General features: G+C 66.2%; 51 protein-coding genes, 1 pseudogene and 1 riboswitch (2 of these 53 cut by a window edge). Of the genes and pseudogenes, 37 read left to right on the top strand and 15 right to left on the bottom strand.

Annotated features, from left to right (window positions below; translation table 11 throughout):
- The 8 genes from rpsA to cysM form a co-directional block, all read left to right on the top strand.
- Nucleotides 1–671 carry the 3' portion of a 30S ribosomal protein S1 gene (rpsA, locus tag QWL29_RS05640; protein ID WP_305821898.1) on the top strand. It extends 1,042 nt beyond the left edge of the window, so the window shows 671 of its 1,713 coding nt (coding positions 1,043–1,713); its start codon lies off the left edge, out of view; the stop codon is at nt 669–671.
- Nucleotides 672–702: 31 nt separating this feature from the next.
- Nucleotides 703–1,008, top strand: coding sequence for an integration host factor subunit beta (locus tag QWL29_RS05635; RefSeq protein WP_056344442.1), 306 nt, complete (start codon nt 703–705; stop codon nt 1,006–1,008).
- Nucleotides 1,009–1,233: 225 nt separating this feature from the next.
- Nucleotides 1,234–1,542, top strand: coding sequence for a LapA family protein (locus QWL29_RS05630; RefSeq protein ID WP_290423600.1), 309 nt, complete (start codon nt 1,234–1,236; stop codon nt 1,540–1,542).
- A gap of 70 nt (nt 1,543–1,612) precedes the next feature.
- A complete protein-coding gene (gene lapB / locus QWL29_RS05625) occupies nt 1,613–2,788 on the top strand; it encodes a lipopolysaccharide assembly protein LapB (RefSeq protein ID WP_305821897.1) in 1,176 nt (391 codons plus the stop codon).
- Nucleotides 2,789–2,790: 2 nt separating this feature from the next.
- Nucleotides 2,791–3,768: a D-glycero-beta-D-manno-heptose-7-phosphate kinase gene (gene rfaE1, locus QWL29_RS05620; protein WP_305821896.1), complete on the top strand. Its 978-nt coding sequence runs from the start codon at nt 2,791–2,793 to the stop codon at nt 3,766–3,768.
- Between the two features lie 199 nt (nt 3,769–3,967).
- Complete coding sequence (locus QWL29_RS05615) at nt 3,968–4,324, top strand: ComEA family DNA-binding protein (protein WP_305821895.1); 357 nt, start codon at nt 3,968–3,970, stop codon at nt 4,322–4,324.
- A gap of 165 nt (nt 4,325–4,489) precedes the next feature.
- Nucleotides 4,490–5,860, top strand: coding sequence for a M28 family peptidase (locus QWL29_RS05610; protein ID WP_305821894.1), 1,371 nt, complete (start codon nt 4,490–4,492; stop codon nt 5,858–5,860).
- A 254-nt stretch (nt 5,861–6,114) separates the two neighbouring features.
- Complete coding sequence (gene cysM, locus QWL29_RS05605) at nt 6,115–7,017, top strand: cysteine synthase CysM (RefSeq protein ID WP_305821893.1); 903 nt, start codon at nt 6,115–6,117, stop codon at nt 7,015–7,017.
- Between the two features lie 117 nt (nt 7,018–7,134).
- Here cysM and QWL29_RS05600 read toward each other — a convergent pair whose 3' ends face one another.
- From QWL29_RS05600 to QWL29_RS05580, 5 genes are all read right to left on the bottom strand, one after another.
- The gene (locus tag QWL29_RS05600) at nt 7,135–7,482 is read right to left on the bottom strand and encodes a hypothetical protein (RefSeq protein WP_305821892.1); all 348 of its coding nucleotides are present in this window, start codon (nt 7,480–7,482) and stop codon (nt 7,135–7,137) included.
- Between the two features lie 443 nt (nt 7,483–7,925).
- Nucleotides 7,926–9,149, bottom strand: coding sequence for a lytic murein transglycosylase B (gene mltB / locus QWL29_RS05595; protein WP_305821891.1), 1,224 nt, complete (start codon nt 9,147–9,149; stop codon nt 7,926–7,928).
- On the bottom strand, nt 9,146–11,167 hold the full coding sequence (locus tag QWL29_RS05590; RefSeq protein WP_305821890.1) for a transglutaminase TgpA family protein: 2,022 nt from the start codon (nt 11,165–11,167) through the stop codon (nt 9,146–9,148). The genes mltB and QWL29_RS05590 overlap by 4 nt, the downstream gene beginning before the upstream one ends.
- Nucleotides 11,164–12,177 carry a DUF58 domain-containing protein gene (locus tag QWL29_RS05585; RefSeq protein ID WP_305821889.1) on the bottom strand — a complete coding sequence of 338 codons (1,014 nt, stop codon included), beginning with the start codon at nt 12,175–12,177 and terminating at the stop codon, nt 11,164–11,166. Before QWL29_RS05585 ends, QWL29_RS05590 begins: the two co-directional genes overlap by 4 nt.
- Nucleotides 12,178–12,182: 5 nt before the next feature.
- Entirely contained in the window at nt 12,183–13,103 is a 921-nt protein-coding gene (locus tag QWL29_RS05580; RefSeq protein ID WP_305821888.1) for an AAA family ATPase, read from the bottom strand.
- Nucleotides 13,104–13,273: 170 nt separating this feature from the next.
- On the opposite strand from QWL29_RS05580, the gene QWL29_RS05575 reads away from it, so the two are divergent.
- From QWL29_RS05575 to QWL29_RS05560, 4 genes are all read left to right on the top strand, one after another.
- Complete coding sequence (locus QWL29_RS05575) at nt 13,274–14,203, top strand: histone deacetylase family protein (protein ID WP_305821887.1); 930 nt, start codon at nt 13,274–13,276, stop codon at nt 14,201–14,203.
- A gap of 454 nt (nt 14,204–14,657) precedes the next feature.
- A complete protein-coding gene (locus tag QWL29_RS05570; RefSeq protein ID WP_305821886.1) occupies nt 14,658–15,536 on the top strand; it encodes a hypothetical protein in 879 nt (292 codons plus the stop codon).
- Nucleotides 15,526–16,797 (top strand): choice-of-anchor X domain-containing protein, encoded by a 1,272-nt coding sequence (locus QWL29_RS05565; RefSeq protein WP_305821885.1) that lies wholly within the window; start codon nt 15,526–15,528, stop codon nt 16,795–16,797. Before QWL29_RS05570 ends, QWL29_RS05565 begins: the two co-directional genes overlap by 11 nt.
- Nucleotides 16,798–16,957: 160 nt before the next feature.
- A complete protein-coding gene (locus QWL29_RS05560) occupies nt 16,958–17,851 on the top strand; it encodes a hypothetical protein (protein WP_305821884.1) in 894 nt (297 codons plus the stop codon).
- A 530-nt stretch (nt 17,852–18,381) separates the two neighbouring features.
- Here QWL29_RS05560 and QWL29_RS05555 read toward each other — a convergent pair.
- Nucleotides 18,382–18,663: a hypothetical protein gene (locus tag QWL29_RS05555; protein ID WP_305821883.1), complete on the bottom strand. Its 282-nt coding sequence runs from the start codon at nt 18,661–18,663 to the stop codon at nt 18,382–18,384.
- A 143-nt stretch (nt 18,664–18,806) separates the two neighbouring features.
- On the opposite strand from QWL29_RS05555, the gene ylqF reads away from it, so the two are divergent.
- Nucleotides 18,807–19,754 (top strand): ribosome biogenesis GTPase YlqF, encoded by a 948-nt coding sequence (gene ylqF / locus QWL29_RS05550; RefSeq protein ID WP_305821882.1) that lies wholly within the window; start codon nt 18,807–18,809, stop codon nt 19,752–19,754.
- Nucleotides 19,755–19,897: 143 nt separating this feature from the next.
- Here the strand turns inward: ylqF and QWL29_RS05545 are convergent, their stop codons facing one another.
- Nucleotides 19,898–20,722 (bottom strand): DODA-type extradiol aromatic ring-opening family dioxygenase, encoded by an 825-nt coding sequence (locus tag QWL29_RS05545; RefSeq protein WP_305821881.1) that lies wholly within the window; start codon nt 20,720–20,722, stop codon nt 19,898–19,900.
- 146 nt (nt 20,723–20,868) lie between these two features.
- Nucleotides 20,869–21,095: riboswitch (cobalamin riboswitch) on the top strand.
- Between the two features lie 72 nt (nt 21,096–21,167).
- Here QWL29_RS05545 and QWL29_RS05540 point away from each other — a divergent pair.
- The 6 genes from QWL29_RS05540 (at nt 21,168) to QWL29_RS05515 (ending at nt 27,261) form a co-directional block, all read left to right on the top strand.
- Entirely contained in the window at nt 21,168–23,117 is a 1,950-nt protein-coding gene (locus QWL29_RS05540; protein WP_305821880.1) for a TonB-dependent receptor family protein, read from the top strand.
- Nucleotides 23,118–23,135: 18 nt separating this feature from the next.
- Nucleotides 23,136–24,185 (top strand): FecCD family ABC transporter permease, encoded by a 1,050-nt coding sequence (locus tag QWL29_RS05535; RefSeq protein ID WP_370663666.1) that lies wholly within the window; start codon nt 23,136–23,138, stop codon nt 24,183–24,185.
- A 20-nt stretch (nt 24,186–24,205) separates the two neighbouring features.
- A complete protein-coding gene (locus QWL29_RS05530) occupies nt 24,206–25,009 on the top strand; it encodes an ABC transporter ATP-binding protein (RefSeq protein WP_305821879.1) in 804 nt (267 codons plus the stop codon).
- Entirely contained in the window at nt 25,006–25,878 is an 873-nt protein-coding gene (locus QWL29_RS05525; RefSeq protein ID WP_305821878.1) for a cobalamin-binding protein, read from the top strand. The genes QWL29_RS05530 and QWL29_RS05525 overlap by 4 nt, the downstream gene beginning before the upstream one ends.
- Before the next feature lie 406 nt (nt 25,879–26,284).
- Nucleotides 26,285–26,950: a thiol:disulfide interchange protein DsbA/DsbL gene (locus QWL29_RS05520; protein ID WP_305821877.1), complete on the top strand. Its 666-nt coding sequence runs from the start codon at nt 26,285–26,287 to the stop codon at nt 26,948–26,950.
- Entirely contained in the window at nt 26,947–27,261 is a 315-nt protein-coding gene (locus QWL29_RS05515; protein WP_305821876.1) for a hypothetical protein, read from the top strand. The genes QWL29_RS05520 and QWL29_RS05515 overlap by 4 nt, the downstream gene beginning before the upstream one ends.
- 54 nt (nt 27,262–27,315) lie before the next feature.
- Here the strand turns inward: QWL29_RS05515 and QWL29_RS05510 are convergent, their stop codons facing one another.
- Nucleotides 27,316–28,611, bottom strand: a complete 1,296-nt coding sequence (locus QWL29_RS05510; protein ID WP_305821875.1) for an ATP-binding protein — start codon at nt 28,609–28,611, stop codon at nt 27,316–27,318.
- Between the two features lie 435 nt (nt 28,612–29,046).
- Here QWL29_RS05510 and QWL29_RS05505 point away from each other — a divergent pair, with 435 nt between their 5' ends.
- Nucleotides 29,047–29,889, top strand: a complete 843-nt coding sequence (locus QWL29_RS05505) for a MipA/OmpV family protein (protein WP_305821874.1) — start codon at nt 29,047–29,049, stop codon at nt 29,887–29,889.
- 2 nt (nt 29,890–29,891) lie between these two features.
- Nucleotides 29,892–30,590: a hypothetical protein gene (locus tag QWL29_RS05500; RefSeq protein WP_305821873.1), complete on the top strand. Its 699-nt coding sequence runs from the start codon at nt 29,892–29,894 to the stop codon at nt 30,588–30,590.
- A 3-nt stretch (nt 30,591–30,593) separates the two neighbouring features.
- Here QWL29_RS05500 and QWL29_RS05495 read toward each other — a convergent pair whose 3' ends face one another.
- From QWL29_RS05495 to xseA, 4 genes are all read right to left on the bottom strand, one after another.
- Nucleotides 30,594–31,280 (bottom strand): response regulator, encoded by a 687-nt coding sequence (locus QWL29_RS05495; protein WP_305821872.1) that lies wholly within the window; start codon nt 31,278–31,280, stop codon nt 30,594–30,596.
- Between the two features lie 154 nt (nt 31,281–31,434).
- Nucleotides 31,435–32,046 (bottom strand): hypothetical protein, encoded by a 612-nt coding sequence (locus tag QWL29_RS05490; RefSeq protein ID WP_305821871.1) that lies wholly within the window; start codon nt 32,044–32,046, stop codon nt 31,435–31,437.
- A 347-nt stretch (nt 32,047–32,393) separates the two neighbouring features.
- On the bottom strand, nt 32,394–32,972 hold the full coding sequence (locus QWL29_RS05485) for a superoxide dismutase (protein ID WP_305821870.1): 579 nt from the start codon (nt 32,970–32,972) through the stop codon (nt 32,394–32,396).
- A 250-nt stretch (nt 32,973–33,222) separates the two neighbouring features.
- On the bottom strand, nt 33,223–34,584 hold the full coding sequence (xseA, locus tag QWL29_RS05480) for an exodeoxyribonuclease VII large subunit (RefSeq protein ID WP_305821869.1): 1,362 nt from the start codon (nt 34,582–34,584) through the stop codon (nt 33,223–33,225).
- 1,249 nt (nt 34,585–35,833) lie between these two features.
- Between xseA and QWL29_RS05475 the strand changes: the two genes are divergently transcribed.
- The 7 genes from QWL29_RS05475 (at nt 35,834) to QWL29_RS05445 (ending at nt 42,212) form a co-directional block, all read left to right on the top strand.
- The gene (locus QWL29_RS05475) at nt 35,834–36,439 is read left to right on the top strand and encodes a MotA/TolQ/ExbB proton channel family protein (RefSeq protein ID WP_305821868.1); all 606 of its coding nucleotides are present in this window, start codon (nt 35,834–35,836) and stop codon (nt 36,437–36,439) included.
- On the top strand, nt 36,439–36,879 hold the full coding sequence (locus QWL29_RS05470; protein WP_305821916.1) for an ExbD/TolR family protein: 441 nt from the start codon (nt 36,439–36,441) through the stop codon (nt 36,877–36,879). The genes QWL29_RS05475 and QWL29_RS05470 overlap by 1 nt, the downstream gene beginning before the upstream one ends.
- Before the next feature lie 57 nt (nt 36,880–36,936).
- Complete coding sequence (gene lpxK, locus QWL29_RS05465; RefSeq protein ID WP_305821867.1) at nt 36,937–37,971, top strand: tetraacyldisaccharide 4'-kinase; 1,035 nt, start codon at nt 36,937–36,939, stop codon at nt 37,969–37,971.
- Nucleotides 37,952–38,122: a Trm112 family protein gene (locus QWL29_RS05460; RefSeq protein WP_229438755.1), complete on the top strand. Its 171-nt coding sequence runs from the start codon at nt 37,952–37,954 to the stop codon at nt 38,120–38,122. Before lpxK ends, QWL29_RS05460 begins: the two co-directional genes overlap by 20 nt.
- A gap of 7 nt (nt 38,123–38,129) precedes the next feature.
- Complete coding sequence (kdsB, locus tag QWL29_RS05455) at nt 38,130–38,894, top strand: 3-deoxy-manno-octulosonate cytidylyltransferase (RefSeq protein ID WP_305821866.1); 765 nt, start codon at nt 38,130–38,132, stop codon at nt 38,892–38,894.
- Nucleotides 38,895–39,115: 221 nt separating this feature from the next.
- Nucleotides 39,116–39,772, top strand: coding sequence for an adenylate kinase (gene adk, locus QWL29_RS05450; RefSeq protein ID WP_305821865.1), 657 nt, complete (start codon nt 39,116–39,118; stop codon nt 39,770–39,772).
- 289 nt (nt 39,773–40,061) lie between these two features.
- Complete coding sequence (locus QWL29_RS05445) at nt 40,062–42,212, top strand: sodium-translocating pyrophosphatase (RefSeq protein WP_305821864.1); 2,151 nt, start codon at nt 40,062–40,064, stop codon at nt 42,210–42,212.
- Nucleotides 42,213–42,430: 218 nt separating this feature from the next.
- Here the strand turns inward: QWL29_RS05445 and QWL29_RS05440 are convergent, their stop codons facing one another.
- Both QWL29_RS05440 and QWL29_RS05435 read right to left on the bottom strand, forming a co-directional pair.
- Nucleotides 42,431–42,958, bottom strand: a complete 528-nt coding sequence (locus QWL29_RS05440; RefSeq protein ID WP_305821863.1) for a DsbA family protein — start codon at nt 42,956–42,958, stop codon at nt 42,431–42,433.
- Nucleotides 42,959–43,040: 82 nt separating this feature from the next.
- Nucleotides 43,041–44,339 (bottom strand): acetyl-CoA hydrolase/transferase family protein, encoded by a 1,299-nt coding sequence (locus QWL29_RS05435; protein ID WP_305821862.1) that lies wholly within the window; start codon nt 44,337–44,339, stop codon nt 43,041–43,043.
- Nucleotides 44,340–44,519: 180 nt separating this feature from the next.
- On the opposite strand from QWL29_RS05435, the gene QWL29_RS05430 reads away from it, so the two are divergent.
- From QWL29_RS05430 to QWL29_RS05395, 8 genes and pseudogenes are all read left to right on the top strand, one after another.
- Nucleotides 44,520–45,194 carry a hypothetical protein gene (locus QWL29_RS05430; protein WP_305821861.1) on the top strand — a complete coding sequence of 225 codons (675 nt, stop codon included), beginning with the start codon at nt 44,520–44,522 and terminating at the stop codon, nt 45,192–45,194.
- A 102-nt stretch (nt 45,195–45,296) separates the two neighbouring features.
- A complete protein-coding gene (locus QWL29_RS05425; RefSeq protein WP_305821860.1) occupies nt 45,297–46,055 on the top strand; it encodes a 3-hydroxyacyl-CoA dehydrogenase in 759 nt (252 codons plus the stop codon).
- A gap of 131 nt (nt 46,056–46,186) precedes the next feature.
- On the top strand, nt 46,187–48,040 hold the full coding sequence (gene ggt / locus QWL29_RS05420; protein WP_305821915.1) for a gamma-glutamyltransferase: 1,854 nt from the start codon (nt 46,187–46,189) through the stop codon (nt 48,038–48,040).
- Between the two features lie 197 nt (nt 48,041–48,237).
- The gene (locus QWL29_RS05415) at nt 48,238–52,524 is read left to right on the top strand and encodes a hybrid sensor histidine kinase/response regulator (protein WP_305821859.1); all 4,287 of its coding nucleotides are present in this window, start codon (nt 48,238–48,240) and stop codon (nt 52,522–52,524) included.
- An 11-nt stretch (nt 52,525–52,535) separates the two neighbouring features.
- Entirely contained in the window at nt 52,536–53,240 is a 705-nt protein-coding gene (locus tag QWL29_RS05410) for a response regulator (protein ID WP_305821858.1), read from the top strand.
- Nucleotides 53,241–53,350: 110 nt separating this feature from the next.
- Nucleotides 53,351–54,516: pseudogene (locus QWL29_RS05405) on the top strand (AMP-binding protein); the annotation flags it as partial.
- 138 nt (nt 54,517–54,654) lie between these two features.
- Nucleotides 54,655–55,071: an AMP-binding enzyme gene (locus tag QWL29_RS05400; protein ID WP_308634929.1), complete on the top strand. Its 417-nt coding sequence runs from the start codon at nt 54,655–54,657 to the stop codon at nt 55,069–55,071.
- Complete coding sequence (locus QWL29_RS05395; protein ID WP_305821857.1) at nt 55,061–55,573, top strand: MarR family winged helix-turn-helix transcriptional regulator; 513 nt, start codon at nt 55,061–55,063, stop codon at nt 55,571–55,573. The genes QWL29_RS05400 and QWL29_RS05395 overlap by 11 nt, the downstream gene beginning before the upstream one ends.
- A 59-nt stretch (nt 55,574–55,632) precedes the next feature.
- Here the strand turns inward: QWL29_RS05395 and QWL29_RS05390 are convergent, their stop codons facing one another.
- On the bottom strand, nt 55,633–56,271 hold the full coding sequence (locus QWL29_RS05390) for a DedA family protein (RefSeq protein WP_305821856.1): 639 nt from the start codon (nt 56,269–56,271) through the stop codon (nt 55,633–55,635).
- Between the two features lie 261 nt (nt 56,272–56,532).
- Here QWL29_RS05390 and QWL29_RS05385 point away from each other — a divergent pair, with 261 nt between their 5' ends.
- A protein-coding gene (locus QWL29_RS05385) for a sugar-transfer associated ATP-grasp domain-containing protein (protein WP_305821855.1) crosses the window boundary here: on the top strand, nt 56,533–57,062 show its 5' portion. The gene runs 520 nt beyond the window's last position; 530 of the gene's 1,050 nt are visible here — the first part of the coding sequence; the start codon lies at nt 56,533–56,535; its stop codon lies beyond the right edge, outside the window.

Raw genomic sequence — 57,062 nt, 5'->3', positions numbered from 1 at the left:
GTCGCCGTATCTCGCTGGGCATGAAGCAGTGCAAAGCGAACCCATGGGACGACTTCGGCATGACCCACAAGAAGGGCGACAAAGTCCGTGGCTCGATCAAGTCGATCACCGACTTCGGCGTGTTCATCGGCCTGCCAGGCAACATCGATGGCCTGGTGCACCTGTCCGACCTGTCGTGGACCGAAGCCGGCGAAGAAGCTGTCCGCCGCTTCAAGAAGGGCGACGAGCTGGAAGCCGTTGTCCTGGCCATCGACGTCGAGCGCGAGCGTGTTTCGCTGGGCGTCAAGCAGCTGGAAGGCGACCCGTTCAACAACTTCGCAGCCCTGAACGACAAGGGTTCGCTGGTCACCGGCACCGTGAAATCGGTTGAGCCAAAAGGCGCCGTGATCGCCCTGAACGAAGAAGTCGAAGGCTACCTGCGCGCTTCGGAAATCGCACGTGACCGCGTTGAAGATGCTGGCACCCACCTGAAGGTCGGCGACAAGGTCGAAGCCCTGGTGATCAACATTGATCGCAAAGCGCGCAGCATCCAGCTGTCGATCAAGGCGAAAGACAACGTCGAGACCCAGGAAGCGATGAGCAAGCTGTCGTCCTCGTCGGACAGCAACGCCGCATCGGGCACCACCAGCCTGGGCGCGCTGCTGAAAGCCAAGTTCGATAACAAGAATTAAGCAAGAACTCATTGTTCTTTAAGGCGAACAGATGACCAAGTCCGAGCTGATTGCACGACTGGCTGAGCGTTATTCTCAGCTGGTCGCCAAGGATGCGGAGTACGCTGTCAAGACCATCCTCGATGCGATGACCAACGCCTTGGCCACGGGCCAGCGCATCGAGATCCGTGGTTTCGGCAGCTTCGCACTGAACAGCCGTCCGCCCCGCATCGGACGCAACCCGAAGTCCGGCGACAAGGTGATGGTGCCCGAAAAACGGGTGCCCCACTTCAAGCCTGGCAAGCAGTTGCGCGAACGGGTGGATGCGATGGTCGGGCAACCGATCATCGAAGACTGAATCGTCTGCCAGCCAGGCAAGAACGGCGTCCTTCGGGGCGCCGTTTTTTTCGTGCGTATGTGCCTGCTGGTCTTCGATGCGGCCCGCGACGTTGACCGTACGGAGGGCACGGAGTGCCCACCGTACGGACCGTGGCTTCGGTCGGGTTCCGGCCATGCGGCTTTGAAAGAATCCTGTAGATATGCGACACTGCGCCTTTGCAGACCGCTCCAGGCAAACCAACCGATGAAATTCGTCTCCACCATTGCAGGATTCATCCTGTTCGTTCTGTTTTTCGGCTTCGCGCTGAAAAATACGCAGGCAGTCGATCTTCACTTTTTCCTCGGTTACGAACTGCGTGGCCCGCTGGTGCTGATGCTGCTGGCCTTCTTCGTGGCCGGCGCCGCCCTCGGCATCCTGGCCGTCACACCCACCGTGTTCCGCCACCGCCGCGAAACCTCGCAGCACAAGAACACCATCCAGGCCCTGCAAAGCGCTGCCGGCACCGGCGCCGCCCAGCCGGCCGCGGATGCGGTCACGCCGACGCCGCGCTGACCGTCCTGCCGCACGGCCCGCTACACTGCGCTACACTGCGCACTCGGTAACACAACATAAAAAGAAACTCATGGAAGCTGAACTCTGGTGGCTGTTGGCCATTCCCTTCTTCTTTGGCCTGGGCTGGATCGCCGCCCGCGTCGACATCCGGCAACTCGTCTCCGAATCGCGCACCCTGCCGCGCGCCTACTTCAAGGGCCTGAACCACCTGCTGAACGACCAGCCCGACAAGGCCATCGACGCCTTCATCGAAATCGTCACGCTCGATCCGGAAACCGCCGACATGCACTTTGCGCTCGGTAACCTGTTCCGCCGCCGCGGCGAGATCGAGCGCGCGATCCGTGTCCACCAGAATCTGCTGGCGCGCCCGGACCTGCCGCTGGAACAGCGCACCCACGCCCAGTACGAACTCGGCATGGACTACCTGAAGGCCGGCCTGCTCGACCGCGCCGAGGAAACCTTCAACGGCCTGGTCGAAGGCAGCTACAGCGTGCAGGCACGCAAGGCCTTGCTGGAGATCTACCAGCGCGAAAAGGAATGGAGCCGCGCCATCGATGCCGCCAGCGGCCTGCAATCCTCGGGCGCCGGTGCGCGCCAAAAGGAGATCGCCCAGTTCTATTGCGAGCTGGCCCAGGACGCGCTGGTGCGCAGTGACCTGGCCGACGCCATGTCGCTGCTCGACAAGGCCCTGCACGCCGACCGCAACAGCGTACGCGCCACCATGCTGCTCGGCGACGCACTCGTGGCCCAGGGCGAGGTCGAAAGCGCGCTCACGGTCTGGAAGCGCGTGGAGCAGCAAAGCGTGCCGCACGTGGCCCTGGTCGCCGGGCGCCTGATGGATGGCTACCGCCGCGTCGGCCGTCCGCAAGAGGGCGTGAACCTGCTGCGTTCCTACCTGGCCGAAGCCTCGTCGATCGACCTGATCGACGTCATCTTCAAGGCCGTGATCGAACTCGACGGCGTGGAAGCGGCCAAGGCCCTGGTGGTCGACGAGTTGCGACGCAATCCAACCTTGCTCGGCCTGGACAAGCTGCTGGAAGCACGCCTGATGGATGCGCCGGCCCATATCTGGGAAGAGCTGTCGATGGTGAAGAACCTGATCCACGGCTACACGGCGAAGCTGGCGCGCTACCAGTGCAGCCATTGCGGCTTCAAGGCGCGCCAGTACTACTGGCAATGCCCGGGCTGCAGCAACTGGGAAACCTATCCGCCGCGCCGCACCGAAGAACTGAACGTGATGAACTGATCATGGATACCGTCATTCCATCCCGCCTGCTGGCGGCAGAAGATTACCTCGGCGCCGCTCCGGCGCGTCTCGACACCGTGCGCATGCTGGTGGTGGGCGACGTCATGCTCGACCGCTACTGGTTCGGCGACGTCTCGCGCATTTCGCCGGAAGCGCCGGTGCCGGTGGTGCGCATCGAGCGGCGCGAGGAGCGTCTCGGCGGCGCCGCCAACGTGGCGCGCAACGCCGCCGCGCTGGGCGCGCACAGCGGCCTGCTAGGCGTGGTCGGCAAGGACGAAGCCGGCACGCAAGTGGAGACGCTGCTGCGCGACTCCAGCATCCACAGCTATCTGCAGCGCGACGAGGCGATCTCGACCATCATCAAGCTGCGCGTGATCGGACGCCAGCAGCAGATGGTGCGCATCGACTTCGAGGATGCGCCAACCGAGACCGTGTTGCGCGACAAGTTCACCCAGTTCAAGGCGCTGCTGCCGAGCTATGACGTGCTGATCTTCTCGGACTACAACAAGGGCAGCCTGGTGAACGTGGCCGAGATGATCCGCGCCGCCCGCGAAGCCGGCAAGTTCGTGATGGTCGACCCGAAGGGCGACGATTTCTCGCCGTATGCGGGGGCCAGCATCCTGACGCCGAACAAGTCGGAGCTGAAGCGTATCGTCGGCAGCTGGAAGAGCGAGGAACAGCTGACGCAGAAGGCCCAGGCGCTGCGCGAAGAGCTGGGGCTGGAAGCCTTGTTGGTCACGCGCTCGGAAGAGGGCATGAGCCTGTACACGGCGCAGGAAGTGCTGCACGTGAATACCGAGGCGCGCGAGGTGTTCGACGTGTCCGGTGCGGGCGACACCGTGATCGCGACCATGGCGGCGATGCTGGGGGCCGGCGCGCCGCTGGACCTGGCGCTGGCGACCGCCAACCGGGCGGGCGGGATCGTGGTGGGCAAGCTCGGGACCGCGACCGTCACGCGCGAGGAATTGTTCGGCGCTTGACCGGCATGGTGGGTTCGAGAACCCACCGATGCCACGCCTGCACCTTGAAACGCCCGCAACCACACCGTCGCCGCCCTCCATCCCACCACACATTCCACCCCCTGATCTACCTCAAACTCCACACGTCAACAGCCCCGCCGCTCAGCCGTTAAGCGCGCTGGACGGCAACCGCCGTCCCTGTCACGACTATGGAGACCACATGATCAAGAAACTGATGCTCGCAATTGCCGCGCTGGCCGCCTCGGCCAGCTTCGCCTTCGCCCAGGTCGACGTCAACAAGGCCGATGCCGCCGCCCTTGACGGCGTGAAGGGTGTGGGCCCGAGCATGTCGAAAGCCATCCTGGACGAACGCGCCAAGGGTGAGTTCAAGGACTGGGCCGATCTGCAAAAGCGGGTGAAGGGCATGGGCGACAAGAAGGCAGCCAAGCTGTCCGAAGCCGGCCTGCAGGTGAACGGCAAGGCAAAGGAAGGCGCGGCCATGGCGGCCAAGTCCGAGAAGCCGGCCAAGGGCGCCAAGGAAGCGCCTAAGCCGGCCGAGACCAAGGCCAGCATGTAATCACAGGGCGAAGCCAGCGTGGCTGTTGTGCAGCCGCGCTGGCTGGCTCTTCTTTTTTTCTCAACTCGACCAGACAGCTTTTTTATCGTGTAAAGACTGCAAGCCTTGCCAGGTGCGTGAGAAGATACGTTGCTTGATTGAAGCGCAACGATAAGAAGGAAACGCATGCCTCACGTCCGCCGCATTACTCTCCTCGTCGCCGGCCTGTTCGCCGCCGGCGCCGCCAGCGCCGCACCGGCCACCTCGGGCCCCGACACCACCCGTCACCAGGCGCAGATCGACAAGATCGTCGCCGAGATCTCGCCGAAACGCATCGAAGGCTATATCAACAAGCTGGTCAGTTTCGAGACCCGCCACACGATGTCCGATACCGTGTCGGAAACGCGCGGCATCGGCGCCGCCCGCCGCTGGATCAAGAGCGAGCTCGAGCGCTGCGGCGCCGGCAAGCTGCAGGTAAGCTTCGACAGCCATGTCGCGCCGGTATCGGCCCGCATCTCGCGTCCGACCGAGATCGTCAACGTGGTCGCCACCTTGCCGGGCACGCAGGATGCATCGAAGGACCGCCTGTACGTGGTCAGCGGCCACTACGACTCGCGCAACACCGACGTGATGGATGCCGAGGGCAAGGCGCCGGGCGCCAACGACGACGCATCGGGCACTGCCGCCGTGATGGAAATGGCCTGCGTGATGGCCAAGTACAAGTTCGATGCGACCCTGGTCTTCATGGTCGTGGCCGCCGAAGAGCAGGGCCTGCTGGGCGCCGGCCACTGGGCCAAGCAGGCGCGCGCCAACAACCTGAACGTGGCCGGCATGTTCACCAACGACATCATCGGCAGCTCGCGCGCCGACGACGGCCGCGTCGACAACAAGCAGGTGCGCCTGTTCGCCCAGAGCATCCCGGCGACGAAAGAGATGAGCGACGCCGTGCGCCAGCTGGTGGCCACCGGCGGCGAGAACGATTCGATCTCGCGCCAGCTCGCGCGCCACGTGAAGGAGCAGGGCGAGCGCTACGTGAAGGGCTTCAAGGTCAGCGTGATCCAGCGCCACGACCGCTACCTGCGCGGCGGCGACCACATGCCTTTCCTGGAGCAGGGCTACGCCGCGCTGCGCTTCACCGAGCCGAACGAGGACTTCTCGCACCAGCACCAGAACCTGCGCACCGAGGGCGGCAAGGTGTATGGCGACCTGATCGAGTTCGTCGACTTCGACTACACGGCGAAGGTGGCGAAGGTGAACGCCGCGGCCCTGGCCTCGCTGGCCCTGGCCCCGAGCGCACCGAAGGAGGTCAAGGTGCGCACCGACAAGCTGGTGAACGACTCGACCCTGGTGTGGGCGGCCAATCCGGAACCGGACGTCGCGGGTTACCGCATCGTCTGGCGCGATACCACGGCGGCGCAGTGGGAAGGCGCGCAGTACGTGGGCAACGTGCTTGAAGCCACGGTCAAGCTGTCGAAGGACAACGTGTTCTTCGGCGTGCAGGCGATCGACAAGGAAGGCAATGTCAGCCCGGCAACTTACCCGGCGCCCCTGCGTTAATGCTGTTGTAGGGTGGGCACTCGTGCCCACGCGGTCTCATCATGTGAATACATGCGGCCCACAACGAATCACGAACGTTCGCGTTTTACGTTCGGCGTTCGCGGCGCGCATCCGTACCATACCGCGTGGGCTCAAGAGCCCACCCTACGAACCCCAACACCGACCCCCAACCCCGGCCCCTCCCGCCTCCTCGCCATACGCCCATCCGCTTCCCGGTTTAAAATGGTGTTTTAAGAAACAGCAAGAGAGCGAACATGGCCTACAAGACCATCGAAGATACGATCGGTAACACCCCGCTGGTGCAGCTGGTGCGCCTGCCGGGCGCTGAGATTGCCGCCCGCAACAACATCATCCTCGGCAAGCTGGAAGGCAACAACCCGGCCGGTTCCGTGAAGGACCGCGCCGCCATGTCGATGCTCAAGCACGCCGAGGCGCGCGGCCAGATCAAGCCGGGCGACACCATCATCGAGGCCACTTCGGGCAACACCGGCATCGCGCTGGCGATGGCCGCGTCGATCCGCGGCTACAAGATGGTCCTGCTGATGCCCGACAATCTGTCGATCGAGCGCCGCCAGAGCATGGCGGCCTACGGCGCCGAAATCATCCTGACCCCGAAGACCGGCGGCATGGAATACGCGCGCGACATGGCCGAGCAGATGCAAAAGGATGGCAAGGGCATCATCCTCGACCAGTTCGCGAACCAGGACAATCCGCTGGCCCACTATGAAACCACGGGTCCGGAAATCTGGTGCGACACCGAGGGCCGCATCACCCACTTCGTGAGCGCCATGGGCACCACCGGCACCATCATGGGCGTGTCGCGCTACCTGAAGGAACAGAACGAGAACGTGCGCATCGTCGGCGCCCAGCCGGAAGAAGGCTCGTCGATCCCGGGCATCCGCAAGTGGCCGCAAGCCTACCTGCCGAAGATCTTCGACAAGAGCCGCGTCGACCAGGTGGAAAACGTGAGCCAGGCCGCGGCCGAGCAGATGGCGCGCCGGCTGGCGGCGGAAGAGGGCATCTTCTGCGGTATCTCGGCCGCCGGCGCCTGCGAAGTGGCGCTGCGCATTGCGCAGACCGTGGAGAACGCAACCATCGTATTCATCGTCTGCGACCGCGGCGACCGCTATCTGTCCACCGGCGTGTTCCCTGCCTGACGAGGGCGGGGAGCCTGCCGTGGCAGGCAGTGACCAAATGACAAAGGAGCCACAAGGCTCCTTTTGTTTTTCTCGCAAGCTAGACGCACACTCCGGCACCCAGGCCGGAACCGGCGATTACGACTGGTCGCTGTCGGTCGATGGCGATGCGCCTTCTTTCGGCTTGAACTGTTTGTCGCTGATGCGGAACTTGTTGCGGCGGTCGCCCATCAGGTAGCGCAGGTCGCGGATCGACAGGTCGCTGACTTCGTGCATGCGGATCAGCAGCGAAGCACCGACCGGCAGGCGGTGGTGGCGGATTTTCGAGATCACCGGCGGCGCCACTTCCAGGGCGCGCGACAGGGCAGCGTCGTTTTTCAGGCGCAGGTTCTCGATCAGGGTGTCCAGCAGGCGGTTCGGGTTGTATTGCAGCAGTTCGTCCGATTCCGCATCGCTGTTCATATCAATGCCGACTTGGTTTGTCATGATTTGAATAATTCCTATATGGGTTTACGGAAAGTCGCTAGCGGCGGATCGATTCCGGAAGGTCTTTCGAAAAAATCTACTCAATTGTACAACTATTTTTGAGTCTAGTACTTATGAGCAATAGAATTCGGTAGTAAAGTCTCTGTATGTTGTCTAGTCGCAACAATGGCCGCAATGCAATTCTCTCACAAACTCACGGAAATAATAATTGTTTTTTCGTTAAACTTAAGTGTAAAGGAAACAGGTTTTGCTCGCCGCACGTTTCAATTTGATATGCTCGATTGACAAGAGAATGGGGGGTATGCAACCCGATGGAAAGTTTCCATAGAGTATAGAAAAGAAAACACGAGGGATACACCGGGGGAGTACCCGGTGTCAAAAAGAGTTTATTAGAGCAAACTTAAGCGCTGGACGTTACAGCCTGTTACAAACTTACCACGTTATCAAAGCGCGTTCGAGCGCGCTTCGCGTACCGCCCGGCCCAGGTCAAGCACCGACATTGCATAAAAGTAACTGCGGTTGTAGCGGGTGATGGCGAAGAAGTTCTCGCTGGCCGCCCAGTATTCGGTCGGCTCGGCACCGTTCTGCAAATCGACCAGGCCGTACAGGCGTTCGCCCGGCAGCGGCACGTCGGGCGTCACGCCCGCGCCCAGCAGTTCCTCGGCGCGCAGGGTAGCGTTCAGGCCGCGCTCCAGCAGCGGCTCCCAGGCACGGCTCGGCGCCACCGATACCTGGAGCACGGCCGGGGCCTTGTCAGCCGGGTTCCAGCCGTGCTGGATCAGGAAGTTGGCCACGCTGCCGATGGCATCGGCGGTGGAGCCGCGCAGGTCGATGTGGCCGTCGCCGTCGAAGTCCACGCCATATTTGAGGATATTCCCCGGCATGAACTGCGGCAGGCCGACCGCGCCGGCAAACGAGCCCAGCAGCGAGAATGGATCGATCCTCTCGTGGCGCGCCAGCAGCAGGGCGTGTTCCAGTTCGCTGCGGAAGAAAGCGGCGCGCGCGGCCTGGTTCGGCGCTTCCGGGTAGGCAAAGGCGAGGGTGGCCAGGGTATCGATCACGCGGAAGCGGCCGGTGTCGCGGCCGTACACGGTTTCCACGCCGATGATGCCGGCCAGGATCTCGGCCGGCACGCCATAGGTCGCCTCGGCGCGCGCCAGCGCTTCGGCGTTCTCGTTCCAGAAGCGCACGCCGGCATTGATGCGGATCGGTTCGATGAAGCGCGCGCTGTAGGCTTGCCAGTTCTTGGGTTTGCCCGGCGGCGCCGGTTTCACCAGCTGCACCGCCGACTCGACGAAGCGCACCTGGCGCAGCAGGGCATCCATCTCGCCCCGCTCGAAACCGTGCTTCGCCACCATCTCGTCGGCGAAGCCGCGCACCGCCTGCCACTCGGCGAAATTCACCTGCTCGCCGTCGTAGTCGATGGATTTGGCCACGCCTGCGGCGGCCACGGCCGGCGCCAGCGCTTTTTTCACCGCTTTCGCTTTCGCTTTCGGCTTCGCGGCCCTGGTCTTCGTGGCCTTGGATGGCTTGCCGGCTTTCGACGCCTTGGCCGCGCGCGCTTTGGCGGCCTGGCCGCTATCGGCGGCGCCAGCCTGGTGGATCGGTGCTGCCGAAAGGAGGAATGCTGCGAACAGGGAGGCGAGTGCGGGGGCGAACTGTTTCATCTGACCTGGGAAAGTAAATGCTTCAGGGTCGCGGCGAAGCTGGCGTCGGCGCGGCGCGGTGCATAGCGCCAGGCACTGTAACGGCGCAGGAAGTCCTGCGCGGCGGCCTGTGCGCCCGGCGCCAGCTTGCCCGCCGCGCCGATTCGCTCGGCATAGGCATGCGGGCCTTCGTCCGGCGCGCGCGCCAGGCCCAGACGGGACAGGCGCATGCACAGGGCCGAGTATAGCGCATCGACCGGATCGATCCCGCGCCGGCTGCGCCAGGTGCGTACCAGCAGCAACAGAATCGCCAGGGCGGCAAGCCAGGCCGGCAGGCGCCAATCCAGCAGCGACGACTGCAATTGCTCGACCATGCCGCGCTGGCGCTGCGGCGTGTAGTTCAGCACCCACTGGTTCCAGCCATTGTTCATGGCGCCGGCCGCGTAGCGCATCTGCACCAGCCAGGGGTTGGCGTCGCCGTCGATGCTCATGAAGCGGCCCAGGCCCTCGATGCCGAAGGGCGGGCGCGGCGGCACCGCACCGTCCAGCCCGCGCTGCACGCGCTCGGGCGCCACCGCCGCGGTCGGGTCGATGCGCACCCAGCCGCGCTGCGCCAGCCACACTTCGGCCCAGGCATGGGCATCGGACTGGCGCACGGTGAGGTAGCCGTCGAGGGGATTGAGGTCGCCGCCCTGGTAGCCGGTGACCACGCGCGCGGGCACGCCGGCGGCGCGCATCAGGAACACAAAGGCGCCGGCGTAATGCTCGCAAAAGCCGGCGCGGCTGCGGTACAGGAAACCGTCGACGGCGTCCTTGCCGAGCAGCGGCGGGTTCAGGGTGTAGACGTAGTTTTCGGTGCGGAAGCTGCGCAGCACCGATTCGATGCGTTGGCCCGGGTCGGGAAGCGCGCGCAGCTGCAGGCCCGCCCTCAGCGCGCGCGGGTTGCTGTCGGCCGGCAGCTGCAGCCACTGGCCGGCATCCTGCGGCAAGCCGTCGGCCTGGAGGCGGTAATGGATGAACGAGGAGACCTGGTAGCGCAGCCGGCTGTCGATCGGCGCCAGCGTCGTCATCTCGACCTCGCCCGACAGCTGGGCGGCATTCCCGGTAATGGCGGGCAGGCGTTCGGGCATCTCGAGGGCGAACAGCCAGCGGTTGTTGGCCGGCTCCAGCGTCACTTCATAGCGTAGCGGCTCGCCCGCGACCGACAAGGGCAGGCGCCGGTTCGTGATTGCCTGGCGCTGGGCCGGGCCGCGCTGTGCAGGACTGAGCCTGGTCCAGGTGCGGCCGTCGTAGTCGCCCAGCACCGGGCCGCGCCAGTACAACTGCTCGCGCTCCGGCGGCCTGCCTTCGAACTTCACGCGGAAGGCGGTTTCCGGCGACTGCGCCAGGTTCGCCAGCATGCCCGGCGCCATGGTTTCCGACAATCCCGAGCGCGCGCCGTTGGCGTCGCCCGGCAAGCCCCACAGCGGCCCCTGGATGCGCGGGAACAGGAAGAACAGGGCCAGCGCCAGCGGCGCCGCCATGCCCAGCATGCGCGCGCTCATCAGGAAGCGCTCGCGCAGCGGCGGCACGCTCGTGGCGAACTGGAAGCTCATCTGGGTGGTGAACAGCAGCAGCACCGAGGCCGACATCAGCAGCGCCGTGCCGATGCCCTGCTCGTAGAAGAAGTTGGTCAGCACCAGGAAGAAGCACAGGAAGACCACCACGAACAAGTCGCGCCGCGCATGCATCTCCAGCATCTTGAAGTCCACCAGCAGCACCAGCATGGCGACCCCGGCGTCGCGCCCGAGCAGGGTCTGGTAGGTGTGCATCACGCCCAGCATGGCGCCGGCGGCGAGCGGGATCAGGACCAGGCTGGGCGGCATGCGCTTGCCCTGCAGCGTGATCGCCGCGCGCCAGGCCAGGGTGGCGCCGCACAGCAGCGAGACCCAGGGCGGCAGGTGCAGGGTGTGCGGGGCCAGCACCAGCATGGCGCTGGCCAGCAGCAGCAGGGTGTCGGCTTTATCGCGCGGCAGGGCGGCCAGGCGCGCCAGGTTCATGGCGTGCTCCCGTTGCCGGGGTTGCCAGGGTTTCCATACAGGGCCAGGGCGCGCAGGCAGGCCGCCTGGTGCGCCGCGCCATTGCCGGCATCATGGCGGTCGGCGCCGAGGCGGAAGGCATAGGGCAGGGCGCGGCTTTCCGCTTCCAGCACCCAGCGCGTCAGGCGCGACAGGCGCGCTTCGAGGTCGAGCTGCACCGGCAGCGCGGCCAGGTCGAGCACCAGCTCGTCGCGCGCGCCGCCTTCGAAATGCTTGGTGGCGAGCTGGCCGCCGTCGTTCGGGTCGAGACGCGCGATCTGGCGCCAGGCCAGGCGTCGCATCGAGTCGCCCGGCTGGTAGGGGCGCACGCCGGCGAAATCGTCGCTGCCGGCCTGGCCCGTGCCGTCGCTGCGCCCGCCCGCCACCTGCGGCAGGGGCGGCGCGCCTTCCTCGGGGAAGGGATACACCAGCCCCCGGATGTCCGGATGCCAGTAGGCCCAGGCACGGAACAGGCCGAGCGGAAAACGCGTGCTGAGGGTCAGGCGCGGCGCCGCCAGCCAGCCGCGGCTCTCCGTCGGCACGGCGATCCGCACAGTGGCGCTGGAACCGGCCGCCACGTCGGCCACGTGGCGCGGCTCGGGCACGCCGGCCACGTCGACCCACACCGCGTAGCGCTTGCGCGGGCCGGGATTTGCCAACTGCAGTTCAAACGGCGCCTCCTGGCCGGAGAACACGTTCGGGGCGCGGCCGGGTGTGAGCACCAGGTGGGCCAGGTTGCGCCAGGTGAGCACCATGTCGACCAGGGCGCAGGACAGGGCGACGAAAGTCAGCGCATAACCCAGGCCGAGGTTGTAGTTGATCGAGCCGACCAGCAGCACCAGGATCAGGGCGCCGAAGCCCAGGCCCGGCCCGGTCGGCAAAATATAGATGCGACGCTGGCCGAGCAGCAGCGCGCCGGCGTCGCGTTCGCGCTGCAAGCGTGCGCGCGCCTTGTGGCGTAGCCGGCCCGTGAGCGTTTCTGCCGGCGCCATGGTGTTCAGACCGGTACCGATTTCTGCAATTGCAGCACCAGGTCGCGGCTGGCCAGGGCCATGCCTTGCGCCGAGCGCAGCGGCCGCAAACGGTGTGCGCAGACCGGCACCAGCACCGCCTGGATATCTTCCGGCAGCACATGGTCGCGGCCTTCCAGCGCGGCCCAGGCGCGTCCGGCCTGCAACAAGGCCAGAGTGGCGCGCGGCGACAGGCCTTCGGCAAACAGCGTGCCCTGGCGCGAGGCCTGGGCCAGGGCCTGCACGTAGTCGACCAGCGAATGCGAGGCGTGGATCTGGCGCAGCGCGGCCTGCGCATCCATCAGTTCGGCCGGGCTGGTGGCCGCCTGCAGGGTGCGCAGCATGGCGCGCCGGTCTTCGCCCAGCAGCAGGGCGCGTTCGGCGGCCGGGTCGGGGTAGCCGAGCGAGAGGCACATCAGGAAGCGGTCGAGCTGGGATTCAGGCAGCGGGAAGGTGCCGACCTGGTGCGCCGGATTCTGGGTGGCGATGACAAAAAAAGGTTCCGGCAGGTCGCGCGTGACGCCATCGAAGGTGACCTGGCGTTCTTCCATCGCCTCGAGCAGGCCGGATTGCGTTTTTGGCGTGGCGCGGTTGATTTCGTCGGCCAGCAGCACCTGGGTGAAGATCGGGCCGGGGTGGAACACGAAGCCGTTCTTTTCGCGCTCGTAGACCGAGATGCCGGCCACGTCGGCCGGCAGCAGGTCGCTGGTGAACTGGACGCGGTTGAACTTCAGGCCCAGCGACAGGGCCAGCGCGTGCGCCAGCGTGGTCTTGCCGACGCCGGGGACGTCCTCGATCAGCAGGTGGCCGCCGGCCAGCAGGCAGGTAAAGGCCAGCCGCACCTGCTGGTCCTTGCCGACGACGATCTGGCCGACCTGGCGGGCGGCGGCGTGCAATTTGTTGAACATGCTTGGGTTCCCATGGTCGAATGGTGCGACGGCCCGGGCGGCATGGTAGATTAGCGATATTGGCAACTATTCTTCCACGCGGGGAGGGCCGTCCGGATGATTCTATGCGAGAACGGATATTTCCGGTGTATGGATGAGCAGGGCAGTCACCCACGCTTGACGAGCGCACCATGAGCACAGCTATTTTCAGCCACCCCGATTGCCTGAAGCACGACATGGGCGACTGGCACCCGGAGTCGCCCGACCGGCTCCAGGCCATCGAGGACCAACTCATCCTGGCCCGGCTCGACGGCCTGGTCGAACGGCGCCTGGCGCCGCCCGCCGAGGAAGCGTCCATCCTGCGCAACCACACGCCGGGCGCGCTGGCGCTGGTGCGCGACCATGTGCCGGCGGCGGGCGAGTTCTATCCGCTCGATGCCGACACCATTCTCTGCCACGCCAGCTACCAGGCCGCCCTGCGCGCGGCGGGGGCGGCCGTGGCGGCGACCGACGCCGTAATGGCCGGCAGTATCGCGAATGCCTTCTGCTCGGTGCGCCCGCCGGGGCACCACGCCACGCCGAAGGAGCCGATGGGCTTCTGCCTGTTCAACAACGTGGCGATCGCAGCGCGCCATGCGCTCGAGGTGCATGGGCTGGAGCGGGTGGCGATCGTCGACTTCGATGTCCACCACGGGAATGGCACGGCCGACGCCTTTCGGGGCGATCCGCGGGTGCTGATGGCGAGCTTCTTCCAGCATCCGTTCTACCCGAATTCGGAACCGGAACCGATCACGGCCACCAGCGTGAATGTGCCGGTGGCGGCGCGCAGCGGCGGCGACGTCGTGCGCGAGCTGGTGCGCACGCAATGGCTGCCGGCGCTGCACGCCTTCCGGCCGCAGATGGTCTTCATCTCGGCGGGATTCGATGCCCACCGCGACGACGACATGGGCGGCATGGACCTGGTCGAGGCGGATTACGCATGGATCACGCGCGAAGTGATGGCGCTGGCGAAGGAACATGCGCAGGGACGGATCGTCAGTTGCCTGGAGGGGGGATATGACCTGTCGTCGCTGGGGCGCAGCGTGGTGGCGCATCTGAAGGTGCTGGCGGAGCTGGACTAGCGCCGGGCCGTGCCGCGCTGGCCGCATGAACGATGGCCTTGACCGTACGGTGGGCACCCCGTGCCCACGCGGTTACGTGGGCATCCTTGATGTGTTGGCCGGGATGACTCGCTCCGCGGCTCAACCATGGATGACACGTTTGCGAGAGGCTTTTCGATACGCCGCGACGATGCAGGGAACGCGATGCTGCATCGGGCAACGATGACCACCGTTCCGCGTGGGCACGGGGTGCCCACCGTACGGTCATGGCCACCATCCATTGGTGAGCGCATCGATTATCTTGCACTGGCGTTAACGCGACACATTCACAAACGATGTCTCGTCTTACCTCCAAACAATTGACTCTCATACATACGGACCCTACAGTCGACTCAGCCGCAACAAGCGGCTGCGCCTGCGTGAGCCGGCAGCGATGGCGACCGTATCAGGCGTCCACTCAATAACGGAGGAGATTGTGAAAAAAGCATGTCAACTGGCCCTGGCGCTCTGCCTGATGGCCGTTTCAAGCATTGCCGCGGCGGCCAACTACACGCTGTGGATCAACGGCCGCACCGGCGGCGGCACCGTTGGCGACTACAACAGCTTCACCTACTGGGGACCCGGCAGCACGGCCGCCGGCGTCAACAAGAAGTCGGTCAACTGGGACGGCAAGAGCAGCATCGCTTCGCAAAGCGGCAAGATCCGCGACGCGCTCGACTGCTTCTGCACCGGCGGCAACTGGTGCTACATCGCCACCCACAGCGCCGGCGATTTGATCCTCGGCTACACCCTGGCCAACTACGGCGGCTCGGCGCGCGTCAAGAAGAACGCCAGCGCCAACTCGTCCGGGGTGTGCGGCAACACCGACGGCAGCGCGCAGACCGGCTGGAACATCAAATGGGTGCGCGCGGCATCGGGCGCGGGCGGCGGCTCGGAACTGTCCGACGTCGGCTCCTGGGCCGTCTCGGAAGCGCTGGTCAAGGACCTGAAAACCACCACCGCACGCGCCATGTACAACCACAACACCACGCACAACATCTGGTTCTACATGTATGCCGGCGCCAAAGGCACGGCCTATTCCGGCATCCTGCCGGGCCAGGACGACGAAGCCGTGGCCTACCACAGCACCGGCGGCGTGGCCGGCACTTCGGGCGGCTCCTACTGCAACCCGAGCGACTGGCTGTGCAACGACCTGACCCTGGGCACCGCCGCCAACGAAGGCGGCTCGGCCAAGTGGAGCTACCACTCGGTCAGCTTCCGCGACGACGCCGAAGCCTACAACCACTACGCGAACGGCAACTGGGGCGGCATCGTCGGTGTCGTGCGCAATGCCGTGGTGAACAGTGCCCTCTGATCGTCCACGCAGCACGCAACACGGCGCCGGCTCCGGCCTGCGCCGCTGGCTGCCGCTGGCGCTGCTTGCAGCGCTGGTGGCGGCCCTGGCCTGGCTCGCCCTGAGGGGAGAAGGCGAGGCGGCGCCGGCAGCGGCAAGTGCCGCTCCTCCGCCTGCGCAGGGGCCGCAGTTCTTCGGCCAGGTCGACGGCCAGCCTGCGCAGCCGTCCGCCGCCGAGCGCGCCCAACGGCGCCAGTTGCTGGTCGAGCACGTCCAGCTGACCGACCACACCTACTGCAGCTACCTCGAAGGCAGCAAGTACCCGGCCGGCTCGCGCCCGATGGCGCAGAATCCCGACCAGGCCTACCCGAACCAGCCAGTCACCGAGATGACGCCGATGCGCACTAGCGACGGCAAGGGCGACCCCAACATCCTGCTGCAAACCTCGCAGTCGCGCGTCTACATGGCGGCCAACGAATCGGTGGCGTTTTCGCTGCGCGCGGTGGCGCCCGACGGCAGCCTGGTGCCGCTGGTGATCACGCGCGCGGTGGCCGCCGGCATCATGACGACCGGCTCCCGTCCCACCACCCAGGTGGCGCTGGCCTTTGCCGACGATGGCGGCGGCGCCGACCCGGTGGCCGGCGACGGCGCCTTTGCCGCCGTGCTCACGCCGGCCCAGACCGGGCTGGCCGGCTTCCACGGCACCATCCGCACCGAGGTGCGCTACACGGCCGGCGGCAAGAACGGCGCACTGATCTTCGATGTGATCTATTCGCCCCGGCTGCCGGCGGTGTGGGCCGGGCCGCCGCGCGAAGTCGTGGCCGACGGCTCGCTCGCCTTTGTGCTGCGCGCCGACGTGCGCACGCCGGGGCGCTACGTGGTCACCGGACGCGTCGACGATGCCAAAGGGCGGCCGTTCGCGCTGGCCACCTTCAACGAGGTGCTGGGGCCGGGACCGAACGACATCAGGCTGACCGTGTTCGGCAAGCTGATGCACGACGGCGCGCCGGCCTTGCCCCTGACCCTGCGCGACGTCGACGGCTACCTACTGAAGGAAAACACGGACCCCGACCGCGAGCTGATGCCGCGCCTGGAAGGGCCGGTGCTGAAGAGCCGCACGCAGTCGCTGAACGGCATCTCGGATGACGAGGCCGGTGGCGAGGAACGCGAGCGCTACCTGACCGAGTTTGCCAAGGACCGCAAGCTGGCGCGCGACAGCCTGGCCGCCTTCGATCCGGCCCAGCCGCTGCCGCCGAGCGCTTGCGGGACACCGACGCGCTAGGACAAGCGTAGGTCCATGCGTGCCAGGGTGGCGGCGTTTCGATGCCGCCACCCGTTCCTCCCCGCTGTTCGGTATCCTCCCCACGACGCCCACCCTGCGCGCGATTGACGCAGCGCCTCCCACGTTGTTCGATGGCCGTTACAACAACACGGAGGAAGACATGGGACGTCCTGCACGCGGTTCGCGTCAACTTGCACTCGCGCTGTGCCTGCCCGGCATGCTCGCCGCCGGCGTGGCCAGTGCCACCAACTACACCCTGTGGGTCCACGGCCGCACTGGCGGCGGCGCGATCGGCAACTATGACGACTTCGCCTACTTCGGCCCGAACACGACGCCGGCCGGCGTCAACAAGAAGTCGGTCAACTGGGACGGCCGCAGCGGCATCGCCTCGCAAAGCGGCTACGTCCGCAACGCGCTGGACTGCTTCTGCACCGGCCAGAACTGGTGCTACATCGCCGTCCACAGCGCCGGCGACATGCTGGTCGGCTATACCCTGGCCAACTACGGCGGCTCGGCGCGGCCGGTGACGAATGCCCAGGCGAATGGCGCCGGCGTCTGCACCGGCAGCGGTGGCAGCCAGGCCGGCTGGAACATCCGCTGGGTACGCGCGGCGGCCGGTTCCGCCGGCGGCAGCGAACTGGCCGACATCGGCGCCTGGCTCACCAGCGAGCCGCTGGCCCAGCAGCACAAGGTGGCCACCGCCCGCGCGCTCTACAACCACAACGACACGCGCAACATCTGGTTCTACATGTACGCAGGGGCGAACGGCACCCTGTACTCGTTCGCGCTGCCAGGGCAGGACGACGAGGTGGTGGCCTACCACAGCTCGGGCGGGGCGTCGGGGAGCTCGGGCAGCTCGCTGTGCAATCCGGGCGACTGGTTCTGCAACGACCTGCGCCTGGGCGCGGGCAACAACCAGGGCGGGCGGCCGAAGTGGGCGTATCACTCGGTGGTGTTCCGCGACGATGGCGAGGATTACGGGCACTATACGGGGCGGAACTGGGGTGGGATCACGTCGGTGCTGCGGCGGGATATGGAGAACCTGGCGCGGTGATGTGGTTGCTGGCGGCGTTGGAGGAGATCATCCTCGGACGATGACATGGCTTGCTACGTCGACCGTACGGTGGGCCGGGCCGCGCTAGGCACCCCGTGCCCACGCGAATGCCTGCATGGTGTTGACGCTCACCGCAGTCGATATGGGCGAACGATGCCGGCGCATCGGGAGCACATCGCCAGCTTGTCGGTTCGTTGCAAGCGTTTCGAGCGACACTTCACCGCAGCAGACTGCGGACGGGCACGTANGATATGGGCGAACGATGCCGGCGCATCGGGAGCACATCGCCAGCTTGTCGGTTCGTTGCAAGCGTTTCGAGCGACACTTCACCGCAGCAGACTGCGGACGGGCACGTAACCGCGTGGGCACGGAGTGCCCACCCTACGAGGATGTGAAAAAATCGCCATGGCTGCGTAGCCTCGTCTCGCCGTACGCTCGTACTGTCTTCGACTCGGCGCCTTGCCCTGACAATTTTTTCACATCCTCTACGGGTAATTGCCCGCCCCTCCAATGAGGTAAATGGCGTGGTGCTAACTGGCGTCCCGCTTGCGCATCTGCGCCTTCTCCGCCGCCGTCGGCCGCTTGCCAACCACGTACACCGTGTACATTGGCTGCCGCGGATCGATCGGCAGCGCCATCTCGCCTTCGACCGCCGCATTCGCCACCGGCGCGGGCGCCGCCCGTTCGGACGGGCCGCTCAGGCAGGCCACCAGGCCCAGTACCAGGAATGCCCCGAAAATCCACACTTCCACGTTGCGACCGATCCCCATGACGTTCTCCTCGACCCGGCCACAGGCGGCCGGTTTCGTCATGGTGCCGGGCTGGCGGCGCGTCCCTATTGCAACAGATCAAACGATTTCGTTCTTTGTGGAAACATTCAGACATGCAGGAGGCGACGCGGCAGGGACAAGCCGCGTAGAATACTGCCTCGTTAGAAAGAATTGGAAAGCACAGCATGTCGATACAATGGTTCCCGGGCCACATGAACTCCGCCAAGAAGCAGGCGGAGGAGCAGATGGAAAACATCGATCTCGTGATCGAGGTGCTCGACGCACGCCTGCCCGAAGCGAGCTGCAACCCGCTGGTCGACCGCATGCGCAAGTTCCGCCAGCGTCCCTGCCTGAAAATCCTGAACAAGATCGACCTGGCCGACCCGGTGGCCACCGCCGCCTGGAAAGCCTATTACGATGCCCAGGACGGCGTGACCGCCTACCCGATGACGACCAAGAAGCCGCTCGACGTGGCGCGCATTCCGCAGCTGGCGCTGTCGCTGGCGCCGCACCGCGGCGTGCCGACCAAGCCGCTGCGCATCATGATCATGGGGATTCCGAACGTCGGTAAATCCACGCTGATGAACGCGCTGCTGAAAAAGCGCGTGGCAAAGGTCGGCGACGAGCCGGCCGTGACCAAGACCCAGCAAAAGCTGTATCTCGACAAGCACACGGTGCTGGTCGATACGCCCGGCCTGATGTGGCCGAAGATCGAGATGGACAGCGACGGCATGATGCTGGCCGCCAGCCACGCGATCGGCACGAATGCGCTGATCGAGGAGGAAGTCGCCTTCTTCCTCGGCGACCTGCTGCTGGAGCGCTACCCGCATCTCCTGACCGCGCGCTACGGCTTCAAGACCGAGGGCATGGACGGCATCGCGGTGGTGGAAAACGTCGCGGCGCGCCGCGGTTTCCGTGTGCGTGGCGGCGAGTTCGACGTCGAAAAGGCGGCCCACGTGCTGCTGCACGACTACCGCAGCGGCGCCCTGGGCCGCATCAGCCTGGAGACCCCGGCCACCCGCGCCGCCCGCATCGCCGCGCATGAGATCGAAAAAGCCGAAAAGGCGCGCATCGCCGCCGAGAAGGCCGCCGCCAAGGCCGAAGAAGCCGCCCGCGGCAAGCGCGGCACGTAATCGCTGACGCCGGACACCCACCGGCTTTACCTTGGACGTTGGCCTCAACCGTACGGTGGGCACCCCGTGCCCACGCGGAACTGTGCGCGGTGATTGCGGCTTTCCAGCCGCGTAATGTGCGGTTCAGTACCGCCTCCAAATGATCACCCCACACCACCCCCCACCTCCCCAAACCTGAAACTCGACACCGCCAGGCTGCCAAAAAACGCATCCTCGTGATACACGCTGGCGGCCGCCTCGTTCTCCGCCGCCCCCAGCGCCACCATCAGCGGTATCAAATGCTCCTCCCTCGGATGCGCCGCCCGGCTCGAGGGCGCCTCTTCCCAGCGCAGCAGCGCCGCCGTCCGCTCGGCCGGCGCCAGTTCCAGCAAGGTCCGGTTCAACCACCCGTCGAACCCGTGCGACGCCTCGCGTCCACTGGCCCCGAACTGGCGCAGGTTGTGGAATGACAGCCCGCTGCCGATGATCAGCACCCCTTCGTCGCGCAAGGGAGCCAGCGCCCGCCCGGCCTCGACGTGCGCCAGCGGATCGAGGTCGCGCCGCAGCGACAGCTGCACCACCGGCATGTCGGCCTGCGGATACACCGGATACAGCATCGAGAAGGTGCCATGGTCGAAGCCGCGCTGGTCGTCCAGCGCGGCAGGGTGGCCGGCTTGGTTCAGCAGGGCGGCCACGCGCGCCGCCAGTTGCGGGTCGCCCGGGGCAGGGTAGCGTACCTGGTAAGTGTGCGGCGGGAAGCCGCCGTAGTCGTAGATCATGCCGGGGGCCGTTGATGACGACACCATGAAGCGTGGGGCTTCCCAGTGGCTGGTCACCACCAGCACCGCCTTCGGCCGCGCTTTGAGCTGGCGCGGGATGTCGACCAGCGAGGCTTCGAGCTTGTCGTAGGCGGCGCCGAATTCCTTCTTCAGCCAGGGCCAGGGGCCGCCGCCGTGGGAGACGAAATAGGTGGGCAGGCGGGTGGTCATGGCGGCTCCTTCATGTAGTGGCATATTGCGATGGTAGCCGATCCGGCGTTCGGGCGTGGCCGGTCGGTTCGCCGATGATCGTGCGATGAGACCGCACCAACGCGGCGCAACAACAACCGCGAAACGCCGCAATCCCTTGCCCGTTATATAATCCGCCCCGTTCTGGTGCCCGCGCGCGCAATCCGCGTGCGCAGTTAAACGGGAAACACGATGCCCCTGCGCCCCCGGCGCACGGCCAGGTGTGCTGCCCCCGCAACGGTAAACAAGCGTCGCCACGGCGACAGGCCGCCTCGAACACCACTGTGTACAAGCGCAGGAAGGTGAGGCGGTCCGACTTGCTAGCCCGGATACCGGCCAGGACAGGTGGACATTCCCAGGGACTGTCCGTTGAATCCGGCCTGCGGGGACGCAGGCCGGATGCACACTTATCGAATTTAAAAACATCATGACTTTTGCTGTTCCGACCAGCGCGCCGGCGATCAAGCCGCTCGTGCTTGCCTGTGCCTTGACCCTGTTCGCCGGCGCCGCCAGCGCCGAGCAGGCTATCGCCACCGTCAACGTCACCGGCGCCCGCTTCGCCAGCGACGCGGCCCTGACCCCGATCGGCGCCACCGTGATCACCGCCGACGACATCCGCCGCGCCGGTTCCAACGACGTGAACGCCGCGATCCGCAAGATCGGCGGCGTGTTCGGCCGCCAGAGCCTGGACGGCTCGCCCGACTTTGGCCTCGATTTGCGCGGCTTCGGCTCGAACAGCAGCCAGAACATGGTGATCCTGGTCGACGGCGTGCGCCTCAACGAGAACGAACTGGCCGGCCCTATCCTGTCCTCGATCCCGGTCGACACCGTCGAGCGCATCGAGATCACGCGCGGCGGCAGCAGCGTGCTGTACGGCGAAGGCGCTACCGGCGGCGTCATCAACATCATCACCAGGCGCGGCGCCGATGCCGGCTACCACGGCACCCTGAGCCTGGAAGGCGGCCGCTTCGATCAGTACGACGCGCGTGCCTCGGTGCGCCACGGCGAAGGCCCGCTCTCCTTCGACCTGGCCGCCGACAAGCAGGGCACCGACAACTACCGCGAGAACAATGCATTCCGCCAGAAGTCGATCAGCGGCGGCGTCCAGTGGGCCGTCGAAGGTTCGCGCCTCGGCCTGCGCGTGGAAAGCGCGCGCCAGCACTCGCGCCTGCCGGGCTCGCTGAGCCAGGAAGAATTCGACGCCAACCCGCGCCAGACCAACAACCCGAACGACTTCGGTTCGCTCGACAGCGACCGCGTGACCCTGTTCGGCGAACACCGCATCGGCAGCGTGGAACTGGCGGCCGAACTGGCGCACCGCGAGCGCGAAGTGAAGTCGGCCTACGACTTCGGCAGCGGCCTGTCCGAGTCCACCTACCACAGCCGCCAGACCCAGTTCTCGCCGCGCCTGCGCCACATCGCGCGCCTGGACAACGGCATGCTGAACGAAGTCGTGGCCGGCGTCGACCTGACGCGCTGGGAGCGCAGCACCAGCTTCGGTGCGGATTCCAGCCAGGATTCGAAGGCCTTCTACCTGCGCGACGAGATGCGCTTCGCCAGCGCCTACAACGCCCGCCTGGCGCTGGGCGCGCGCCACGAGCGCTTCGAGAAGAAGGACAACAGCGGTTTCGGCAGCCCGGAGCGGGGCGAGCAGTCGCAGAACGGCTGGAGCGTCGAGGGCAGCATCGATCCGCTGGCCGGCATCACCGTGCACGCCAAGGCAGGTGAAAGCTACCGCATCCCGAACGCCGACGAAAACGGCTACCGTTCGTCGGAAGGCCTGCTCGACGTGCAGACCTCGCGCGACCTGGAGCTGGGCGTCAGCGCCGGCAACGAGGCACGCCGCATCAGCGCGCGCGTGTTCCGCCACCGCCTGACGAACGAGATCTTCTACGATCCGACCCTGAACGGCTTCGGCGCCAACACCAACCTCGACCCGACCCGCCGCCAGGGCGTGGAAGTCGAAGGCCAGGTGAACATCGCCAGCGACTGGCGCATCACCGGCCAGTGGCAGCATGTGAAGGCTAAGTTCACCGATGGCCCGAACGCCGGCCGCGAAATGGTGCTGGTGCCGAAGAACGTGCTCACCGCGCGCCTGGCATGGATGCCGAGCACCGGCCAGACCGCCGACATCGGCGCCCAGTATGTGTCGGACCAGCGCTTCGGCAACGACTTCGGCAATACCTGCGCTGCGCGCATTCCGTCGTACACCACGATCGACGCACGCTTCGCGCAGAAGGTCGGCAGCTGGGAATTCGCGGTGTCGGGCCTGAACCTGGCCGACCGCCAGTACTACAGCAACGCCTTCGGTTGCCGCAGCGGCATCTACCCGAGCGACGGCCGCCAGCTGAAGCTCTCGGCGCGCTACGATTTCTGATCGTGGTGAGCTAGGCCAGTGAGCGTCCTGCCGGCAGCGTCGCGGACCCGCCAGCGCGTGATCGTGCTGGTATTGACCGTGTGCGCGCTGCTGGCGCTTGGCGCTGCCGGCCTGGCCGGTTCGGTGCCGGTGCCGTTCAGCGACTTGCCGCAGGCTTTATCGAGCCTGATGGCGGGCGAACCGGATGGCATGTCCGCCACCTTGCTCGACCTGCGCCTGGGCCGCGCCAGCGCCGCCTTTGCCACCGGCGCGGCACTGGCGCTGGCCGGGGTCATGATGCAGGCCCTGGTGAGGAATCCCCTGGCCGATCCCTACGTGCTGGGGGTCTCGGCCGGCGCCGCCGTCGGCGCGCTGGCCGCGCTGCTGTTCGGCGCGGCGCTGTGGATGGTCGATCTCGGCGCGCTCGCGGGCGCGATCGGGATTTCTCTTCTTCTGTATTTGCTTGCGCGGCGTGACCTCGGTGGTGGACGCAGTAGTGGGCGAGAAGCGGTACGCACCGGCGAATCCGGCGTGCTGCTGCTCACCGGCGTGGTGCTGGCTTCGGCCTGCATGGCCCTGGTCACGCTGATGCTGTCGGTGGCGCCCGAGTCGCGCCTGCGCGGCATGGTGTTCTGGATGATCGGGGACCTGGCCGGCGCCAGCTGGCGCCCCCTGCCCTGGGTCGTGCTCGGCCTGGCCGTTCTGCTGGCCCTGCGCCGCGCGCGGGCGCTGAACGTGATGGCCCTGCATGCCGACGCCGCCGTGGCGCTCGGCATCGATGTCGCCGCTGAGCGCCGTTTTCTATTCCTGTGTTCGGGCCTGCTGACCGCCTGCGCCGTCACCACCGGCGGCAGCATCGGCTTCGTCGGATTGGTGGTGCCGCATGCCTGCCGCCATGCCTTCGGCCCCGACCACCGTATTCTGCTGCCGGCCGCCACCCTGGCGGGTGGCAGCTTCCTCGTTGTCGCCGACACGCTGGCGCGCACCGTGCTGGCGCCGCAGCAGCTGCCGGTGGGCGTGCTGACTTCGCTGATCGGCGTACCCGTGTTCCTGTTCCAGCTTCATCAACTTCACCTGCGCCGCCGATGACTCTGCCGATGACTCCGCCGATGATTTCTACCCAAGACCTGACCCTGCGCGTCGATGGGCGCCTGCTCGTCGAGCGCCTGGACTGGCGCGTGCACGCCGGCGAAAGCTGGTGCGTGATCGGCCCGAACGGCGCCGGCAAGAGTACGCTGCTGCGCACCGTGGCCGGCCTGCGTTCGCCCGACGGCGGAACGGTCGCCCTGGCCGGCAAGCCGGTCGGCGACTGGGCCTTGCCGGCGCTGGCGCGCGAACGCGCCTACCTGGCCCAATCGCGCGGCGACGCCTTTGCCTACCGCGTCATCGAAACCGTGCTGATGGCGCGCCATCCCTATCACGCCGACCGCTACTGGGAAGGCAGCGACGACCACGCCGCCGCCGAAGCCGCGCTGCGCACGCTCGACGTGGCGCACCTGGCCGAGCGCGACGTGCGCACCCTGTCCGGCGGCGAGCGCCAGCGCGTGGCGATTGCCGCGCTGCTGGCCCAGGACACGCCGCTGCTGCTGCTCGACGAGCCGGCGAATGCCCTCGACCTGGCGCACCAGGTGGCCGTCACCGAGCTGATGGCGCGCCTGTGCCGCGAGGGCAGGGCGGTGGTCAGCGTCGGCCACGATTTGAACCTGGCCTGGAGCGGCGCCACCCACGCGCTGCTGCTGAACGGCGACGGCAGCTGGCACGCCGGCGCCACGCAGGACGTGATGCGCCCCGAGCTGCTGAGCGCCTGCCTCGGTCATCCGATCGCGGCGATTGCCCACGGCGCGCGCACCGTGTTCCTGCCGGATGCGCCGGCGGCCATCACCAAGCTTGCACCTGTCGGGACGACCCAATGAAAGCGCTGCTTGCCCTGCTGCTGTTTTCCGCTTCGGCCCAGGCCGCCGTCAGCGTGGTCGACGATGGCGGCCAGCGCGTCACGCTGGCGCGTCCGGCCCAGCGCGTGATCTCGATGGCGCCGCACGTCACCGAGCTGCTGTTCGCGGCCGGCGGCGGGTCGCGCATCGTCGGCGCCATGAACTACAGCGATTACCCGGCGGCAGCGCGCAGCATTCCCCTGATCGGCTCGAACAGCCAGATCGACATCGAGCGCGTGATCGCGATGAAGCCGGATTTGCTGATCGTCTGGCAAAGCGGAAACACGGCGCGCCAGATCGCCCAGCTGCAGGGCCTGGGCATCCCGGTCTTCCACAGCGAGCCGCGCAAGCTCGACGAGGTGGCGGCCAGCCTGCTGCGCTTCGGCCAGCTGCTCGGCACCGAGACTATCGCGCGCGCCGCGGCGGACGCATACCAGGCGAAGCTGGCGGCGCTGCGCACCCGCTATGCGCAGCGCCCGCCGGTGACGGTGTTCTACCAGGCCTGGGACAGCCCGCTTTATACCTTGAACGGCGAGCAGATCGCCAGCGACGCCATCCGCGCCTGCGGCGGCCGTAATATCTTTGCCGAGTTGAAGACGGTGGCGCCGCAGGTCGGTGTGGAAGCCGTGGTGCAGAAGGACCCGGAGGCGATCGTTGGCGGCAAGCTGTACACGCCGCAGGACCGGGGCTTGTCGATCTGGCAGCCGTACAAGGGCATGACGGCGGTGCGGCGTAATAACCTGTTCACGCTCGACGAGGAATTGCTGACCCGGCCGGGCCCGCGCGTGGTCGATGGCGCCGCGGCGCTGTGCGCGCGCCTGGACGAAGCGCGTGCACGGCGCCCACGTTGATTCATCCATGGACACCGACATCACCTGTACGGTGGGCACCCCGTGCCCACGCGGAAGCTTGCGTGATGTTGGCGCTGTTTGAACCACAGAACCCGCCACGTGTTGGCGTCATCAAGTGATCATTCGAACACGTTTCGATTGGCCAGCGGTCGCAGGTAAAACGAAGCCAACCATGTTCATCATTCCGCGTGGGCAGTAGGGCTGGCTAAATGCCAGCACTACAAAGTGCCCACCGTACGATCATCAACGATGCCACCAGATCCCGCGCCAACGACGACCCACATTCGAGCCGATGGCCGCGTTACACCCGTAAGCAATTGCAAAAAATCGTGTCCAGCTTAGAGGGGACAGCGAAAAAGTGGTAATCTCGCGGTCGTTTTCTTCAACTTCACACAGAAGGATTTTTATGCGCCGCTCCCTGCGTTTCGCCATCGTCGCTGCCAGCCTGGTTGCCAGCACTGCTTTCGCTTCGCCAACCAATCCGCAGAACGGCGTCGAATACACGACCCTGGCAACGCCGCAGCCGGTCCAGGCGACCGGCAAGAAGGTCGAAGTGGTGGAATTCTTCGCTTATCACTGCCCGGCTTGCTACGCGCTGGAACCTGGCCTGAACGAATGGGTCAAAAAGCAGGGTGACAAGATCGTGCTGCGCCGTGTCCACCTGCCGTTCCAGGGCCCGGCCGACCCGGAAGCGCACCTGTTCCTGACGCTGGAAGCCATGGGCAAGCAGGCCGAATTCCATCCGAAGGTGCTGCACGCCGTGCACGTGCAGCGCGTGCGCCTGATGAAGGACGACCAGATCATCGACTGGGTATCGAAGAACGGCATCGACCGCGCCAAGTTCCTCGAAACCTGGAACTCGTTCGGCGTGACCACCAAGCTGCGCCGCCTGCCGCAACTGGCCACCGCCTACCAGGTGAGCGGCACGCCGACCATCATCATCGACGGCAAGTACCAGACTTCGCCGGGCCAGGTGTCGGAAAAGCTGAAGATCACGGACCGTAACCAACTGATGCAGGCGAGCTTCCAGGTGCTGGACGCCCTTGTCGAGAAGGCAGCCAAGACGAAATGAGCGATAGCGAAGGCAAGGTCCTGGCCATGTACGAGGGCGCCCGCCCTCGTGAAGAGGACCTGTTCGAGACCAGCAACGTGAACCACATCGCGTGGTCGCTGGTCGTGATCCTGCTCGGGCTGGTGATCTGGCTCTGCATCACGCTCGTGAATGCCGAGAACCAGCGCCATGCCCTGATCACGAATCAATGCCCGGACCCGGTGTTCAAGAGCGGGGTCGACAAGGCCTGCCTGTACACCGTGAAGTCGCGCGCACACTGGTGGGAACACCTGTGGTACGGCTTCACGCACGTGAAGCCCGAGCGGAAGTAGGGTGGTCGGCTAGACCGGGTGGGCAAGGCGCACGCTGTGTGTGCGCCGCCTGCTCTAGATTGCGATCACGAACCTGGCGCCGCCCAGGTCCGATGCTTCTACCGTCAGGCTGCCGCCGTGCAGCAGCACCGCCTTGCGCGCGATCGACAGGCCAAGGCCGAAGCCGCCAGTGGCGCGGTCGCGGCTGCGGTCGAGCCGGTAGAAGGGCTCGAAGATGCGTTCGCGTTCCGCTTCGGGAATGCCGGGGCCGTCGTCCTCGACCGCGATCAGCAGCCTGTCTCCCTCGCGCGCGGCCGACAGGCGGATCGACGCCGCCGCGTATTTCTGCGCATTCCTCAGCAGGTTCGACAGCGCCCGCCCCAGCAGGCGCGGATCGGCCTCGATCGTCCCGAGATCCTGCGCCGAAGCCAACTCCAGCGCCTGCGGACCCGGCGGCAGCGACGCCGCAGCGTTCTCCAGCAGGCCGGCCACGTCCACCGTTTCGCGCCGCAGCGCCTGCTCGCTGTCGAGGCGCGCCATGCCCAGCAGTTCGTTGACCAGGTCGTTCAGCTCGCGCACGTCGCCTTCCATCGCCGCGATGCGCCGGCGCAGGGCCGGGTCGCCGGCTTTCGCGTCCAGCAGTTCGAGCGCGAATTCGAGCCGCGCGATCGGCGTGCGCAGTTCGTGCGACACCGAGTGCAGCAGGTTCTTCTGCGAGACCAGTAATTCCTCGATGCGGTCGGCCATGTGGTCGATCCGTTCCGCCAGCGGATAGATGCTGGCCGAGCGCGGCATGCGCGCCCGTGCCGAGAGGCGGCCGGCGCCGAATTCGTCGGCCACGCGCGACAGCTTCTGCAGCCCCTGCCAGTGCGAGCGCGACCACAGCGCCACCGGCACCAGCAGGGCCAGCGCCACGATCACGTAGCGCACCGCTTCCATCTTGAGGGCCAGGTTGACGTCGATCGGCAAATCGCGCGCGTGGATCACTTCCTCGTCGCTGCCGATGTAGCGCTGGCCGTCCAGGTCGACGCGACGGTAGAAGGCCTTGTTGCCGATGTCGAGCACGACCTCGCCGCGCTCGAGGGCGCGCAGGCTGGCGCGCGGCAGGGCGGCGCGGGCAGCGGCCAGGGAGATCAGGTCGAAGCGCGTGTCCGACACTTCGCGTACGCGGTTCAGGCGCACCAGCCATTCGTCCGCCGGCGCTTCGTCGACGTATTGTTCGATCAGGAAGATCTGGGCCGAGGACTGGCGCCGGGCGATGTCGTCGAGCGGGTCGCCGAACAGGCGGCTCATCGCAAAATAGATCACGAAGGTGGCGGCCGTAATCGACAGCATCACCAGCACGAAAAAGCGGAAGAAAATCCGGTTCACCCGACTTCCCTCCAACATCGGCCCTTCTTTACGACGCCAAGAAACATTGTTTTTCTCCTAACGCCATTGTATAGGAGCAATGATGACAACGGTAAATTACAAATTTGCGACAAAGAGGCGACATCTGGGAGGAGATTAAAACATGCCAGACGGATAACCTAGCGAGGATTCAGGTTTTCCGTTTGCCCACTCGATACGCGAGTGTCGGTGGGTTTTTTTATTCCGGTCGCAGCCCAAGGGTGCGGCCAGTCGACGGGAGGACGAGATGAGGCCGTGCTGCTCGCCACTCCCTGGCCTCGGGCGCTTCGCCGCCCCATCCTCTATCCCCTCCATCGGCACCGGCCGCGCTGACGCGACCGTAAATCATGCACTCAGGATATTTCGGGCAAGGCTAGCTCAACGTAGAATACGGGCAAGCAATCTTCCGACTCCACCATGAACAAGTTCACCGCCCTGGCCTTGGCATTCCTGACAGGCAGCGCCGCTGCCCAGACGCCGGCCACCAATCCCATGCCCGACGGCAGCCGCGACATGTATGTCGGGCTGGGCCTGGTTTCGGCCGCGCGCTACGACGGGGCAGAGCACAGCGAGCGCAAGGCGCTGCCGGTGCTGCAGGTGCAGTGGAGCAATGGCGTGTTCGTGTCGGGCATGAATGCCGGCATGCACCTGTCGCGCGACCCGCGGGTCGAATTCGGCCCGCTGCTCGAGCTGCAGCGGCGCCGCGACGAGTCGGGCAGGGGCGGCGGCGTGGACGGCATCCTGATGCGCTATTCGGTCGTTTCGCTGCCGGACGCCGAACTGAGCGAAAACCGCCTGAACGGCATGACCCCGGTCGCCACCCGCCTGCTCGGCGGCGGCTTCCTGAACGCTTACCTGACGCCCGACTGGCGCGTCACCGGCAGCCTGCTGTATGGCGCCGGCAACGAGCGCGACGGCGCGCGCCTGGACCTGGGCGTGCAGCGCCTGGCCATGCAGGCCGGCGCCCACCACCGGATCTCGGTGGCGGCCGGCGTAAGCCTGGTCAATGCCGGCTACAACCGCGCCTTCTTCGGCGTCAGTGAATTCGATTCCCTGCGCAGCGGCAACCCGGTCTACCGTCCCGGCGGCGGCCTGAAGGACGCCCACCTGGGCCTGCGCTGGAACTGGGCCTTCACGCCGTCCTGGATGCTGACGTCGAACGTCCAGCTCATGCGTCTGAATGGCGACGCCCGCCACAGCCCGCTCGTCGAGCGGCCGACCAACCTGACGGTGTCCACCGCCTTCGCCTACCGGTTCTGACGATGCCCCTGGCCCGCCACCTGTTCGCTTCCTGCATCCTGACGCTGAGCGCCCTGGGCGCCGGCGCGGGCGCGCAAGCGGCCGACTGGGTCAGCTACCGCGACGCCTACCGGGCGATGGTCGTGTTCGAGAAATACGGCGGGCCGAAGCAGCAGCTCCAGCATCACCTGCAGGTCGTGCCGCTGGAAAGGGGCGTGGCGCTCGATGGCGTGCAGCTGACCCTGGCCGGCAAGGCCAACCAGGTGAACCTGGCGCTCGATCCGCTCGGCCGCACCGCCTTCCCGCTGCTGAAGGCGGCCTACGACGAGAATGCCGCCCTGTACCTGAGCCGCAAGATCGGCGCCTTCAGCGTGCGTCCGCGCGTGTCCCTGGTGCCGCAGGCCGACGGCGTGTACGACGCGGCCCAGCTGCGCGCCGGCTGCGAGCAGGCGCTCGGCTTCGCGCGCCATGCCGACGCCTCGCAGCGCGCGCTGCAATGCGGCGGCGTGCGTTTCGTGTTTGCGCGGCGGGCGGGGGAGATCGCGGTGCGCCTGCACCGCCTGGACGGCGCCGACCAGGCCCTGGCGCCGGTGAATGGCGCCGCCTTCCCGGGCGATGCCGATGAAGGCTTCCCGACGGTGGTCTACCGCTTCGGCGGCGCCGAGCGCGCCCAGGTGATCAGCGCCAACGTGCCGCTGGCGATCGTGCCGCTGTTCGAGTAAAGGTCAGTTCCAGGCCGACGGCGAGAACAGGTAGCCTTCGCCCCACACCGTCTTGATCTTTTCCGAGCGCGCATCGTCGAACTTGCGGCGCAGCTTGGAGATGCAGTTGTCGATGCTGCGGTCCAGTCCGTCGAACTCGATGCCGCGCATTTTCTTCAGCAGTTCGTCGCGCGAAAGCACGCGTCCGGCCGCCTCGGCCAGCACCAGCAGCAGCTTGTATTCGGTATTGCTCAGCACACAGAGCTTTTCGCGCCAGAACACGGTGCGGTCGGCGCCGACGATCCGCAAGCCGCCGAACACCAGTTCGTTGGACTCCGGCGCGCTCTTCGGCTGGGTGCGGCGCAGCAGGGCGCGCAGGCGCGCCAGCAGCACGCGCGGCTGCACCGGCTTGTTGACGAAGTCGTCCGCCCCCTGTTCCAGGCCCGAGACTTCGTCGTAGGAATCCTCGCGCGCCGTCAGGATCAGGATCGGTACATCGGACAGCTCGCGGATCTGGCGGCAGACCACCATCCCGTCCAGCCCCGGCAGCATCAAATCCAGCACCACGATGTCCGGCGCAAACCCCTGGAAGCGCGCCAGCGCCGCGTCGCCACGTGTGACCAGCTCGACGGTAAACTCGTAAGCGGACAGGTATTCGGTCACCAGTTCGGCCAACCGCGCATCGTCTTCCACCAGCAAAACTCGGTACATGCTTTTCTCCTCTGCCGACATTGTATAGAAGCAATGGCGTGTAAGCACAAACACTACATTGTGCCGACAGATGGAGACATTTTGGTGACAGTTGACCCGGCCATGGCCAAATAAAAAGCCGCCGGGGCGGCTCCGGGCAGAGTGCCGGCGGCCTTTATCCCATCTTCCCGGCCAGGTCTGCCATCGCTCCCACCAGGCGGTCGATGTCCTCGACGCCCGTCCACAGGTGGGTCGAGATACGGATTGCATAATGGTCGCTGGCCGCACCGATCACCGGGAAGTTGATGGTGGTGACGATCACGTCGCCCGGCTGCCAGCCCAGGCCCAGGATGGCGTGGCACATGCCGGACGAGGTATTCGCCGAAAAGGCCAGTTCGTCCGGGTCGACGCCGAAGCCGGGCGCGACCTCCGTGCGTTCCGCCAGCAGGTTGGTATAGCCGTTGCCGGATTCGCGCGCCTTGGTGCGGTTCTCGCTGTCGAACATGTCGAGCGCTACCTTCGGCATCGATCCGGCCGTGCCGACGTTCAGGAAGCGCCGCGCCGGATCGAGGGTGAACATGCCGGCGACGTCGGCCCAGAAGCGCTCGTCGGCCAGCAACTGGTCGCGCAACTCGTCGCTGCGGCTGGCGGCGTGGCCGCTGCTGCAGGCGGCCAGCGGGCCCAGGGCGGCGAGTGCCGCGCCGGAGCCCAGGATGCGCAGGGAGTCGCGCCGGTTGCGGCTCCAGTGCGCGGGAACGTCATTAACGTCAGGATGACTTTGCCACATAGAGCAGGCATGGCGCAGCCGCCTGCAAGCAGGGCGAGTGCTGCCACGCTCGAGGCCATCATTGCGGTTCGGATGTCACGGGGCCCCCTGTTGAACGCTGACTGTTTGCACTGAGAAATGTGCCGCAGGTATTTAACGCCGTATTTTCGCACTGTTATGGTGCATCAGCCGGGTTCATTGCGTTAGCTCAAGGCCTGCGTCGGGGGAAGTTGCTTGCAGGTAGCGCGGTGGGAGGGCGCCAGCCGCGCCAAGGTAATCGAGCTGGGGGACAGCAAAAAAGGCGGCCCGCCAAATGGCAGGCCGTTCAGGCGATTTCTTCCAGCCCCGGGGCTGGAAGGAAAGAAGGATCAGCCCAGGTTCGCGTTCACGAATTCCCAGTTGACCAGGTTCCACCACGATTCCACGAACTTGGCGCGGGCGTTGCGGTAGTCGATGTAGTAGGCGTGTTCCCAGACGTCGCAGGTCAGCAGGGCCTTGTCGTCCGATGCCAGCGGGGTGTGGGCGTTCGAGGTGTTGACGATGTCGACGCTGCCGTCGGCCTTTTGCACCAGCCAGGTCCAGCCCGAACCGAAGTTGCCGACTGCCGACTTGGTGAACTCTTCCTTGAACTTGTCGAACGAACCCCATTTCGCGTCGATTGCCTCAGCAACCTTGCCGGTTGGTGCGCCGCCGCCGTTCGGGCTCATGCAGTTCCAGAAGAAGGTGTGGTTCCAGACCTGGGCCGAGTTGTTGAAGATGCCGCCCGACGATTTCGTGACGATTTCTTCCAGCGACATGTTTTCGAACTCGGTACCCTTGATCAGGTTGTTCAGGTTCGTGACGTAGGTCGCGTGATGCTTGCCGTAGTGGTATTCCAGGGTCTCGGCCGAGATGTGCGGCTGGAGAGCGTCTTTGGCGTACGGCAGTGGCGGCAGAGTATGTTCCATGTCTTGTCCTTAGTTTGGTTGGAAACGCGCTATGTTTGTTTTCAAGCGGCGCATATTCTAAACCGGATGAGCAGACGTTGCATGTTTGGCCTTAGAACCTATCTCAGCAGATAAGAGGAAGCGGATGAGGATGCCTGGGAAGCGCGGGCTAGGCGTGAGGAGGCCGCATGGCTGGCCATGCAACGACGAGCAACGCCGCCCCCGCTTTCCAGGCGCCTCAGCAGCGACTCTTATCTGCTGAGATAGGTTCTCACTCCAGCTCGGCCTGCACGCTCGACACCCGCACCTGGGCGCTGCCTTCGGCCAGGCGCACGGTCAGCGCCGAGCGCGCCTTGATCTGGCCGGGCGAGCGCAGCGCCTGGCCTTGGGCATTGCTGACGATGGCGTAGCCGCGCTCGAGCGTGCGCTGCGGGTTCAGCAATTCCAGCTGGGCCGCCAGCGCGTCCAGGCGGTTGCGCCGCTGGGCGACCTGGGTGCAGACATTCGCATTCAGGTGGCGGCCTTCGGCCGTGAGCTGGGCGCGCAGGGTGCGCAGGTCCGGACGGTGGCGCGCCCAGCGCTGCTGGAGCTGGGCCAGGGTCACGCCGCCGCGACCCAGCGGCGTGCGCACCGCATGCGTGAGCGAGGCCGCCATGGCGCGCAGCTTCAGGCGCTGGTGGGCGATCTGGGCCGTGGGGCTGAGCAGGCGCCGGCTGAGGTTGTCCAGGCCCTGGCTCGCTTCCGACAACTGGCGCGCCATGGCGCGGCGCAGGTCGAGGGCGTCGGCCGACAGCGAGGCCATCCAGTCGTCGCGCGGCGTGGCCGCCAGCTCGGCCGCCGCCGTCGGGGTGGCGGCGCGCATGTCGGCGGCAAAGTCGGCGATGGTGACGTCGGTCTCGTGGCCGACGCCGGAAATCACGGGGATGCTGCAGGCGGCGATCGCGCGCGCCACGCATTCCTCGTTGAAGCTCCACAAATCCTCGATCGAGCCGCCGCCGCGGCAGACCAGCAGCACGTCGACCTCGGCCCGGCGCGAGGCCGTCATGATGGCTTCGGCGATCTTATCTGCAGAAAACTGGCCCTGCACCGGGGCAGGGTAGAGCACGATGTTGACGTGTGGCGCGCGGCGTTTCAGCGCGGTGAGCACATCGCGCAGGGCCGCCGCCTGCGGGCTGGTGACGATGCCGATGCTGCGCGTGAACAGCGGCAGCGGGCGCTTGCGGTCGGCGTCGAACAGGCCCTGGTTGCTCAGCTTTTCCTTCAGGCGCAGGAAGGCCTCGTACAGCTGGCCGACGCCGGCGCGCCGGATCGCCTCGACATTGATCTGGTAGTCGCCGCGCGCGCCATACAGCGTGACCAGGGCGCGTACCTCGACCTTGTCGCCTTCGCGCGGATTGAAGCCGGCGTACTGGGCGCGGCTGCGGAACATCACCGCACGCACCTGGGCCGCATCGTCCTTCAGCGTGAAGTACCAGTGGCCGGAACTGGCGCGCGTGAAGTTCGAGATTTCGCCGCCGATCCATACCAGCGGAAACGACCGTTCGAGCAGGCGTGCGACCTGCGCGTTCAGCGCGGTGACGGACAGGACGGATGGGGCGGCGTAGGCGGTGTCGGAATCGGTATCGTTGAGCATGTGTGGGCATCCTGGTGCATGAGCGGTGAAGCTTATGGCATATCCGCGCCGCGCCGACAAGGCTTATTTGTCGCGTGCATGGCCGCCTTTTTTGCAGGCATGGCAGGGTGATTCGTTTGAAATCAAAGGTTTATGTAAGGCAAGGTCCACTTGGACACAATGTTATCCACAAAAATTGTGAGGAACTCGGCAGTTCACTTGTCCCGCTGCCGAAAATGCGGGCATGCATGTCTATGTCTTTTGGAATCAATGACTTAGTTATAGAGCACCTGCCTTGCGCACATCTTTTTCCACAGTTTGTGTGAAGAGTTCGCCTCGATCGACGTGGATAAGCCAACTGCGTGCGGCATCGCGCTTCCGGATGTTCGCTTGCTTTCCAGGCTTGCGGGCCGTGCCACAAATTGAAGCAGGAGGATTTTTCTCTTTAAAATCAAATGGTTTGTGCTAACGCAAGGCGCTTCCTCACAATTTTGTCCACAGAAAATGTGAAGAAACGCTTATTTATCCTTTTACGCTCGAACCGGCCAAGTGCACAGGCATGTCTCTCAAAGGCCTGGATGATGGACCAGACACGGCTTTACTGCATTTTTCTTGAATAAATCTTGAGCTTGCTCAAAAAGCAGGCGGCACGATAAAGCATATAAAAATCAGAGGCTTGTGTTGTCGGGGAGGGCCTTGCGCACATTCTTTTCCACAGAAAGTGTGCATAGACTGGAGCTGGTGCTGTGCTTGCGCAAACCGAACCTGGACTCACGTTCACGCAATGGGGATAAGTCGACCTGCCTACTTTCTTTGCAGCACCATTTTTCCCTTAGAAATCAAGGGTCTCAGGCGAGCAGGCTGGCCTTGCTCACAATTTTGTCCACAAAAAATGTGGGGAAATGCCTCTCGACAAAATCCTGGTCATGCATGCGCCCCTGCTGCATTCTTCAGCAGTGAAATATTAATGATTTAAATCAATTACTTAAGTACGCAACATGGCCATTGCGCACATTTTTATCCACAGAAATTGTTTGCAACTCCAAGGGCTGGTGCCTGCGTCAGGGACGCCAGGAAGCCATCGCGCCATCTTGCTGCACCTGCTACATTCTTGCGCACGTAGAAAATTCCCTTAAGAATCAAGGCGCTTAGCCTATGGGTGAGTCCTTGCGCACAATTTTATCCACAGAACTTGTGCAGAACTACTCTTGCTCAGGCGGCGGCAACTTGCTACATTGCCGGATTCGTTTCCATTCTGTCAGGAGTTCACTTGCTCGCCATCTTACAAGCCGCAGGCTGGCCCATCTGGCCATTGCTGATTGCCTCGATCATTGCCCTGGCACTGATCATCGAACGCCTGATTTACCTGCGCCGCGAAAAGATCCTCCCCAAAGCCTTGCTTGGCGAAGTCATCAACGTCTATCGCAACAACAAGGTCACTCCGGACATCATCAACACGCTGGAAACCAACTCGCCGCTCGGCACCGTGCTCGCCGCCGCCCTGCGCAACGTCGACGCGCCGCGCGACGTCATGAAGGAGTCGATCGAGGAAGCCGGCCGCGGCGTCGCCCACGTACTGGAACGCTTCCTCACCACGCTCGGCACCATTGCCTCGCTGGCGCCGCTGATGGGCCTGTTCGGCACGGTGGTCGGCATGATCGAGATCTTCGGTTCGCAAAACGCTTCGGGCGCAAATCCCGCGCAGCTGGCGCACGGGATTTCGATTGCGTTGTATAACACGGGCTTCGGCCTGGCGATCGCAATGCCGGCCCTGGTGTTCTACCGCCACTTCCGCGCCCTGGTCGACAGCTTCATCGTCGACATGGAACTGCAGGCAGTGAAATTTGTCGACGTTGTCCACGGTGCCCGCAAATGATGGACTTTCGCCGCGGCCGCAAGCGCGAGGATCCGGAAATCAACCTGATCCCGTTCGTCGACGTGCTGCTGGTCGTGCTCATCTTCCTGATGGTGTCGACTACCTACAGCAAGTTCACCGAGCTGCAGATCACGCTGCCGACGGCCGATGCAGACAAGGTGGTGGACAAGCCTTTCGAAATCAACGTCACGATCGATGCCAAGGGTAACTACACGGTGAACAACACGCCAGTGTCTTTCCACGGCGTGAACGGCCTGGCCGACGACTTGAAGGCCGCGGCGCGCTCGGGTCCGAACGGGCAGCCGGTGCTTGATCCGGTGATCATCGTCAATGCCGACCAGTTCGCGATGCACCAGATGGTCATCAACGTGCTGGAAGCGGCGCGCCTGGCCGGCTACGACAAGCTGACCTTTGCCGCCCAGACGGGCGGCAAGAAGTAAGGTAACAGGCTCACAGGCACGAGGCCGGCGCAAGGCCTGCTTCGTGCACTCTCCTTCATGTCCAAGAATAATTCCCTCGAATCTGTCCTGACCCGCGCCTGGCTGCGCCGTGGTCCGCTCGCCTGCGCGCTGTGGCCGCTGTCGCTGCTGTTTCGCGCGCTGGCCGCGCTGCGTGCCGGGCTGTTCCGTGCCGGTATCCTGAAGTCCGAACGCCTGCCGGTGCCGGTCGTCGTGGTCGGCAATATCTTTATCGGCGGTACGGGCAAGACCCCGCTGACGATCTGGCTGGCCGAGGCGCTGCTGGCGGCCGGCCTGCGTCCGGGCGTGATTTCGCGCGGGCATGGAAGCGAAGGCGAGGCGCCGCGCGCTGTGACGATTGCATCGGATGCCGCCCAGGTCGGCGACGAGCCGCTGCTGATCGCGCGCCGCACGCGGGTGCCGGTATTCGTCGGGCGCCGGCGGGCCGAGGCGGGCAGGGCGCTGCTGGCGGCGCATCCCGAGGTCGATGTCCTGGTCACCGACGACGGCCTGCAGCATTACGCCCTGGCGCGCGACGTCGAGGTGGTGCTGTTCGACGGCCGTGGCGTCGGCAATGGCTGGCTGCTGCCGGCCGGCCCGCTGCGCGAACCGCCTGCGCGCCGGCGCGACTTCACGGTGGTGAATGCGCCCGGGATCGGGCCGGCGCTGGCGCGCGCCGTCGGCGGCCAGCCCTACCGCATGGCGCTGGCCGGCGACACTGCCGAGCAATTGATCGACGCCGGAAACCGCCTGCCGCTGGCCGACTTTGCCGGCCGCCGCATCCTGGCCGCCGCCGGCATCGGCAACCCGGGACGCTTCTTCGCCATGCTGCGCGGCGCCGGTCTGTCGTTCGCCGAACTGGCGCTGCCCGACCACCACGACTTCCGCGACGACCCGTTTAGGGGCGTGGACGCCGATGTCATCCTGATCACCGAGAAGGATGCAGTAAAATGTGGGCAACTTGAAAACCTGAAGCACGACCCGCGCCTGTGGGTGGTGCCGGTCAGCGCGCGCATCGATGCCGCGCTTGCCCAACAAATTGTGGAGAAATGTCGTGGACGCTCGACTGCTTGATATCCTGGTCTGCCCGCTGTGCAAGGGCCCGCTCGAATACGATAAAAAAGGCCAGGAACTGACCTGCCGCCCGGACCGCCTGGCTTACCCGATCCGCGACGGTATCCCGATCATGTGGGCCGACCAGGCGCGCAAGATCGAAGCGGTCTGAGTTGCCGATGAGCTTTACCGTCATCATCCCGGCACGCCTGGCCTCGACCCGGCTGCCGAACAAGCCCTTGGCCGACCTCGGCGGTAAACCCATGGTCGTACGCGTCGCCGAGCGCGCGCGTGCGTCCGGCGCGGCGCGCATCATCGTCGCGACCGACCATGCGGATATTGCCGCTGCCTGCGCCGCACACGGCGTGGAAGCCGTCATGACCCGCGCCGACCATCCGTCCGGCACCGACCGCATCGCCGAAGTGGCGCGCACCCTGAACCTGGCGGCCGACGAAGTCGTGGTCAACCTGCAGGGCGACGAGCCGCTGATCGACCCGGCCCTGCTGGCGGCCTGCGCCGCGCGCATCAGCCAGGATGCGCCGATGGCGACCTGCGCCCATCCCCTGAGCGACGTGGCCGACGTGTTCAATCCGAACGTGGTGAAGGTCGTGCTCGACAAGGCGGGCCGCGCCCTGTACTTCTCGCGCGCCACGATTCCCTGGGCGCGCGACGCTTTTGCCGCCACCCGCGATGCATTGCCTGCTTCGCTGCCTGCCGGGTATGCCCCGCTGCGCCACATCGGTCTCTACGCCTACAGCAACGCCTTCCTGCAAGCCTATCCGGGCCTGGAAGTGTCGCCGCTGGAGCAGATCGAAGCGCTGGAACAATTGCGCGTTCTCTGGCATGGCGTGCCGATTGCCGTCCACGTGACCGACAGCGCGCCCCAGGCCGGTGTCGACACCCCGGAAGATTTAGCTCGGGTGCAATTGCACTACGCGTCTTGAGCTTTATTGCAATTGATTAGCGGTCAGTCTGCGGTACATCAAAAAAGCAAGAAATCGCGACCGAAGCCAGCCGCTGGGATTGGCATTGACGCTGCCTTTTGTGGTAAGTTTCGTATCAAGCCAGGCAGGTCTGCAGTCATAAAGCATCAATTGCCATTTATTGCCAACACAATAACAATTTTCAACATCCAAGATTTTCAACATCCGTTTAGGAATACTTCATGCGTCTCATTTTGTTAGGAGCGCCTGGCGCCGGTAAAGGCACCCAGGCTAACTTCATCAAGGAAAAATACAATATCCCGCAAATCTCTACCGGCGACATGCTGCGCGCGGCGATCAAGGCCGGCACCGAGCTGGGCCTGGCGGCGAAAAAGGTAATGGACGCAGGCGGCCTGGTTTCCGACGACATCATGATCGGTCTGGTAAAAGACCGCCTGCAGGAAGCCGACTGCGCCAACGGCTACCTGTTCGACGGCTTCCCGCGCACCATCGCCCAGGCCGACGCCATGAAGGACAACGGCATCAACGTCGACTACGTGCTGGAAATCGACGTGCCCGACGACCTGATCGTCGAGCGCATGAGCGGCCGCCGCTCGCACCCGGGTTCGGGCCGCGTCTACCACACCAAGTTCAACCCGCCGAAAGCCGAAGGCATCGACGACGTCACCGGCGAGCCGCTGGTCCAGCGCGACGACGACCAGGAAGAAACCGTCAAGAAGCGCCTGTCGGTCTACCACAACCAGACCGAAGTGCTGCTTGGCTACTACAACAAGTGGGCGCAGTCGGGCCTGCCTGGCGCGCCTAAATACCGCAAGATCACGGGCGTGGGCCCGGTCGAACAAGTACGCGACGCGGCGTTTGCCGCGCTCTCCGAGTAATCGGAAGGGAGACTGAAGCGGACAGGGATGTCCGCTTTTTTTTGGTTTTTTTTGCAGCATGCCGGCTCCGGGCGCGTGAAAAACGTCCAGCGCAAGGCGCATTCGTCGAAGACAGTACGTGAGTACGGCGAGACGGATGCAACGCTGCCATGGGCGTTTTCTCACGCGCCCGTCGTTCCAGTGGTTTGGATCAAATGTGTGCAGTACGCAGTGAGGCAGACTGCTTCGCCGAAGAGGTGGGCATCTTTCGTTGTGTGGTGTTGCTTGATTGAAAAACTAAGGGGACGACATGGCAGCAAACCTGATCACGTTTACCGTGGCCTGCGGCGTCATCGCAGTCATCTACGGGCTGTGGGCCCGCGCCTGGATCCTGCGCCAGGACGCCGGCAACGCCCGCATGCAGGAAATCTCGCTGGCCATCCAGGAAGGCGCCGCCGCCTACCTCGGGCGCCAGTACCGCACCATCGGCATCGTCGGCCTGGTGCTGCTCGTTGCCATCTACTTTTTGCTGGGCGCCTGGACCGCGGGCGGCTTCCTGGCCGGCGCCGTGCTGTCCGGCGCCTGCGGCTTCATTGGCATGAACGTCTCGGTGCGCGCCAACGTCCGCACCGCCCAGGCGGCGTCGAAAGGCATGAACGAGGCGCTCGACGTCGCCTTCAAGGGCGGGGCGATCACCGGCATGCTGGTGGTCGGCCTGGGCCTGCTCGGCGTGACCCTGTTCTACTGGGCCCTGAGCGCGAATGGCGACACCGCGCTGTCGCGCCATGACGTCATCAAGCCGCTGATCGGCCTGGCCTTTGGCGCCTCGCTCATTTCCATCTTCGCGCGTTTGGGCGGCGGCATCTTCACCAAGGGCGCCGACGTCGGCGCCGACCTGGTCGGCAAGGTCGAGGCCGGTATTCCCGAGGATGACCCGCGCAACCCGGCCGTGATTGCCGACAACGTGGGCGACAACGTCGGCGATTGCGCCGGCATGGCGGCGGACCTGTTCGAAACCTATGTCGTGACCCTGATCGCCACCATGCTGCTCGGCGCGCTGATGATCGTCGACGGCGCCGGCGAGGCCATGCTGTATCCACTGCTGCTGGGCGCAGTCTCCATCCTCGGCTCGATCGTCGGCTGCGCCATGGTGCGCCACAAGCCGGGGCGCAAGATCATGTCGGCCCTGTACACCGGGCTGTGGTGGGCGGCCGGGCTGTCGCTGATCGGCTTTGCAATCGTCACCTGGCTGGTCTGGGGCGACGGTGCCATGCGCGGCAGCATGCTCGGCTGCGCGGTGGCCGGCATCGTGCTCACCGGCCTGATGGTCTACATCACCGAGTACTACACCGGCACCGATTTCAAGCCGGTGCGCCACATCGCCGAAGCCTCGACCACCGGCCACGGCACCAACATCATCGCCGGCCTCGGCGTGTCGATGAAGTCGACGGCCTACCCGGTGCTCGCGGTCTGCGTCGCCATCCTGGTCGCCTTCCAGCTGGGCGGGCTGTACGGCATTGCGATTGCCGCCACCGCGATGCTGTCGATGGCCGGCATCATCGTCGCCCTCGATGCCTACGGCCCGATCACCGACAACGCCGGCGGCATCGCCGAGATGAGCGGCATGCCCGATTCGGTGCGCGCGATTACCGACCCGCTCGATGCGGTCGGCAATACCACCAAGGCCGTCACCAAGGGCTATGCCATCGGCTCGGCCGGCCTGGCGGCACTGGTGCTGTTCGCCGACTACACCCACGCGCTCGATTCGGTCGGCAAGTCCGTCGTCTTCGAACTGTCGAACCCGATGGTGATCGTCGGCCTGTTCATCGGCGGCCTGGTTCCCTACCTGTTCGGGGCGATGGCGATGGAAGCGGTGGGGCGGGCGGCGGGCGCGGTGGTGGTGGAAGTGCGGCGCCAGTTCCGCGACATCGCCGGCATCATGGCCGGCACCGGCAAGCCGGAATACGACAAGGCGGTCGACATGCTTACCGCCTCGGCAATCCGCGAGATGGTCGTACCCTCGCTGCTGCCGGTGATCGTGCCGATTTTGGTCGGCATGCTGCTGGGGCCGGCGGCGCTGGGTGGGCTGCTGATGGGCACCATCATCACCGGCCTGTTCGTGGCAATCTCGATGACCACCGGCGGCGGCGCCTGGGACAACGCCAAGAAATACATCGAGGACGGCAACTTCGGCGGCAAGGGCTCCGACACGCACAAGGCGGCGGTCACCGGCGACACTGTGGGCGACCCCTACAAGGACACGGCGGGGCCGGCCGTGAACCCGCTCATCAAGATCATCAACATCGTTGCGCTGCTGCTGGTGCCGCTGCTGCCGGCGGCCGGCTGGATCGCGGTGTCCGAGCCGCAGCTGGCGCAGATGCGCAAGCCGGCGCACGCGACGACGGCGCCAGCGCCAGCGCCGACGCGGGTTGCTGTCGAGCAGCCGCGCACCCAGCCCTGAAGCACATCCTCGTAGGGTGGACGGCTTTGCCGTCCACGCGTCCTACGCTGCGCAGCAACCCAGTCAACAGGCAGCACGCGATAAATATGTAACTAACCAACTGAGGCTCCGGTACCCAGCTTTGCCGTCAGGCCTGACGACATCGACGCCAGCGCCACGCCCGGGACAACGCTGCATCGACGCAGATTCAACGCCGACGCAGCAAACTCAGCACAAATTCAACGCCTCTTCAACGCCTGCTCAATCGCCGCCGCCAGCGACGCGTGGTCCGAATCCCCATGATAGGGCTCGCCGTTGATGAAGAAGCTCGGCGTCCCGCTGGCGCCCATCGCGCGTCCTTCTTCGGCCTGCGCCAGCACCTTGTCGCGATATCGCCCGCTTTCGAAGTCGTCGCGGAAGCGCCCTCCATCGATCCCCATGGCGCCGGCCAGCGCTGGCAGGGCGTCCTCGTCCAGCATGCCCTGGTTCTCGAACAGCGCGTCGTGCATGTCCCAGAACTTGCCCTGGGCGCCGGCGGCCTCGGCGGCTTCCGCCAGCGGCTGGGCCAGCGGGTGCAGGCTTGAGAGCGGCAGGTGCCGGTAGACCAGCCGCAAGCGCTCGCCGTGCTGGCGCTGCAATTCGCCCAGCGCCGCGTGCGCGCGTGCGCAATACGGGCACTGGAAATCGCCGTATTCAATCAGCGTGACCACGGCGTCGGCGCTGCCGCGCACATGATCGTCTTCGGTAATGCCGGGTTGCTTGCTCATCCTGCCTCCATGATGGTGCCGGCCAATGCGGCGTCGCAGCCATCATGGCACGGCTGGGCAGGGCAATGGCGCAGGTTTCCCGTCAGAACACGCACATCCTGTTGGCTTCTTCGCGCAGCCAGCCGCGGAAGTCCGGGTGTGCAATCGCGATCAGTTCCTGCGCCCTTTGCTTGGCAGACTTGCCGCGCAGCTGGGCCACGCCGTACTCGGTGACCACGTAGTTGACGTCGTTCTTGCTGGTGGTGGCGTGGGTGCCCGGCGTGAGCGTGGGCACGATGCGCGAAATCGTGCCGTCCTTGGCCGTCGAGGGCAGCACGATGAAGGACTTGCCGCCGCGCGAACGATTCGCCGCGCGCACGAAGTCGACCTGGCCGCCGGTGCCGGAATAGGGAAGGTGGGCAATGCTTTCGCTGCCGCACTGGCCGAGCAAGTCGACCTGCAGGCTGGCGTTGACCGACACCAGATTGTCGTTCTGCCCGGCGATGTACGGGTCGTTGGTGAAGTTCGACGGATGCATTTCCAGCATCGGGTTGTGGTGCATGAAGTCGTACAGCTTGCGCGAGCCGAGCGCGAAGGTCGCCACCATCTTGCCGGGCAGGAGGGTCTTGCGGCGGTTGGTCACGGCCCCGCACTCGACCAGCTTCAGGATGCCGTCGCCGATCATCTCGGTATGGATGCCGAGATCGTGCTTGTGGGTCAGCTGCATCACCACTGCATCGGGAATGCCGCCATAGCCGATCTGCAAGGTCGAACCATCGTCGATCATGTCGGCCACGTGCTTGCCGATGGCTTCCTGCACCGGGCCGATGGCAGGCAGGCCCACCTCCAGGATCGGCGTGTCATCCTCGACCAGCGCCGTCACCTGCGAAATGTGCACGTGACACTGGCCGTGCGCGAAAGGCACGTGCGGGTTCACTTCCAGCACCACCACGCGCGCCCTGGCCACCGCAGCCATGGTGTAGTCGGTGCCCAGGCTGAGCGCAAAGTAGCCCTGGGCATTCATGCTCGACGCCATGGCAAACACCACATCGGCCGGCATCAGGCCGCGCTCGATCAGGGTCGGGATCTCGGAAAAATAATTCGGGATGAAGTCGCACCAGCCGCCCTGGCCGCCCCCGCGCGAGGCGCCGCCGAAAAACAGCGCCGCGTGCCGCACGTGCCGGGCAGTGTCCTGCTCGAAGTAGCCGTACTTGCGCATCGCCAGGATCTGCGCCACCCGGATCCCTTGCCAGCGCGTGCGCGCCTCGGACAGTGCCGTGAGCAGGGCAGGCGGCTCGCCGACCCCGGTCGGCACGATGATCATGTCCTGGTCCCGCAAGTGCGCCAGGGCCCCAGCGGCGTCGGTCCGTTTGGCCTGGTAGAGCGCGTGAACTGTCTGCATTGCCGTCTCCATCGTTGTGATTGTTGTCGCGGCAAGCATCAACAACATTGCCGGATCATCCCTGCAGCGTAAACCGTGAAACTGACACGGACTTGACGAAACGCCCATGCTGGCGCGCGCCATGACAGGCAGGGGCGGCCGATAATTCCCGTATCGGCCGCAGGCCGCATGGAGGACGCCATGAAGCACGCTACCCACCTCAAGCACTCGAAGCCTTTTCGGGCCACCCGGATTGCCCTGGCCCTGATCGTGGCGCTGGCCGCTGCAGCGGCGGCACAACCGGTCCAAGCGCAGACGCCATCCGCGCCGCGGTCCGAGCCACAGCCCGATCCACAGCGCCAATCCGGGCAAGCGGCCCAGGCACCGCGCCAGCCGGCTCCCGCCACCGGCCCCAGCTATGGCCCGGTGCTGCACCCGCAGACCACCCGGTCCGAGCCCGGCGCCCAGCCCGAGCAAACCCCGCAGGCCCAGGAAGAAAAAGCCGGCGGTACGCCGCAACAGCAGCCGCACCGGGAAGCCGATCCGTCGGCGCGCCCGGCGCCCCAGCAGACGGACCCGGCCAAGACCGACAGCAAGGGCACGAACAAGCAGACCAATGCCGCAGCGCGGCGCCCGGCCCGGCAAGACATCGCCCGCGTGCCCGGGGTACAGCCGGATACGGTGGTCACGCCGCCGATACCATCGCCAGCCCGGCCCGCCGCGCCGCAGCCCGGTTCCGCCCGCCTCAACAGCTGCCTCGGCAACACCTGCACCGACACGGGCGGCGCCACCTACCAGACGAATGTCGGCAACGCCGGCGTCAGCAGCGAAGGCCGCTTGTGCACGCGCAACGGAGCCAACGTGCAATGCTTTTAAAGCGGCCGTGGTTTTTCCTGCCAAAAATTCGCTACAATCGCGCTGGTTGACGTTAACGTAAACGTCAAAACGAGAACGCGAACAGGGAGATAAGGAAAAACCATGCAAATTCAAGACAATGTGTTCATCGTCACCGGCGGTGCGTCGGGCCTGGGCGCGGCGACCGCGCGCATGATCACCGAAGCCGGCGGCAAGGTCGTCATCGCCGACGTGCAGGCCGAGGCCGGCGCGGCCCTGGCGAGCGAGCTGGGTGGCCAGTTCGTGCAATGCGACGTCACCTCCGAGGCCGATGGCCAGGCGGTGGTGGCAGCGGCGGTGGCCCTGGGCACGCTGCGCGGCCTGGTCAACTGCGCCGGCGTCGCCCCGGCCGTGAAGACCGTCGGCAAGGACGGCCCGCACCCGCTGGACGTGTTCCAGCGCGCGGTGAACATCAACCTGGTCGGCACCTTCAACATGTCGCGCCTGGCCGCCGAAGCCATGGGCAATACCGAGGCAGGCGAGTACGGCGAGCGCGGCATCATCATCAACACCGCTTCGGTGGCCGCCTTCGACGGCCAGATCGGCCAAGCGGCCTACGGCTCCTCGAAAGCGGCCGTGGCCGGCATGACCCTGCCGATGGCGCGCGACCTGGCGCGCAGCGGCATTCGCGTGATGACGATTGCGCCGGGCATCTTCGAGACCCCGATGCTGATGGGCATGCCGCAGGAAGTGCGCGATTCGCTGGGCAAGATGGTGCCGTTCCCGCCGCGCCTCGGCCTGCCGAAGGAATATGCGCACCTGGCCAAAGCCATCATCGAGAACGTGATGCTGAACGGCGAAACCATTCGCCTTGACGGCGCGATCCGCATGCAGCCAAAATAAAATCGGCTGGAAACGTCTCCGGCACACTTTACAAGTGCCATGAGCCGTTTGACAATTTGATGTAGGATGCCAGACGGTATCGGGCGTGCAGCCCTGGTTGCACGCCCGTTTTGCTTTTTGGAGAATCCATGATGAAGTTGCAGATGCGCGCCAGCGCCACCCTGCTGGCCGCCCTGGCCGGCATCCTCCTGCCGGCCAGCCCGGCGCTTGCCCAGAAGACGGCCGATGATCTTACCCGAAGCGTCAGCCAGAGTCCCACCGCGAGCGCCACCCCGGACACCGCCCAGCGCGCCCCCGAAATCGCCACCGGCTACGAGGAAAAGGCCGGCTGGGCTGCGCACAAGTACATGGTCGCCGCCGCCAATCCGCTCGCAGTCGAGGCCGGCTACGAGATGCTGAAAAAAGGCGGTAGCGCCATCGACGCCGCCATCGCCACGCAAATGGTGCTGACCCTGGTCGAGCCGCAAAGCTCGGGCATCGGCGGCGGCGCCTTCCTGGTCCACTACGACGGCAAGAAGACGCAAGCCTTCGACGGCCGCGAAACCGCGCCGATGGCGGCCGACGAGCACCTGTTCGAAAAGCCGGACGGCACGCCATTGTCGCGCACCGCCGGCGTGGTGGGCGGGCGTTCCGTCGGCGCGCCGGGCGTGCTGCGCATGCTGGAGCTGGCCCACCAGCAGCACGGCAAGCTGCCCTGGAAAACCCTGTTCGGCCCGGCAATCCGCCTGTCCGAGCGCGGCTTCCCGGTCAGCGCGCGCCTGAACGGCATGCTGATGTGGGACGCCCATATCCGCAAGGACCCGGCTGCTGCCGCCTACTTCTACGACAAGGAGGGCAACCCGCGCCCGGTCGGCTACCTGCTGAAGAATCCGGCGCTGGCCAAGACCCTGCGCGAGATCGCGGCCGGCGGCGCCGATGCCTTTTATAAAGGCCACATCGCGCGCGACATCGCGAATAAAGTGAAGGCGCACCCGACCAACCCGGGCCTGCTCACCGCCAAGGACATCGCCGACTACCGCCCGAAAGTGCGCGAGCCGGTCTGCAGCGACTACCGCGTCTACACCGTGTGCGGCATGCCGCCGCCATCCTCGGGCGGGATCGCCGTGGCCCAGATGCTGGCCATGTTCGAGACGCGCGACATGCGCGCGCTGGCGCCAACGAACGGCGTGCCGAGTACCGATGCCGTGCACCTGTTCTCGGAAGTCGGCCGCCTGGCCTACGCCGACCGCAACCGCTACGCCGCCGACACCGACTTCGTGCCGCTGCCGGGCCGCGGCCTGCCCGGCCTGATCGACAAGACCTACCTGGCCAAGCGCGCCGCCCTGATCGGCGAACAGTCGATGGGCGAAGCGCCGGCCGGCAATCCGCCCGGCATGGAAACGGCCTGGCTGTGGGGCAAGGACAACGCCATCGAAACCCCGTCGACCTCGCACATGGTGGTGGTCGACAGCCACGGCGCCGGCTTGTCGATGACGACGACCGTGGAAGACGCCTTCGGCTCGCGCCAGATGGTCGACGGCTTCATCCTGAACAACCAGCTGACCGACTTCAGTTTCTCGGCGCGCGACAAGGATGGCCCGGTGGCGAACCGCGTCGAGCCGGGCAAGCGTCCGAGAAGTGCGATGTCGCCGACCATCGTCTTCGACACCAGGACCGGCAAGCTGGTGCTGGCGGTCGGCTCGCCGGGCGGCCCGGCGATCATCAACTACGTCGCCAAGACCCTGGTCGGCACCCTCGACTGGGGCCTGAACATGCAGCAGGCCATCGCCTTGCCGAACTTCGGCAGCCGCAACGGCCCGACCGAGATCGAGGCCGGCCGCTTCCCGCAGGCCACGGTCGACGCCCTGAAGGCGCGCGGCCACAAGGTCCAGCAGACCGAGCAGAACTCCGGCCTGCACGGCATCATGCGCATGTCGATCCACGGCGAGCCCTGGTGGTTCGGCGGCGCCGATCCGCGCCGTGAGGGCGTTGCAAAAGGAGACTGAAAGCGGGCAAAAGTGCAGGAAACGCTTGAGCCAAGGGCAATAATTTCCCTCTAGACTCACTTTGTTTGCTACCCTTGCAGGGTGGATAGGGAACACACAAGTCGATCGGCCGTGGACAGGGCAGGGGCGCCAGCCGCCTGCCCCGGCGGCGTTTGCCTCGCGTTCGCGCACACGTTGCCGCGGGCGCCGCTTTCCGCATGAAGGCGCTGCTGTTGATCCTGCTGCTGGCGCTGGCCGGCGGGTTCGCCGCGCCGGCCTGGAGTGCGCCGCCCCCGACCATGCGCTTCGAGCACCTGAGCGTCGAGGATGGCCTGGCCCAGGAATCGGTGCTGGCCATGGCCCAGGACAGCGACGGCTTCATGTGGTTCGGCACCCAGAACGGCCTGTCGCGCTTCGACGGCTACCGCTTCGTCAACTTCCGCAACGCCGTCGGCGACCCCGCCACCCTGCCCAGCAACTGGATCCGCGTGCTGCACGTCGACCGCCAGGGGCGGCTCTGGATCGGCACCGACGGCGGCCTGGCGCGCTACGACGCGGCGACCCAGGGCTTCCGGCATTTCCTGCCCGAGGAGCCGGCGCGGCGCGGCAACGGCAACCGCCACGTGCGCGCCATCATCGACGACGGCAAGGGCGGCTTCTGGCTCGGTACCGGCGACGGCCTGCAGCACTTCGACGTCGCCAGCGGCCGCTTCACCACCTGGCACCACGTGCCGAGCGACCCCGACAGCCTGGCCAGCGACGACATCAATGCGCTGGCGCTCGACCGCAGCGGCCTGCTGTGGATCGGCACCACGGCCGGCGTCGACAGCTACGACCTCAAGCTCAAGCGCTTCGAGCACCACGGCAGCGGCAGGCCGGAGCCGGGCGAGACGGTGAATGCGCTGCTGGTCGATGCCGCGAACACCCTGTGGATCGGCTCCCTGGGCGGCCTCGAGCGCATGGCCCTGGCCGGACCGGAAGTCGGGCGGCGCAAGCGCCTGGGGCCGCAGGACGGCATCCCGCGCACCTGGATCAGTGCGCTCTACCAGGACGCCCAGGGCCAGGTCTGGGTTGGCGCCCACGACGAAGGCCTGTACCGCTGGGACGCGGCGCAGGCGCGTTTCGAGACGCACCGCCAGATCGTCGCCGACAGCCACAGCCTGGCCGACAACCACATCGCCGCGCTCTACCGCGACCGCGTCGGCACCTTCTGGGTCGGCACCTGGTATGCCGGCGTGTCGCGCGTCGACCTGGGCAGCGGCGGCTTCGCGCGCATCGTGCGCGAGCGCGACGGCGCCGGCACGGCCGACAACCGCGTGAAAGGCATCGAGAACGACGGCAGCGGCAAGCTGTGGCTGGCCAGTACCTCGAGCCTGCAGCTGTACGACCCGGCCGCGCCCGGCCAGCCGAACCGCATCTGGCGCCACGAGCCCGGCAACCCGAACAGCCTGATCGACAGCGCCGTGAACGCCGTGGTGCGCGACCGCCAGGGCCTGGTGTGGGTCGGCGGGCGCACCGGCATTACCAGCTTCGACCCGAAGAGCGGGCGCTTCGTGCGCCAGGTGCTGGCCGCGAACGACAGCAACGCCGCCAACGCCAACAACGTGCGCGCCATGAGCCTGGGGCGCGACGGCATGGTGTGGATCGCCACCAAGGGCGGCCTGCACATGCTCGACCCGGCCACGCGCCAGCTGACCAGCTACCGCCACGACCCGGCGCGCCAGGCCAGTTTGTCCGACAACTCGGTGCGCCCGGTGCTGGAAGACCGGAGAGGGCGGCTCTGGGTCGGCACCTTCAATGGCCTGGATTTGCTGGACCGCGCCAGCGGGCGCTTCCGCCACTTCCGCCACGACGGCTACGACCCCAACAGCCTGAGCCACGACGAGATCCACTACCTGATGGAAGACCGCGCCGGCAACGTCTGGGTCGGCACCGCGGTCGGCCTGAACAAGATGGTGACGGCCAGCGACGGCTCGGTGAGCTTCCTGCGCTACACCATGCGCGACGGCCTGGTCGACGACGCCGTGGCCGCCATGCTGGAGGATGCCGGCGGCGCGATCTGGATCAGCACCACCAACGGCCTGTCGCGCTTCGAGCCCGTCACCAACAACTGGCGCAGCTACACCGCCGCCGACGGCACCGTCGACGGCGCCTATTTCGATGCGGCGGCGGCGCGCGCGCCGGACGGCAGCCTGTACTTCGGCGGTTTCAACGGCATCACCGCCTTCGACCCGCGCGCGCTGCGCTACAACCGCATCCCGCCGCGCGCCGTGATCACCGGCTTCCAGATCTTCAACCGCCCGGTGCAGCAGGCCTGGCCGGAACTGCTCGACGGCCCGATCGAGAATGCGCGCACGATCACGCTGTCGTCGCGCCACTCGGTGTTCTCGCTGGAATTCTCGGCCCTGCACTACGCGGCGCCGAAGCGCAACCGCTTCGCCTATAAACTCGAGGGCTTCGACCAGGCCTGGGTGAACGCCGACGCCGGCAAGCGCTTCGCCACCTATACCAACCTCGACCCGGGCCGCTACGTGTTCCATGTGCGCGCCGCCAACAAGGACGGGGTCTGGAGCGAGACCCCGGCCACGCTGGAAATCGTGATCGAGCCGCCGGCCTGGGGCACCTGGTGGTTCCGCGTCGCCGGCGCCTTGCTGCTGCTGAGCGCCGGCTACGGCGGCTACCGCCTGCGCATCGGCAGCCTGCACCGCCAGCAGTTGCGCCTGGAGCGCCAGGTCGGCGCCCGCACCGAAGAGATCGGGCTGCAGAACCGCCTGCTCGAGCGCCAGACCGCCGAGCTGCGCGAGCGCGAGCAGCAGGTGCGCCAGAACACCATCGAACTCGGCGAGGCGAACCGCGCCCTGCACGAGAACGAACGCCGCCTGCAGCTGGCCGCGCGCCGCGCCGAGGACGCCGCGCGCCAGAAGTCCGATTTCCTGGCCAACATGAGCCACGAGATGCGCACGCCGCTGGCCGGCGTGATCGGCATGCTCGGCTTCGCCCTGCGCGACGGCCAACTGAAGGAGAGCACGCGCGAACAGATCGCGCGCGGCCAGGCGAATGCCGAGGCGCTGCTGGCGATCATCAACGACCTGCTCGACTTTTCCAAGATCGAGGCCGGCAAGCTTACCGTCGAGACCATCGACTTTGCGCTCGACGAGGCCATCGGCAACGTGGCCGCCCTGTTCGAGGAGCAGGCCGCCGCCCTCAGCATCGATTTTGCGATCGAGCTGGCGCCCGACCTGCCGCGCTTCGTGCGCGGCGACCCGACCCGGCTGCGCCAGGTGCTGGTCAACCTGGTCGGGAATGCCTTCAAGTTCACGCCGGCCGGCCAGGTGCTGCTGCGCGTCGAGCGCCAGCCCGGGGACCAGCCGGGATCGGAGGAGGGCGCGCAGGACAGGTCGGCCCATCGGATCCGGTTTTCGGTGCAGGACACCGGCATCGGCATCGCCGCCGAGGCTTTGCCGCGCCTGTTCCAGAAGTTCGAGCAGGCCGACGCCACCACCACGCGCCGCTACGGCGGCACGGGCCTGGGGCTGGCGATCTGCCGCCAGCTGGTCGAGCTGATGGACGGGACGATCAAGGCGCATAGCGAGCCTGGCAAGGGCAGCACCTTCAGCTTCGTGCTGCCGTTCGACGAAGGCATCGAGCCGGCCCGGGCCGAACCCGCAGTGTTCCTCCCCCACACGCACCGCCTGCACGTGCTGTGCGCCGAGGACTTCGCCACCAACCAGATCATCGCGCGCATGATGGTCGAGGACATGGGCCACAGCATCGACGTGGTCGAGAACGGCGCGCTGGCGGTGGCGGCCTGCGCCCGCACGCACTACGACATCGTGCTGATGGACGGGCGCATGCCGGAGATCGACGGCGCCACCGCCACGCGCCTGATCCGCGCCGGCGGCACGCTCGACGCGCCGGTACGCGACCCGCGCGTGATGATCGTGGCGCTGACGGCGAACGCCAGCGACGAAGACCGCGACCGCTACCTGGCCTGCGGCATGGACGCCTTCCTCACCAAGCCGATCGACGAGGCGGCCCTGCACCGGCAGCTCGGCCTGGCCATCGAACGCCAGCTGGCGCGCGGCATCGCGCTGGCGCCGATGGAGGCGCCGGCCGATCCGACTGCAGCGGCGCCGACGACGGCCGAACTCGACGCCCTGTTCGGGATCGCGCCGGATCAGGCGGCGCCAGTGACGGCCGGTCCGGCACCGGCCCCGGACCAGCCGGCCGGCGACCTCCAGGCCCGCCTGCGCGCCGCCTTTGCCGCCGACCTGCCGCGCCGCCGCCGCGAGCTGCGCGCCGCGCTCGACGACGGCGACGACGAGGCCTGCGCCCGCGTGCTGCATGGCTTGCGCGGCAGCGCCGGCCACCTCGGCGCGCGCGAACTGGCGGTGCTCTGCGCGCGCCTGGAAAAGGCGGCCGACAGCGGCCGCCGCGACGAGCTGCGCGCGGGCCTCGCGCGCCTGGACGCGCTGCTCGACGCTTTCGATACCTTTCTTACCTGACCTCCGAACCGATGTCTTCAACAAGTAACGATATGCCGCAGGTGCCGCAGGTGCTGGTCGTCGACGACGACGTGGTCTCGCGCATGATGCTGATGCACCTGGTCGATACCTGCGGCCGCTTCGCCATCCTGGAAGCGGAAGACGGCGCCGACGCCTGGCGCCAGCTCGAGGGCGGCCTGCGTCCGGCGATGGTGTTCTGCGACCTGCGCATGCCGCACCTGTCGGGCACCGAGCTGCTGGCGCGGCTCAAGGCGCACCCGCAGCTGGCCGCGATTCCCTTCGTGCTGGTCTCGGCCGCCAACGACGCCGACACCATGAACGAAGCAGCCGCGCTGGGCGCCGACGGCTACGTGGTCAAGCCCTTCCGCGTCGAGCAGCTGCGGCCCTGGCTGGCTGGCCTGGGGCAGGCCGAGACGCCGCAGGACAGCGCGCGCCGCCTCGGCATCGACCTGGCGCGCCTGCGGCTGTATTTCGGCGGCCTGGCGCGCCAGCTCGACGACACGGCGGCCAGCCTGGAAGCACTGCTGCCCGACCCGCCGGCCGCGCGCGCACGCCTGGCGCGCCTGGAAGAGGGTTGCACCACGCTCGGCCTGCACGCCGCGGCGGCGCGCCTGGCGCAGGCGCGTGAATTGTTGGCGCCCGCCGGGGTGGCCGAGGCGCTGGCCGCGGCCCGGGCGGCGGTCGAACGCCAGGCGCAACGCGTGGGCGAGGCCTGAACGGAGGGCCGAATCGGACGAGCGAGCCATCCCGACAATTCGCTTGTCGGAAAGATGGTTTAGACTTAAAGTATCTCCCGGATATCGGCTGACCACCAACCGGGACGACCATGACCAGCGCGCAGACGGTAGAACCCAGAGCAGCACTCAGTCCTTCCTCGCACGTCGACGGCTTTGCCCGCGACCATCTTCCGCCACCCGGCGGATGGCCCGACTTCCTGTTCGATCTCCCGGCGCTGCGCTACCCGCAGCGCATCAACTGCGCCGTCGAACTGCTGAATGCGGCCTTGGCGCGCGGCTGGGGCATGCGCACTGCCCTGATCGGCGCGGGCGAGCGCCTGAGCTACGCCGAGCTCGCAGCGCAGGTCGACCGCATCGCCCACGTGCTGCGGCGCGACCTGCAGCTGGTGCCGGGCAAGCGCGTGCTGCTGCGCGGCGCGAATTGCCCGACGATGGCGGCGGCGATCCTGGCCGTGTTCAAGGCGGGCTGCATCGCGGTGCCGACCATGCCGCTGCTGCGCGCGCGCGAACTTGGCGCCATCGCCGCCAAGGCGCAGGTAGACGTGGTGCTGTGCGCCGCCGGCCTGCGCGCCGAAGTCGACGCCCTGCAAGAAATTCTGGGTGAAGGCATGCCGCCGCTGACCTTGTTCGACGCCCCCGGCGACCCGGCCGCGCTGGAGCAGCTGATGGCGCGCCACGGCGATCCGTTCGCGGCCACCGACACCGCGGCCGACGACGTCTGCCTGATCAGCTTCACCTCGGGCACCACCGGCATCCCGAAAGGCACGATGCACTTCCAGCGCGACCTGCTGGCGATCTGCGACTGCTTCCCGGTACACACGCTGCAATCTCGGGGCGACGACATCTTCATCGGCACGCCGCCGCTGGCGTTTACCTTCGGGCTGGGCGGGCTGCTGCTGTTCCCGCTGCGCGTGGGCGCGGCTGCGGTGCTGATCGAAAAGCCCACGCCCGAGACCCTGCTGGCCGCCATCGCCTCCGAGCACGCCACGGTCTGCTTCACGGCGCCGACCTTCTACCGGCAATGGCGCAGCTGGCAGCCAGCCACGATTTGTCCAGCCTCACGCGCACGATCTCGGCCGGCGAGGCGCTGCCGCTGGCCACGCGCGAGGCCTGGCAGGCGGCAACCGGTTTGGCCATGATCGACGGCATCGGCGCCACCGAGATGCTGCCCATCTTCATTTCCGCGGCCGGTGACGCAATCCGCCCCGGCGCCACCGGCAAGCCGGTGCCGGGCTACCAGGCCTGCGTGCTCGATGCCGAGGGCAAGCCGGTGGGGCCGGGCGTGATCGGGCGCCTGGCCGTGAAGGGACCGACCGGCTGCCGCTACCTGGCCGACCCGCGTCAGCGCGACTACGTGCAGGATGGCTGGAACCTGACCGGCGACGCCTACGAGATGGACGGCGACGGCTATTTCTATTACCGCGCGCGGATGGACGACATGATCATCTCGGCCGGCTACAACATCGCCGGCGTCGAGGTCGAGGAAGCGCTGCTGCGCCACCCGGCAGTGGCCGAATGCGCGGTAATCGGACGCCCGGACGAGGAGCGCGGGCAGGTGGTGGAGGCGCACGTGGTCGTGCGCGCCGGGCAGGAAGCCGATGCGGCGCTGGCGTGCGAACTGCAGGAATTTACCAAGCGCCGGATCGCACCGTATAAATATCCGCGCCGCATATTTACCAAGCGCCGGATCGCACCGTATAAATATCCGCGCCGCATCGTGTTCCGCGACGCACTGCCGCGCACCGAAACCGGTAAACTGCAGCGTTTCAAACTACGCGCCGAAGCGGCGCCGGCGCAGAATGCAGGATGAAGACAGGCAGGAACCGATTACACCACAAGGGCTCGACCTGGCCACGCGCCTGAGCAGCAACCACCACCAGTCGCTCAAGCTGTGGCTGCGCATGCTGTCGTGCACCGTGCGCATCGAGAACGAGATCCGCAGCCGTTTGCGCACCAGCTTCGGCATCACGCTGCCGCGCTTCGATTTGATGGCCCAGCTGGAACGCCATCCCGAAGGCCTGCGCATGGGCGAACTGTCGCGGCGCATGATGGTCACCGGCGGCAACATCACCGGCATCACCGACCAGCTCGAACGCGAGGGCCTGGTGGAACGCGTGCCCGACCCGCAGGACAAGCGCGCCTTTGCCGTCAGGCTCACCGCTGCCGGCCAGGCGGCGTTCGGCGCCATGGCCAGGGTGCACGAAGGCTGGGTCGAGGAATTGCTGGGGCATGTGGCGCCCCAGGACAAGGAGCAATTGATCTCGCTGCTAAGCGGGATGAAGGCGGGGCTGGACGAGCGCGGCGGGGCATAAGGTTGGCTGCGTCGGCTTGCCGCGCCGGCTTGCTGCCAGTTTATTTCAGGGCAGTGTGCTCAGGTACGTTCGTGCTGCTTCTGCGCGTTGGACGTATCCTTGGCCGCCGGCTTGTAGGTGACCACGCGGTACAGGTACCAGGCCAGCATTGCGCCGAGAATGGTCTTCGATACCGGGTCGACGTACTTCGCCACGTCCTTGTAATTGTCTTCGAGCAGGAAGCCGGCTGCCGTCAGCAGGCCGGTCCAGGCCAGCGAGCCGATCGTCGAATACAGCAGGAACTGGCCCAGGTTCATGTTGCCGAGCCCGGCCGGCACCGAGATCAGGGTGCGCACGGCCGGCACCAGGCGCCCGAACAGCACCGCCTTCTTGCCGTGCTTGTGGAAGGCGTCGAGCGCCTTGTCGATGTCGTCGGGCGTGATCGTCAGCCAGCGTGCGTGGCGCCCGGCCAGCTTCTTCAGGCGCTCGCAGCCATACACCCTGGCCGCGTAATACCAGGGCAGGGCGCCGACCACCGAACCGGCGGTGCCGGCGACCAGCACGCCGACCACGTTCAAATCGCCGCGCGCGGCAACGAAGCCGGCGAAGGGCATGATCATCTCGGACGGAATCGGTGGGAAGATATTCTCCAGCGCCATCAGCGCAAAGACGCCGAGATAGCCGCTTTTCTCCAAGAAATTCGTGATGAAGTCGAACATGGACGCCGTCCTCCAGGCCAGTGGGTAGGGCCATCCTAACCGCGAACGCGGCGGCTTTATGTTCGGCAGGGCACGCTTGGCAGCAATCGCGCGCCAAACGATGTATATCGTTTACCCGAGCCTGAATGGGGCAAAGCTGCACCAGCCGGGGGCTGGGTCGGCAGCATTTCTCCCCAGAATGGTGCATTCAATTGGACAAGCGCTCGCCCGCTGGTTAGCATAGCAATTTTATTAAGAACAGTGCTTCCCGGAGATGTATTAATGAAACGCGCTTACGAAATAGCCCAGCTGCGCCGGCCGCCGAATCGCCTCACGCCCAAGGAATACGACATGTACAGCCTGGCAGGCATGAGCTGGGAAGAAAAATCGCAGTTCCTGGGCGAAAAGTCGTCGACGGCCACGACCTCGAACAACGACCTGCGTGCGCAAGCGCTCACGGCCGACAAGCTGATTGCCTATGGCATCCTGCGCCTGCACGACTTTCCCTTCCCTACGATCCAGGCGATCGGCCATCCGACGCGCAGCTTTCCCGGCGCCGTGTCGCTGCGCTCCGTGGAAGAGGTGACGGATTACCTGGCCACCCGGGCAGTCTTCCCGGTCTTCATGAAGCCGATTGCCGGTAACGGCGGCGCCGGCTCGGTCGGGGTCGATGGTTATGCCGATGGCATACTGCAACTGCGTAATGGCGAAACCATCGCCGTCGAGCAGTATTTCAAGCGCTGGCTGAGCCGCGAAGGCATCATGCTGCAAAGCGTGGCGCGTCCGCATCCGGAACTCGACGCGCGCTTCGG

This window comes from Massilia brevitalea (assembly GCF_030711405.1).
Lineage (GTDB): Bacteria > Pseudomonadota > Gammaproteobacteria > Burkholderiales > Burkholderiaceae_D > Telluria > Telluria brevitalea.
Note: the sequence above shows the minus strand (reverse complement) of the source record. Positions and strands in the feature narration are given on the sequence as shown.

Coding starts and splice junctions, on each gene's coding strand:
- QWL29_RS05635 (WP_056344442.1), top strand. CDS start 703: ATGACCAAGTCCGAGCTGATTGCACGACTGGCTGAGCGTTATTCTCAG.
- QWL29_RS05630 (WP_290423600.1), top strand. CDS start 1,234: ATGAAATTCGTCTCCACCATTGCAGGATTCATCCTGTTCGTTCTGTTT.
- lapB (WP_305821897.1), top strand. CDS start 1,613: ATGGAAGCTGAACTCTGGTGGCTGTTGGCCATTCCCTTCTTCTTTGGC.
- rfaE1 (WP_305821896.1), top strand. CDS start 2,791: ATGGATACCGTCATTCCATCCCGCCTGCTGGCGGCAGAAGATTACCTC.
- QWL29_RS05615 (WP_305821895.1), top strand. CDS start 3,968: ATGATCAAGAAACTGATGCTCGCAATTGCCGCGCTGGCCGCCTCGGCC.
- QWL29_RS05610 (WP_305821894.1), top strand. CDS start 4,490: ATGCCTCACGTCCGCCGCATTACTCTCCTCGTCGCCGGCCTGTTCGCC.
- cysM (WP_305821893.1), top strand. CDS start 6,115: ATGGCCTACAAGACCATCGAAGATACGATCGGTAACACCCCGCTGGTG.
- QWL29_RS05600 (WP_305821892.1), bottom strand. CDS start 7,482: ATGACAAACCAAGTCGGCATTGATATGAACAGCGATGCGGAATCGGAC.
- mltB (WP_305821891.1), bottom strand. CDS start 9,149: ATGAAACAGTTCGCCCCCGCACTCGCCTCCCTGTTCGCAGCATTCCTC.
- QWL29_RS05590 (WP_305821890.1), bottom strand. CDS start 11,167: ATGAACCTGGCGCGCCTGGCCGCCCTGCCGCGCGATAAAGCCGACACC.
- QWL29_RS05585 (WP_305821889.1), bottom strand. CDS start 12,177: ATGGCGCCGGCAGAAACGCTCACGGGCCGGCTACGCCACAAGGCGCGC.
- QWL29_RS05580 (WP_305821888.1), bottom strand. CDS start 13,103: ATGTTCAACAAATTGCACGCCGCCGCCCGCCAGGTCGGCCAGATCGTC.
- QWL29_RS05575 (WP_305821887.1), top strand. CDS start 13,274: ATGAGCACAGCTATTTTCAGCCACCCCGATTGCCTGAAGCACGACATG.
- QWL29_RS05560 (WP_305821884.1), top strand. CDS start 16,958: ATGGGACGTCCTGCACGCGGTTCGCGTCAACTTGCACTCGCGCTGTGC.
- QWL29_RS05555 (WP_305821883.1), bottom strand. CDS start 18,663: ATGACGAAACCGGCCGCCTGTGGCCGGGTCGAGGAGAACGTCATGGGG.
- ylqF (WP_305821882.1), top strand. CDS start 18,807: ATGTCGATACAATGGTTCCCGGGCCACATGAACTCCGCCAAGAAGCAG.
- QWL29_RS05545 (WP_305821881.1), bottom strand. CDS start 20,722: ATGACCACCCGCCTGCCCACCTATTTCGTCTCCCACGGCGGCGGCCCC.
- QWL29_RS05540 (WP_305821880.1), top strand. CDS start 21,168: ATGACTTTTGCTGTTCCGACCAGCGCGCCGGCGATCAAGCCGCTCGTG.
- QWL29_RS05530 (WP_305821879.1), top strand. CDS start 24,206: ATGATTTCTACCCAAGACCTGACCCTGCGCGTCGATGGGCGCCTGCTC.
- QWL29_RS05525 (WP_305821878.1), top strand. CDS start 25,006: ATGAAAGCGCTGCTTGCCCTGCTGCTGTTTTCCGCTTCGGCCCAGGCC.
- QWL29_RS05520 (WP_305821877.1), top strand. CDS start 26,285: ATGCGCCGCTCCCTGCGTTTCGCCATCGTCGCTGCCAGCCTGGTTGCC.
- QWL29_RS05515 (WP_305821876.1), top strand. CDS start 26,947: ATGAGCGATAGCGAAGGCAAGGTCCTGGCCATGTACGAGGGCGCCCGC.
- QWL29_RS05505 (WP_305821874.1), top strand. CDS start 29,047: ATGAACAAGTTCACCGCCCTGGCCTTGGCATTCCTGACAGGCAGCGCC.
- QWL29_RS05500 (WP_305821873.1), top strand. CDS start 29,892: ATGCCCCTGGCCCGCCACCTGTTCGCTTCCTGCATCCTGACGCTGAGC.
- QWL29_RS05495 (WP_305821872.1), bottom strand. CDS start 31,280: ATGTACCGAGTTTTGCTGGTGGAAGACGATGCGCGGTTGGCCGAACTG.
- QWL29_RS05490 (WP_305821871.1), bottom strand. CDS start 32,046: ATGTGGCAAAGTCATCCTGACGTTAATGACGTTCCCGCGCACTGGAGC.
- QWL29_RS05485 (WP_305821870.1), bottom strand. CDS start 32,972: ATGGAACATACTCTGCCGCCACTGCCGTACGCCAAAGACGCTCTCCAG.
- xseA (WP_305821869.1), bottom strand. CDS start 34,584: ATGCTCAACGATACCGATTCCGACACCGCCTACGCCGCCCCATCCGTC.
- QWL29_RS05470 (WP_305821916.1), top strand. CDS start 36,439: ATGGACTTTCGCCGCGGCCGCAAGCGCGAGGATCCGGAAATCAACCTG.
- lpxK (WP_305821867.1), top strand. CDS start 36,937: ATGTCCAAGAATAATTCCCTCGAATCTGTCCTGACCCGCGCCTGGCTG.
- kdsB (WP_305821866.1), top strand. CDS start 38,130: ATGAGCTTTACCGTCATCATCCCGGCACGCCTGGCCTCGACCCGGCTG.
- adk (WP_305821865.1), top strand. CDS start 39,116: ATGCGTCTCATTTTGTTAGGAGCGCCTGGCGCCGGTAAAGGCACCCAG.
- QWL29_RS05445 (WP_305821864.1), top strand. CDS start 40,062: ATGGCAGCAAACCTGATCACGTTTACCGTGGCCTGCGGCGTCATCGCA.
- QWL29_RS05440 (WP_305821863.1), bottom strand. CDS start 42,958: ATGAGCAAGCAACCCGGCATTACCGAAGACGATCATGTGCGCGGCAGC.
- QWL29_RS05435 (WP_305821862.1), bottom strand. CDS start 44,339: ATGCAGACAGTTCACGCGCTCTACCAGGCCAAACGGACCGACGCCGCT.
- QWL29_RS05430 (WP_305821861.1), top strand. CDS start 44,520: ATGAAGCACGCTACCCACCTCAAGCACTCGAAGCCTTTTCGGGCCACC.
- QWL29_RS05425 (WP_305821860.1), top strand. CDS start 45,297: ATGCAAATTCAAGACAATGTGTTCATCGTCACCGGCGGTGCGTCGGGC.
- ggt (WP_305821915.1), top strand. CDS start 46,187: ATGAAGTTGCAGATGCGCGCCAGCGCCACCCTGCTGGCCGCCCTGGCC.
- QWL29_RS05415 (WP_305821859.1), top strand. CDS start 48,238: ATGAAGGCGCTGCTGTTGATCCTGCTGCTGGCGCTGGCCGGCGGGTTC.
- QWL29_RS05410 (WP_305821858.1), top strand. CDS start 52,536: ATGTCTTCAACAAGTAACGATATGCCGCAGGTGCCGCAGGTGCTGGTC.
- QWL29_RS05400 (WP_308634929.1), top strand. CDS start 54,655: ATGGACGGCGACGGCTATTTCTATTACCGCGCGCGGATGGACGACATG.
- QWL29_RS05395 (WP_305821857.1), top strand. CDS start 55,061: ATGCAGGATGAAGACAGGCAGGAACCGATTACACCACAAGGGCTCGAC.
- QWL29_RS05390 (WP_305821856.1), bottom strand. CDS start 56,271: ATGTTCGACTTCATCACGAATTTCTTGGAGAAAAGCGGCTATCTCGGC.